The organism is Puia sp., assembly GCF_036500295.1.
In the GTDB taxonomy this organism is placed as follows: domain Bacteria; phylum Bacteroidota; class Bacteroidia; order Chitinophagales; family Chitinophagaceae; genus Puia.
Window position 1 is genome coordinate 1 of record NZ_DASYCH010000035.1, and the last position, 57,671, is coordinate 57,671.

General features: G+C 54.6%; 47 protein-coding genes and 1 tRNA gene. 31 read left to right on the forward strand and 17 right to left on the reverse strand.

What is annotated here, in order from left to right; all coding sequences use genetic code 11:
* Positions 1-588: hypothetical protein (locus VGM48_RS06945; protein WP_331577424.1), on the forward strand; the 588-nt coding region annotated here is incomplete at its 5' end.
* 54 nt (positions 589-642) lie between these two features.
* Complete coding sequence (locus VGM48_RS06950; protein WP_331577426.1) at positions 643-4,908, forward strand: DUF6443 domain-containing protein; 4,266 nt, start codon at positions 643-645, stop codon at positions 4,906-4,908.
* A gap of 450 nt (positions 4,909-5,358) precedes the next feature.
* Here VGM48_RS06950 and VGM48_RS06955 read toward each other — a convergent pair whose 3' ends face one another.
* The 3 genes from VGM48_RS06955 to VGM48_RS06965 are packed head-to-tail and all read right to left on the reverse strand — an operon-like array spanning position 5,359 to position 6,776.
* A complete protein-coding gene (locus VGM48_RS06955; protein ID WP_331577428.1) occupies positions 5,359-5,943 on the reverse strand; it encodes a dihydrofolate reductase family protein in 585 nt (194 codons plus the stop codon).
* A gap of 15 nt (positions 5,944-5,958) precedes the next feature.
* Positions 5,959-6,459 (reverse strand): SRPBCC domain-containing protein, encoded by a 501-nt coding sequence (locus VGM48_RS06960; RefSeq protein WP_331577430.1) that lies wholly within the window; start codon positions 6,457-6,459, stop codon positions 5,959-5,961.
* Complete coding sequence (locus VGM48_RS06965; RefSeq protein ID WP_331577432.1) at positions 6,456-6,776, reverse strand: metalloregulator ArsR/SmtB family transcription factor; 321 nt, start codon at positions 6,774-6,776, stop codon at positions 6,456-6,458. Before VGM48_RS06965 ends, VGM48_RS06960 begins: the two co-directional genes overlap by 4 nt.
* A gap of 155 nt (positions 6,777-6,931) precedes the next feature.
* On the opposite strand from VGM48_RS06965, the gene VGM48_RS06970 reads away from it, so the two are divergent.
* Positions 6,932-7,342, forward strand: a complete 411-nt coding sequence (locus tag VGM48_RS06970; protein WP_331577434.1) for a GNAT family N-acetyltransferase — start codon at positions 6,932-6,934, stop codon at positions 7,340-7,342.
* On the opposite strand, the gene VGM48_RS06975 is transcribed toward VGM48_RS06970, so the two are convergent.
* Positions 7,320-7,511: a hypothetical protein gene (locus VGM48_RS06975; protein ID WP_331577436.1), complete on the reverse strand. Its 192-nt coding sequence runs from the start codon at positions 7,509-7,511 to the stop codon at positions 7,320-7,322. The two genes, VGM48_RS06970 and VGM48_RS06975, sit on opposite strands and share 23 nt — an antisense overlap.
* A 372-nt stretch (positions 7,512-7,883) precedes the next feature.
* Here VGM48_RS06975 and VGM48_RS06980 point away from each other — a divergent pair, with 372 nt between their 5' ends.
* Positions 7,884-8,804: an ATP-binding protein gene (locus VGM48_RS06980; protein WP_331577539.1), complete on the forward strand. Its 921-nt coding sequence runs from the start codon at positions 7,884-7,886 to the stop codon at positions 8,802-8,804.
* Between the two features lie 39 nt (positions 8,805-8,843).
* Here VGM48_RS06980 and VGM48_RS06985 read toward each other — a convergent pair whose 3' ends face one another.
* Positions 8,844-9,191, reverse strand: a complete 348-nt coding sequence (locus tag VGM48_RS06985; protein WP_331577438.1) for a hypothetical protein — start codon at positions 9,189-9,191, stop codon at positions 8,844-8,846.
* Between the two features lie 98 nt (positions 9,192-9,289).
* On the opposite strand from VGM48_RS06985, the gene VGM48_RS06990 reads away from it, so the two are divergent.
* Both VGM48_RS06990 and VGM48_RS06995 read left to right on the forward strand, forming a co-directional pair.
* Positions 9,290-9,502, forward strand: a complete 213-nt coding sequence (locus tag VGM48_RS06990) for a hypothetical protein (RefSeq protein WP_331577440.1) — start codon at positions 9,290-9,292, stop codon at positions 9,500-9,502.
* Between the two features lie 110 nt (positions 9,503-9,612).
* A complete protein-coding gene (locus VGM48_RS06995; RefSeq protein ID WP_331577442.1) occupies positions 9,613-10,755 on the forward strand; it encodes a ligand-binding sensor domain-containing protein in 1,143 nt (380 codons plus the stop codon).
* A gap of 43 nt (positions 10,756-10,798) precedes the next feature.
* On the opposite strand, the gene VGM48_RS07000 is transcribed toward VGM48_RS06995, so the two are convergent.
* Positions 10,799-10,882, reverse strand: a tRNA-Leu gene (locus tag VGM48_RS07000).
* Positions 10,883-11,064: 182 nt separating this feature from the next.
* Here VGM48_RS07000 and VGM48_RS07005 point away from each other — a divergent pair.
* Positions 11,065-12,267, forward strand: coding sequence for an NAD(P)-dependent oxidoreductase (locus VGM48_RS07005; protein WP_331577444.1), 1,203 nt, complete (start codon positions 11,065-11,067; stop codon positions 12,265-12,267).
* A 7-nt stretch (positions 12,268-12,274) separates the two neighbouring features.
* Here the strand turns inward: VGM48_RS07005 and VGM48_RS07010 are convergent, their stop codons facing one another.
* From VGM48_RS07010 to VGM48_RS07020, 3 genes are all read right to left on the reverse strand, one after another.
* Positions 12,275-12,991, reverse strand: coding sequence for a tRNA1(Val) (adenine(37)-N6)-methyltransferase (locus VGM48_RS07010; RefSeq protein ID WP_331577446.1), 717 nt, complete (start codon positions 12,989-12,991; stop codon positions 12,275-12,277).
* A gap of 64 nt (positions 12,992-13,055) precedes the next feature.
* On the reverse strand, positions 13,056-14,198 hold the full coding sequence (locus tag VGM48_RS07015; RefSeq protein ID WP_331577448.1) for a tRNA (adenosine(37)-N6)-threonylcarbamoyltransferase complex transferase subunit TsaD: 1,143 nt from the start codon (positions 14,196-14,198) through the stop codon (positions 13,056-13,058).
* 112 nt (positions 14,199-14,310) lie between these two features.
* Positions 14,311-15,561: an ABC transporter permease gene (locus VGM48_RS07020; RefSeq protein WP_331577450.1), complete on the reverse strand. Its 1,251-nt coding sequence runs from the start codon at positions 15,559-15,561 to the stop codon at positions 14,311-14,313.
* A gap of 34 nt (positions 15,562-15,595) precedes the next feature.
* On the opposite strand from VGM48_RS07020, the gene VGM48_RS07025 reads away from it, so the two are divergent.
* Positions 15,596-16,465: an aldose 1-epimerase family protein gene (locus VGM48_RS07025; protein ID WP_331577451.1), complete on the forward strand. Its 870-nt coding sequence runs from the start codon at positions 15,596-15,598 to the stop codon at positions 16,463-16,465.
* Here the strand turns inward: VGM48_RS07025 and VGM48_RS07030 are convergent.
* Entirely contained in the window at positions 16,407-17,009 is a 603-nt protein-coding gene (locus VGM48_RS07030; RefSeq protein WP_331577452.1) for an MgtC/SapB family protein, read from the reverse strand. The genes VGM48_RS07025 and VGM48_RS07030 overlap by 59 nt on opposite strands.
* A 90-nt stretch (positions 17,010-17,099) precedes the next feature.
* Positions 17,100-18,305, reverse strand: a complete 1,206-nt coding sequence (locus VGM48_RS07035) for a DUF2252 domain-containing protein (RefSeq protein ID WP_331577453.1) — start codon at positions 18,303-18,305, stop codon at positions 17,100-17,102.
* 141 nt (positions 18,306-18,446) lie between these two features.
* On the opposite strand from VGM48_RS07035, the gene VGM48_RS07040 reads away from it, so the two are divergent.
* Genes VGM48_RS07040 through VGM48_RS07050 form a run of 3 tightly spaced genes read left to right on the forward strand, consistent with a single transcriptional unit; the run spans position 18,447 to position 22,071 of the window.
* A complete protein-coding gene (locus tag VGM48_RS07040) occupies positions 18,447-18,938 on the forward strand; it encodes an LEA type 2 family protein (protein ID WP_331577455.1) in 492 nt (163 codons plus the stop codon).
* 9 nt (positions 18,939-18,947) lie between these two features.
* Positions 18,948-20,459: a lipopolysaccharide biosynthesis protein gene (locus VGM48_RS07045; protein ID WP_331577457.1), complete on the forward strand. Its 1,512-nt coding sequence runs from the start codon at positions 18,948-18,950 to the stop codon at positions 20,457-20,459.
* A 22-nt stretch (positions 20,460-20,481) separates the two neighbouring features.
* The gene (locus tag VGM48_RS07050; RefSeq protein ID WP_331577459.1) at positions 20,482-22,071 is read left to right on the forward strand and encodes a peptide chain release factor 3; all 1,590 of its coding nucleotides are present in this window, start codon (positions 20,482-20,484) and stop codon (positions 22,069-22,071) included.
* Between the two features lie 38 nt (positions 22,072-22,109).
* Here VGM48_RS07050 and VGM48_RS07055 read toward each other — a convergent pair whose 3' ends face one another.
* Both VGM48_RS07055 and purB read right to left on the reverse strand, forming a co-directional pair.
* Complete coding sequence (locus tag VGM48_RS07055) at positions 22,110-22,580, reverse strand: hypothetical protein (RefSeq protein WP_331577461.1); 471 nt, start codon at positions 22,578-22,580, stop codon at positions 22,110-22,112.
* Positions 22,581-22,764: 184 nt separating this feature from the next.
* Positions 22,765-24,159 (reverse strand): adenylosuccinate lyase, encoded by a 1,395-nt coding sequence (gene purB, locus VGM48_RS07060; protein ID WP_331577463.1) that lies wholly within the window; start codon positions 24,157-24,159, stop codon positions 22,765-22,767.
* A 65-nt stretch (positions 24,160-24,224) separates the two neighbouring features.
* Between purB and VGM48_RS07065 the strand changes: the two genes are divergently transcribed.
* From VGM48_RS07065 to VGM48_RS07145, 17 genes are all read left to right on the forward strand, one after another.
* A complete protein-coding gene (locus VGM48_RS07065) occupies positions 24,225-24,989 on the forward strand; it encodes a menaquinone biosynthesis protein (protein WP_331577465.1) in 765 nt (254 codons plus the stop codon).
* Between the two features lie 50 nt (positions 24,990-25,039).
* A complete protein-coding gene (locus tag VGM48_RS07070) occupies positions 25,040-25,831 on the forward strand; it encodes a TylF/MycF/NovP-related O-methyltransferase (protein WP_331577467.1) in 792 nt (263 codons plus the stop codon).
* 6 nt (positions 25,832-25,837) lie between these two features.
* Positions 25,838-26,659 carry a class I SAM-dependent methyltransferase gene (locus VGM48_RS07075; protein WP_331577469.1) on the forward strand — a complete coding sequence of 274 codons (822 nt, stop codon included), beginning with the start codon at positions 25,838-25,840 and terminating at the stop codon, positions 26,657-26,659.
* Position 26,660: 1 nt separating this feature from the next.
* Positions 26,661-27,587 carry a hypothetical protein gene (locus VGM48_RS07080; protein ID WP_331577471.1) on the forward strand — a complete coding sequence of 309 codons (927 nt, stop codon included), beginning with the start codon at positions 26,661-26,663 and terminating at the stop codon, positions 27,585-27,587.
* Positions 27,563-28,483: a glycosyltransferase family 2 protein gene (locus tag VGM48_RS07085; RefSeq protein ID WP_331577473.1), complete on the forward strand. Its 921-nt coding sequence runs from the start codon at positions 27,563-27,565 to the stop codon at positions 28,481-28,483. Before VGM48_RS07080 ends, VGM48_RS07085 begins: the two co-directional genes overlap by 25 nt.
* Positions 28,484-29,488, forward strand: coding sequence for a glycosyltransferase family 2 protein (locus tag VGM48_RS07090; protein WP_331577475.1), 1,005 nt, complete (start codon positions 28,484-28,486; stop codon positions 29,486-29,488).
* Positions 29,485-32,412, forward strand: a complete 2,928-nt coding sequence (locus VGM48_RS07095) for a sensor histidine kinase (protein WP_331577477.1) — start codon at positions 29,485-29,487, stop codon at positions 32,410-32,412. The genes VGM48_RS07090 and VGM48_RS07095 overlap by 4 nt, the downstream gene beginning before the upstream one ends.
* Positions 32,409-33,155 carry a LytTR family DNA-binding domain-containing protein gene (locus VGM48_RS07100; RefSeq protein WP_331577479.1) on the forward strand — a complete coding sequence of 249 codons (747 nt, stop codon included), beginning with the start codon at positions 32,409-32,411 and terminating at the stop codon, positions 33,153-33,155. The genes VGM48_RS07095 and VGM48_RS07100 overlap by 4 nt, the downstream gene beginning before the upstream one ends.
* A gap of 53 nt (positions 33,156-33,208) precedes the next feature.
* A complete protein-coding gene (gene hutH / locus VGM48_RS07105; protein WP_331577481.1) occupies positions 33,209-34,783 on the forward strand; it encodes a histidine ammonia-lyase in 1,575 nt (524 codons plus the stop codon).
* Positions 34,784-34,796: 13 nt separating this feature from the next.
* On the forward strand, positions 34,797-36,479 hold the full coding sequence (gene hutU, locus VGM48_RS07110; protein WP_331577483.1) for a urocanate hydratase: 1,683 nt from the start codon (positions 34,797-34,799) through the stop codon (positions 36,477-36,479).
* A gap of 211 nt (positions 36,480-36,690) precedes the next feature.
* Complete coding sequence (locus VGM48_RS07115) at positions 36,691-37,548, forward strand: LamG domain-containing protein (protein ID WP_331577485.1); 858 nt, start codon at positions 36,691-36,693, stop codon at positions 37,546-37,548.
* Positions 37,549-37,798: 250 nt separating this feature from the next.
* Positions 37,799-40,051 (forward strand): bifunctional alpha,alpha-trehalose-phosphate synthase (UDP-forming)/trehalose-phosphatase, encoded by a 2,253-nt coding sequence (locus tag VGM48_RS07120; protein WP_331577487.1) that lies wholly within the window; start codon positions 37,799-37,801, stop codon positions 40,049-40,051.
* Positions 40,038-41,816 (forward strand): glycoside hydrolase family 15 protein, encoded by a 1,779-nt coding sequence (locus tag VGM48_RS07125; protein WP_331577489.1) that lies wholly within the window; start codon positions 40,038-40,040, stop codon positions 41,814-41,816. The genes VGM48_RS07120 and VGM48_RS07125 overlap by 14 nt, the downstream gene beginning before the upstream one ends.
* 98 nt (positions 41,817-41,914) lie before the next feature.
* On the forward strand, positions 41,915-43,168 hold the full coding sequence (gene hutI, locus VGM48_RS07130; RefSeq protein ID WP_331577491.1) for an imidazolonepropionase: 1,254 nt from the start codon (positions 41,915-41,917) through the stop codon (positions 43,166-43,168).
* A 5-nt stretch (positions 43,169-43,173) separates the two neighbouring features.
* The gene (locus VGM48_RS07135) at positions 43,174-45,180 is read left to right on the forward strand and encodes a hypothetical protein (protein ID WP_331577492.1); all 2,007 of its coding nucleotides are present in this window, start codon (positions 43,174-43,176) and stop codon (positions 45,178-45,180) included.
* Between the two features lie 110 nt (positions 45,181-45,290).
* Positions 45,291-46,943 (forward strand): glutamate formimidoyltransferase, encoded by a 1,653-nt coding sequence (gene ftcD, locus VGM48_RS07140; protein WP_331577493.1) that lies wholly within the window; start codon positions 45,291-45,293, stop codon positions 46,941-46,943.
* A 33-nt stretch (positions 46,944-46,976) separates the two neighbouring features.
* Positions 46,977-48,023 (forward strand): arginase family protein, encoded by a 1,047-nt coding sequence (locus tag VGM48_RS07145; protein ID WP_331577495.1) that lies wholly within the window; start codon positions 46,977-46,979, stop codon positions 48,021-48,023.
* A gap of 2 nt (positions 48,024-48,025) precedes the next feature.
* Here the strand turns inward: VGM48_RS07145 and VGM48_RS07150 are convergent, their stop codons facing one another.
* The gene (locus tag VGM48_RS07150) at positions 48,026-50,272 is read right to left on the reverse strand and encodes a patatin-like phospholipase family protein (protein ID WP_331577497.1); all 2,247 of its coding nucleotides are present in this window, start codon (positions 50,270-50,272) and stop codon (positions 48,026-48,028) included.
* 10 nt (positions 50,273-50,282) lie between these two features.
* A complete protein-coding gene (abc-f, locus tag VGM48_RS07155) occupies positions 50,283-52,232 on the reverse strand; it encodes a ribosomal protection-like ABC-F family protein (RefSeq protein ID WP_331577499.1) in 1,950 nt (649 codons plus the stop codon).
* A gap of 46 nt (positions 52,233-52,278) precedes the next feature.
* On the opposite strand from abc-f, the gene VGM48_RS07160 reads away from it, so the two are divergent.
* The gene (locus VGM48_RS07160; protein WP_331577501.1) at positions 52,279-52,893 is read left to right on the forward strand and encodes a DUF3347 domain-containing protein; all 615 of its coding nucleotides are present in this window, start codon (positions 52,279-52,281) and stop codon (positions 52,891-52,893) included.
* A 3-nt stretch (positions 52,894-52,896) separates the two neighbouring features.
* Here the strand turns inward: VGM48_RS07160 and VGM48_RS07165 are convergent, their stop codons facing one another.
* Together VGM48_RS07165 and VGM48_RS07170 are read right to left on the reverse strand one after the other, a co-directional pair.
* Entirely contained in the window at positions 52,897-53,742 is an 846-nt protein-coding gene (locus VGM48_RS07165; RefSeq protein ID WP_331577503.1) for a hypothetical protein, read from the reverse strand.
* Between the two features lie 7 nt (positions 53,743-53,749).
* Positions 53,750-54,943, reverse strand: coding sequence for a hypothetical protein (locus tag VGM48_RS07170; RefSeq protein ID WP_331577505.1), 1,194 nt, complete (start codon positions 54,941-54,943; stop codon positions 53,750-53,752).
* Between the two features lie 94 nt (positions 54,944-55,037).
* Here VGM48_RS07170 and thrS point away from each other — a divergent pair, with 94 nt between their 5' ends.
* Positions 55,038-56,978, forward strand: a complete 1,941-nt coding sequence (gene thrS / locus VGM48_RS07175) for a threonine--tRNA ligase (RefSeq protein ID WP_331577507.1) — start codon at positions 55,038-55,040, stop codon at positions 56,976-56,978.
* A 70-nt stretch (positions 56,979-57,048) separates the two neighbouring features.
* Positions 57,049-57,642, forward strand: a complete 594-nt coding sequence (gene infC, locus VGM48_RS07180) for a translation initiation factor IF-3 (protein ID WP_331577509.1) — start codon at positions 57,049-57,051, stop codon at positions 57,640-57,642.
* Positions 57,643-57,671: the final 29 nt, after the last annotated feature.

Sequence of the window (57,671 nt, forward strand, 5' to 3'; positions counted from 1 at the left end):
ATCGGTTCCTGGACGTATTGGGAACATAAAGTGACGGGCGTATCATCGGTCGTGGTCTCCGGTGGGGGTAACATCGACGAGTTGCGACTATATCCGTCGACTGCCCAGATGACCACCTATACCTATCAGCCCCTGGTCGGAGTCACCAGCCAATGCGATGTGGCGAGCCGGCTATCGAACTACGGATATGATGGGTTTGGCAGGCTGTCCTATGTCAAGGACCAGGACGGCAATGTCGTGAAGCGGTATTGCTATAATGCCAACGGACAGACAACCAACTGCCAGTTACCGGTTACGCAGCCCGTGATCGCATCGAATAGCACCAGCAAGCCGATACAGATCACCTTTGCGACCCTGAACAATGGATTCACTGCCAATTTTACGGTTCAGCCGGGGGCGAGCAATAGTACCCTGGGAAATATTCCTGCCGGTACTTACAATGTATTGATGACCCCGGTGAATTCTAGTTCCTCGTATCCGGTGGTGTTTACCTACAATGGAAGCAGTCAGCAGTATTATGCCACCGTCGAGTTCGGCGCGCAGGCCGTGGCGGCGCCGGTGACTATCGGTCTAACACCCGCACCCTAAGAGGAACGCCCATTGAATAATGTCCATTTAATAACCTATTCTAACCTGGATCATATGAGCAGTCGGAATCCTTTTGCAACCTTCAAGGTCGTGTCGGTCACGGTGATGGCCATCCTTTTATCGGGCTATGCCAGGGCTCAATACAGCCCTCCATCCAACCTATATTCTGCGGTTCCCGTCAACTATGTAAGGATCTGGGAGGCTAGTTCCCCCGGACTGGATGCCAATTCGATCATGGCCCAGCCGGTGACGGCTGCGCGGCAGGTGACGCAATATTTCGATGGGTTGGGCCGGCCGGTCCAAACGGTGGCGAAGCAGGCCAGTCCGCTACAGAGCGATATGGTCACGCCCGTTTTGTATGATCCTTTCGGCAGGGAGCAATATCGATTTATGCCGTTTACCTCGGTGGTCGCTCAGTCCGGTGATGTAACAAACGATGGCAATTTCAAACCGGATGCTTTCCAGCAGGGTGCGGCGTTTAACCAGGGGCAATTTCCGGGAGAGAACTATTACTATAGTCAGACCCAATTCGAGGCGTCTCCGCTCAACAGGACAATGACGGTTTCGCCTCCCGGAATAAGTTGGGTCGGCAGCGGACGCAATGCATCCACCCAATACCTTGTCAATGGGTCGAATGATAGTGTTCAGGTTTGGAATATCGCGCTGACGGCGGGGGCATTACCTATCAATGCCGGGCAATATGAGGCCGGTCAGCTGGACAAGTTGGCAACCGTTGATGAACAAGGCCATCAGCTGGTAGAATATCGGGACAAAGACGGACTTGTCTTATTGAAAAAGGTTCAATTTGCGGATAATCCCGGTACGGCTCATGTCGGATGGCTTTGCACTTACTATGTCTACGATGATCTGAACAATCTGCGTTTTGTGATCTCGCCCAGGGCGGCGGAGATCATCAATGTGGCCGGTCCCTGGTCGGTCCCGCAGGCGGTGGCGGACGAACTCTGTTTCCGGTATGAATACGATGCGCGGAACCGGATGATCGTAAAAAAGGTGCCCGGGGCTGGAGAATTGGATATGGTTTATGATGCCAGGGACAGGCTGGTGATGTCGCAGGATGCTCAACTTCAGGCGCAGCATAAGTGGCAATACATGGTCTATGACGATCTTAACCGCAGCACTGCCAGCGGTCTGCTGACAGATCCGGCTAACTACAACCATCCGGCCTATCATCAGGGCCTTGCTGCCGGCAGCACCGCCTACCCTAATCTTACAGCTTATTCTGTCGAGCAAATGCTGCAGACCTATTATGATGCTTATGCATCGCTCGCCGGTCTTCCGGGGTCAATGGCCGGCGGTATTGCCGTCAATGGCAGCTTTTTTAATTTAACCTACAACAGCGCACCGCTGTATGCGGTACCTGTCGCCGCTTATCCTATCAGCCGCGGGCTGACAACGGGGATTGTTGCAAAGGTGGTTGGAACTTCGTTTTCCTATGTGTACAGCGAAACCTTCTATGATGACCGGGGGCGGGCGATACAAACTTTTAGCTCCAATTATTCCGGCGGGATCGACACGATGACCACGCAATACAATTTTGCGGGTAAGATCCTGCGGGTATTGGTGGGACACGCCAAGGCGAACAATACGGCGCAGCATCATCGCGTACTGACGAAGATCAGCTATGATCCCAATTTCCGGGTCACGGCGATCTTGAAGAACATCGATCAGGCGCCGACGGATCAGTCTATTGCCAGCATGCAGTACAATGAGGTGGGTCAATTGCAGAGCAAGACGATCGGCAACAATCTCGACAACTTAGTCTATGATTATAATGTCCGGGGATGGACGACGGGCATCAACAAGGCCTATCTCGATGGAACGGCCCATAACTATTTTGGTATGCAGCTGGGCTATGATAAGGGAGTAGCGGGCCCTCAACCTACGCAGGTGGCGCAGTTTACCGGCAATATCGATGGGGTGGTTTGGAAAAGTGCGGGGGATGGTATCCGGCGCAAATTCGATTTTAAATACGATAATGCCAACCACATTACCCGGGCCGAATACAATAAGAACAGCAGCGGGGATGCGTGGGACGTCAATACGGAGAACTACAGCATGTGGGGATTCGATGCCGACAACAGCTATGGTATCAAGTATGATGCCAACGGCAATCTGATGATGATGATCCTTGGGGGACAAAAGGGCATCGGCAGCCCGCAGACAATCAATGCCCTGCGATATACCTATATGTCCAACAGCAATAAGTTGCGGCAGGTGACGGATGACGATAATGACCCTAATACGACGCTTGGGAACTTCCATTACAACAGTGCCACCAAGACCGATACCGATTATGGTTATGACGCCAATGGCAATTTGTTGCTTGACAAGAACAAGACTATCGATAAGATCACATATAACTATCTAAACCTTCCGCAGCTGGTGCATATGAATGGAAAGGGAAATATCCTTTACACCTATGATGCGGCGGGCAATAAATTGCAGAAGCAGGTGATCGACAGTGTTTCAGGGTTGGCTACGACCACTCTTTACCTGGGCGGTTTTCAATATCAGCGGCGAACTCCGATGGCGACCCCTTCCGGTGGGGTGGACACCCTGCAGTTCGTGGGGCATGAAGAGGGGCGGGCACGATGGGCGTTTCATAAGTACACCACCGGCGACTCGGCCTATGCGTGGGAGTATGATTTTATGGAGAAGGATCATCTTGGGAATACCCGGGTGTTGCTGACGCAGCAGCGAGATACGGCCAATTATATGTGTACGATGGAACCGGAGTATCGGACAATGGAGGACGCACTGTTCACGGGGGTCGATCATTCGGTCTATACCAGGCCGGCGTGGATGCCGCCGTCGCCCCATGGTCCATCTTCCAATAATACCATCGCGCTGGTCGACGGCAGCAGTTACCAGGTTGGGCCGGCCAAACTGCTCAAGGTGATGAGCGGCGACACCGTCGTGCTGGGTGTGGATGCGTGGGTGACGAATGGGGCCGTTACGGGTCAGACCCCTTCTTCCACGCTTGTACTGAATGGGCTCGCCAACGGGCTGGTCTCGATGACGGGACCGACTCATGGAAGCTATGCCGACCTGATCGGTGCAACATCGCCGGTAGCCGCGGCGGTGACCAGTTTCCTTGCCGCCAAGGAGCCCACGCCGGCAACCCTGCCGAAGGCCTATCTGAACTGGATGCTGCTGGACAATCATATGAATTATGTGAGCGGGCAGAGTGGGGCGATACCGGTAACGGGGACGAATGCGTGGTGTTCGCTTGCTACGAGCCTGCCGTTGACAACGAGTGGATATTTGTATATTTGGGTTAGCAATGAGAGCCATTGGGTGATGTTTTATGATAATTTGTCGATTGAACATATCCAGGGGCCGATGCTGGAGGAGGATCATTATTATCCGTTTGGGATGCAGATGGCGGGGCTTTGTGATAAGGCACTGAAATCAAACTACGTTCAAAATCGGTACAAGTTCAAGGGCAAGGAGGAGCAAAGGCAAGAATTCAATGATGGCTCAGGCCTGGAGTGGCTTGACTTTGGGGCGAGAATGTACGACGACCAAATTGGGCGTTGGCATCTTCCCGACCCATTGGCTGAAAAATATAACGACGCGTCGCCGTACGCATTTGTGAAAAATAACCCAATCAATAATATTGAAATTGACGGCAGGTGGTTTAATAAAAAGAACGAAAAAAGGGCCGCTAAAATAGGCGCAGCAATTGATAAACGTATTGGAAAAATTGAAAAGCAAATAGCTTCGTTGCAGAAAGGCGGAAAAGACATCGGCGATCGTCGGGAACGAATTGATGAGCTGAATAAATCCAAGGGGGATATTCAAAACATGAGGGATGATAAAGCAAACGAATACCGATACGAAGGTGTCGGGAAGAATCCGGGTCCGGTAACGACACCGGAAGGAGAAAGCGGCCATGTTATAGTAATGCACACGGAAAATAGTATGGGTTCCAAATTGCATGAAGGCAGACATGGCGGTGAGCTGGCGCGCGGTGAAACAAATTTTAAGAAAGATGACAAAGGTAATTGGCTGGGAGGAAACCTGTATGGGGTGAATGACGAGATTAGCGCCTATAGAGCACAATATGCTTACTCAGGCAGATTGGATTTTATAGAATATTTTAATCCCGACGTGCTGCAAGGTGTACAATACCTGACGGAATTTCCAAAGATTGTCAGTGATCATACACTCAGCAGGACTAATATCAACGATATAAATGCCAGTTTGATAAATTCAATGGCAGACAAGAAAGGATTTACTCTTGAACGTATTTATTCAAAGCAGTTTGTGAATGAAACGGAGTGGAATAAAAATTAGAGCCTGGATGCCAAGGTTATCGGGATATTATCTACTTCCGGCATATATCGTTTTTCTTACATCCTGCCTGACCCCGAGGGTAATCAACAAAGAATATGTATTGCATGATGTGGTTGTCAGAAACTTGTTTCTGGTGTTGAATAAAGACTCTACTTACCAATTGGTCAACAGAAAGGAAGGTAATCTGTTTTTTTCATCGGGAAGATGGAGGAGGATCGACAGGCATACGATCCTGCTGATAAATCCTTATTGTATCGAACATAAATGTGATACTGCCAATCATGCCATACGGCCCGGTGAAAAGATAAATTATGATCTAATGCGCGAGTTTGGATCGGCTTACCTGTTTCCGGCAATTGCGATAGACACCGGGAGATTTAATAGTAATTATAAGGACTTAATGGTAAAAGGGTTCAAATTCACCAGGTGAACGTTTGCGGCTTGCCTGCCTTACGCCGGCTGATAAGTACGAACGACGATCCCCTTTGGAAAAGCCTTCACATCCGTCAGTTTCAGGTCAAGGGGCTTTGGGAGAGACGTGAAGATCGGCTCGCCCGAGCCCAATATGACGGGGTGGGTAACCAGGACATATTCGTCGATGAGCCCTGTGGCTATGAGGCTGCGCATAAATCCGCCGCCGGCAATGGCTACGACGGGTTTCCCCGGTTCTGCTTTGAGTTTTCGGATGGTTTCGGCGAGGTCGCCGTTGAAGATCCGCGCCTCGTTCCAGGAGGCTATCGCGGGTGACTTCTCCGGGTTGGGCAGATTGATACCTGCATAGCCTTTTTTGGTAAAGACCGCCTTGGGGATCTCGTTCATCGGGGCTGCCAGAGGGTGGGCCGCGGTGGGCCAGTAAGGCGCAATGGTTTGAAAGCTCTTGCTTCCCATGATGATCAACCCGGCCTCCCGGGTATGGCCGAGAAGCCAGGCGAGCGATTGCTCGTCGCTGGACTTGAATACCCAGTCTTTCTCGCCATTGGGACCGCCGACAAAACCGTCGACGGAAAGGGACATTTTCATGATCAACTTTCGCATAAGAAAAGATTTTTGTTATTTGTGGGTGACCAGGGTGAGAAAATATTCGTCCAGGTTGGCAAATCCCGCGGCGGTGCCTTCCTTGAAGCCCATGGTGGCCAGCTTTTCAAGGGTAGCAAGATCATCGAATACTTTTTCAACGTAAAGCGTGGTTACCTCTGCTCCTGCCTTGAACGTGTGTTTCACGAGGGAAGAGGCGCTACCGATGGAATTCCCGTTCTCATCGGAAAAGGTGTTTTTTGTGGAAAAAGTGGTCTTGGGTTGGATCTTGAGGAATTCGACCAAACTATATCCCACGGTATTCCCGGCAGAAACCATGGCATATAACCAACGGCCGCCTTCCCGGAAATCCATTTCCTTGGTACGGGCCTGCAAGGGTTTTGGCGCATACCACTGGTCCAGGATCTCCGCTTTCGTAAAGGCGTCCCAGACGAGATCGATGTCAGCGGCAAATTCGCGGGTAATGTAAATGGTTTTCGTGGCTTTGTCCGCGACGAAATCAAATAGCAGGCTCATTTTTTCTTATTTTTTATGGTGAACAATACGTCATCGAGTTGTTGGAACTTTTGTTCCATGATCTTGCGAAACTGGGCAAGCCAGACATCGATCTCTTTCATTTTGTCGATCTTTAGTTCGTAGTAGATCTCCCGGCCGTCGTGCTTTTGGTCCAGGAGTGAGCACTCGGATAGGATGCGTAGATGTTTGGATATGGATTGGCGGGTGATGTCGAAGTGCTCTGCAATGGCGTTGGGAGTCATTGCCTGCACGGCGATCAGGACGAGGATCGCCCGCCGGGTGGGGTCTGCAATAGCTTGAAAAATGTCGCGTCTCATGGTTTTTTAAATAAGAAGCCGTTCGGTTGCAAATATATGTGCAGCCGATCGGTTTCGCAAAATTTATTTTTTGCGGGGAATTCGGCCTACCTTTGATCATGCTATTAGCTGCTGAAACTGAACTGATTGCAATCACAGATGGGAATATCGGGGAAATGCGTTCCCTGGTCGGGGAGTCAACGCGGGCTGGGGTTGCCTTTTTACAAAGAACGATCGATGATTGGGATAGCGGGGCGAACAGGTTTGATCAGCCGGGTGAAAAGCTTTGGGGATTATTCCTGGGAAAAGAGCTGATCGGGGTCGGCGGCCTGAATATAGATCCCTATACCGTGACGCCAAAGGTTGGCCGGGTGCGGCACCTCTATGTTCGGGAGGCGCGGCGCCGGGAAGGATATGCGACTTTTATCATGAACAAAATAATGGAGGAGGCCGGCCATCATTTTACGGTATTGCGTTTATTCACGGACAATGCGGAGGCCTCGGCCTTTTACGAAAAATTGGGTTTTAAACAAACCTCGGAGTATAAGGCAAGCCATTTTATCTTTATTCGGAACGCAAGCGGGTAGCGGGATTGCCGGTGGAATTGCGCAGGGTGATCACAAAAACGGTCACAACGACAAGGGCGAGTGTAATGACGCCGGCAATGGCATAGGCGGAACAAGCCCCAAAAGTCCAAGCATGGAAGTGACGATGGTGATGATGGAGATCGAGCTTGCCGGGGTTTTGCTTTGACAAACACCTTCAGGCGTCGTTTCCTGCGATGTTGATCGATGCGGTGAGTTTGTTCCTCAGCAGGATCCGGTAGGCTGTTCGGAGGTAGTTAAAAAGCATGGTATCCCAAAAATCGTTTTTTGAACCTTAAAATCTACTTTTGAATTGTCGTCTTATAAACGACAATTTTAATGTATTTGTCTTTTTATGAAAGATATAATTGAGGATATTATAGTTAGCAATCAAGAGAGAAGACTTGGGGCTCAGGCCGCGCAAAACAGGTATATCCCTTGACCTGAACAAAATTCAGGCAATTATCGGTCCCCGGCGCGTAGGCAAAACGTCTTCCATGTTACTGGCAATGGAAGAGCTTAAAAAAGGAATAAAGTATCGGAGATTCTTTACTTCAATTTTGAGGACGAAAGGGTACAGTTCGGGCCGCAGCAACTTGATCTGTTATTGCAGGCTTGGAGAGAGCTTTATCCGGATCGAAGTCTTGAACAAACGTGGTTTTTCTTTGATGAGGTACAGGCTGCGCCAGGATGGGAGCGTTTCCTCAACCGGATCAACGAGACTTTGTCTAAAAAGATATTCCCGGAGACTGTCAATTTGCCTTCAGAAGCGATCCATACAGTCTATCTTCAGGAATATTACAATTCTATGTTACTTCGCGATATCGTGGAATACAATCAGTTGTCAAATTATTCTTATTTGCGCAGTCTTTATCGTCAGGCAGCCGCAAGTATCGGTAGCACTATTAGTATCAGACGCCTGCATAATCATTTAAAAGCTCACCAATATAATGTTGGTATAAATGCTGTTTATGAAGCGATGGATATGGCAGAGAATGCTTACCTATTCAAACGAGTTAGCCGCTTTGATTTCTCGGATAGCAAACGGGAGAAGTCAGACAAAAAGATTTACTGGCTGGATAGTGGGCTTCTGAATGCGAATACGGCGCAGTATGGAGGGAATAAGGGGCTTCTGTTAGAAAATGTTGTCTTTCGGGAGTTATATCGTCAATATGGAAATATCTATGCTCAAAATATTTATTACGCAGCGGATGCGTCGTCGGCATGTGATTTTGTCGTATATGCCGAAGGGGGAAAGCCATTACCGGTACAAGTGTGTTGGTCACTTGCAGATCCAACTACGCGCCAAAGGGAGTTAAAGGGATTGATAAAGGCTTGCCAATACTGCCAGGTTAAAGAAGGTTGGATAATAGCCGGAGATGAGGAAGAAGAATTGGACATCGAGGGCGTACATGTGACTGTAAAGGCTGCATGGAAGTGGATGATGGCTGAAAAAGTAAAGTGAGAAATCGGAAACTTCCGGTAAGATTACAGTGACCTTTTATTATTGGTAGGCGAAATAAGGTACTTGAAGTGGCACTTCCGTCCTGCTTTGTTTCTTCAAAACGATCGTCGGTTCCCTGATCTGTTCCCAACGGAGGGCGCTGAGGTCACACCACCGAAATCCGGTATAAATACTGACAACGGCAGCCTTTTTAACCACATAGTTCCAACAATGGGAATTCATCAAAAGAGTATATTCCTCGACACACAGAGTTTCCTTTATTCCAGAGGGGTGCGCCCTTGCAGATACGTCCGCCGCCGGATCTTCGCTGAAATACTCCTGCTTTTTTGCTGCTTTCTTCACCCGCTTGAAGCGCATAAAATAATCTGCCGGGATTTCGCCGTTCAAGAGTATAGTAAATCTTAGACCCATCCCTGCTGGGCCTCCGTGTAATTGAAACGTCCATAACAGTAATGGTCAAGTGATTAATAAAAAGTGCGTGCCATTTGCGTGCCAAAATGAGGGGAAATAAGGGGCAAAAAGGGGATGAAAAAGGGGGGCAAAAAAAGAAAAAGCCCTCACAATTAATTGATTTTCAAAAAACCGTGGGGGTTGCTAAGTGCCCGGAACAGGACAATTATCTAACCGATTACTGGCTGATTTTGCGGCTTTTAGCAATTTGCCGGCGTGACCTTCCGCCAGAAGCCAAAGCCCATTAATCGCCTTACAGAAATTTAATTCGCAATTGAAGTGTAATAATTTATAATTTCAATGCCGCCATAGACGCCGGTGCGGAACGTTCCAGGAGTTTTAAATCAGGCTTTAAACAATGATAAAATATTTCCTGCAAACACAAATTTTCGCTCTGCTGACAATATTAATTTTTGCTCTCTCTTGCAATGGACAATCCAAGACAGATTTTCCTACCAACCGCGTCAGTGATCTCAAAACAATTCCTGTCGGAAAGCCGAAACTAATAAAAACACAAGGTTCAAACGAATATGCCACTGTTTATTGCGGCCTGCAGGACAAAGAAGGTAATCTTTGGTTTGGCACATCGGGAGAAGGCGTTTATCGTTTCGATGGAAAATTGTTTACACAATTCACCACAAAAGACGGGCTGAACAGCAATTCGGTGAATAGTATTTTGCAGGATAATCAAGGGAATTTATGGCTCGGTACGAGTGACGGCCTCTGTAAATTCAATGGAAAAAAGATAATCCCTTTTCCCATCAATGGAAAATTCCTGCCCGTCTTTGGCAATACCGATTACTACAATGCCACCTCCAAAAGTAATACCGTGTGGAGTATGTTACAGGACAAAAAAGGGACTATTTGGCTTGGCACGGGCGATGGTGTTTATTGTTATGACGAAAAAAACTTTAGCCGTTTTTTGGATAATCCCGATGTCATCAATAAAAACAATCTTCAGCTTAGAATGGTAGACTGTATTTTCGAAGATAAAAATGGGATCATTTGGTTTGCATCGGGAATGCCTCCGGGGGAGGAAGGTATTTGCAGGTATGATGGAAAAAATGTAGTGAGTTTTAAGCCAAAAAATGAAGGTTGGTTTCGAAAAATTATAGAAAATCAAGATGGGAATTTGCTGCTTGCGACAAGGATACATGGGGTGTTGTCCTGCAACTTGTCTGCCGGGGATGTAAGTATGGCATCGTTCTCCGGGTTTCCTCAATCCAAGGCGTTATTGAATAACTCACTAATGGCTATTTTAAAAGATAAAGCTGGAAATATCTGGATGGCATCCGATTATGGAAAGTATGTTGGCGATACACTTGGTGGCGTTTGGTGTTATAAACAATCTTCTGAAGCAGGTGAAAAAGCATTTACGAAAATTACAGCAAACGAAGTTTCTTTTATGCTGGAAGATAAGGCGGGAAATATTTGGTTAGGCACCAGGAACACCGGGCTTTACCGTTATGACGGAAAGACACTTACAAATTTTTCTGAATAGAACATCTGCCAAATGAAAGACCCCGACTTGCGTCGGGGCCGTGTGCCCGGAACAGGAATCGAACCTGCACTACCTTGCGATAACCAGATTTTGAGTCTGACGCGTCTACCAGTTCCGCCATCCGGGCGTTATAGCCTGCGCTTTCGTGTAAAAAGCGGGACGCAATATTACGGATTTAGACTATCCTGTCCAAATAGGAATAAAAAATTCTATCTTTAGCGATTAACAGACAAGGAATTGGCGGCGCGGGCCGGGGGCGTAGGGGTTGGGGGAGGCCGCGGATCTTCAGCTTGAAAACCGGAAAAAAGGATGATAACGATCGGCTTGCTTCGCGAAGGAAAGATCCCAGCAGACAACAGGGTAGCGCTGACCCCGGCCCAATGTAAATGGATCAATAAGGGTGCGCCGCAGGTGCGGGTGATCGTACAGTCCTCACCGGACCGGTGCTATACGGACAAAGAATACCGCGATGCCGGCGTGGAAGTTCGGGAGGAGGTGGCGGATGGCGATATCCTCTTCGGCATAAAGGAAGTGCCCGCCGACAACCTGCTCCCCGGCAAGACCTATCTCTTCTTCTCCCACACCAAGAAAGCGCAGGCGGGAAACCGGCAGATGTTTCGGACGATCCTCGACCGGAAGATCACCCTTATCGACTATGAGTGCCTGGAACATGACGACGGCCAGCGCATCCTGGGCTTTGGGTTCTTTGCGGGTGTCGTGGGAGCGCATAACGGCATCATGGCCTACGGCCAGCGAACCGGTGAATTCCAACTGGGCCGCGTATACAAAGAGAAGAGTTTCCAGGAATTGATCCATACCTATTTCGGGCTGCGGCTGCCGGAGATAAAGATCGCGGTCACGGGCTCGGGACGGGTAGCGCATGGCGCGCTGGAAGTGATGAACCTGATGGAGATCGTCGAGGTCGAGCCGGATGAGTTCCTGGAGCGCAAATTCACCTACCCGGTGTTTACCCAGTTGAAGGGCGCCGCCTTATACGAACACGCGCAGACAAAGACCTATCAACGCGAGCATTTTCATCAGCACCCCAAAGAATATCACTGCAAGTTCCTGCCTTTTACCCGGACGGCCGACATCCTGATGAACGGCATCTACTGGGACCGCGATATGCCAAGGCTTTTCGAATGGGAGGATATGCAGCATCCCGAGTTCAGCATCCGGACGATCGCCGATATCACCGATGACCAGGAAGGATCGATCCCTTGCAACCTTGGAGACTCGAACATGGATCAACCCGTATACGGAGTGGATGTGGTAACGCGCCGGCGAACGCAACCTTATCAGCCCGGGGGGATCGATATCATGGCCGTGGGCAACCTGCCCAACGAATTGCCGAGAGATGCTTCGCGCTATTTCGGCGAACAGCTGATCAAACACGTGCTGGAACCGCTGATAACGGGCGGGTCGAAGATCATCGACCGGGCGACGATGGTGCGGGCGGGACAGTTGACCGATCCGTACCGGTATCTCGACGGGTATGCGGCGGGGGAATAGCCCCCTTCTACAAATACAGATAATAATCCTGCATCAGCTCGGTAAAATCCTCGGTATAGACGCCCTCGCTGTTTTGGATCGTCAGCTCCGAGGTCGGGACAAATCCTTCTTTGCGGCGGGAGAAATAAAGAATGCTTCGGAAAAAATCATGCCGGGGCGTTTGGCGAACCAGCAGCTTTTCGGTCAGACAAAAACCGTGAGTGGAGCCGGCCAGCTCTTCAAACCAGGCCGAACGGTGATAAGGAAGGAGGATGCCGAATGAACCTTCGGCGGTGAGGTTGGCGTCGATGACGGCGAGCAACTCGGCCAGCGTCAGCTCTTTGCTGTGGCGCGCGAGATTGGCTGCGTCGGTGGCCGCCTGCAGGTCGCCTTCATAGAAGGGTGGGTTGGTGATGATAAAATCGAATTTGCCGGGAAAGCTGAAGGACCGGACATCGCCTGGATAGACCTTCATCATCTGGCGCCAGGGGCTTTGCCCGATATTTTGCTTCAACTGGTGATAGGCGTTGCCGTCGAGTTCGATGCCCCGGATCTCCCCCTTATGCTTCTGCGCCAGCATCAGCATCAGCAACCCGGTGCCGCTGCCGATATCAAGTACCTGCGACCAGGCCGGCGTCTTGCTGGCAAACCAGGCTCCCAGGATACAGGCGTCCGTGCAAACCTTCATGGCGCATTGGTCCTGGCGGATCATGAACTGTTTGAACTGGAAATACGGGTTTGGCATAAGCGAAATTAAAATTTTTTGGTGTTCGGCGAGGGGGCGGCTTGGCATTCCGCTCGGGGGCGGCTTACCATTCCGTGCGGGCGCTGGCGCTTGTCGACAGGGGCGCGAATTCTCCCGCGAGGTATTTAAAATGACCTGTGATGGCGATCATCGCGGCGTTATCCGTGCAATATTCGAATGCCGGGATAAACGTATTCCAGCCTTCTTTCCGGCCCATCTCCTGAAACGCCTTGCGCAGTCCGCTGTTGGCCGACACGCCACCGGCGATGCAGAGATCGGTCACGCCTTTTTCACGGGCCGCCCGCCGGTATTTGTTCAGCAGGATCGAGATGATGCGGCCTTGTATCGAGGCACAGATATCGGGCAGATTGGCGGTGATGAATTGCGCGTCTTTTGCCGTTTGATCCTGCAGGAAATAGAGGATGGCGGTCTTTAGTCCGCTAAAGCTGAAATTGAGGCCGGGGATCTGCGGTTCGGGGAAGGCGAAGCGACCGGGGTTGCCTTCGCGGGCATATTTGTCGATCAGGGGGCCGCCGGGGTAGGGGAGGCCGAGCAGCTTGGCCGATTTGTCGAAGGCTTCGCCGGCTGCGTCGTCCAGGGTCTCGCCGATGACTTCCATTTTCAGCGGCGAGTGGCAGAGGACGATCTGGGTGTGGCCGCCGCTGACGGTCAGACAGAGAAAGGGGAACGACGGGATCGCGGGGCTGGGCGCGGAAGGGGATATACCGGGGGAGCCGGGGGCGGGCGCGGACGAGGCTGCGACTGCGGGGCTGGATGCGGGGGCGGGGCTCGCGGGGATCGTGCCGCTGGTGGCTGCGGCAGATGGGATGAGGTTGGCGAGCACGTGCGCCTGCATGTGATGTACCGGGATCAGCGGGATATCGAGGGACTGCGCCAGCGATTTGGCAAACTGGGAGCCGACGAGCAGCGAGCCGATGAGTCCCGGGGACTGCGTGAACGCGATGGCACTCAGCTCGGGCAGGGCGACGCCGGCTTTTTTCAGGGCGGCGTCGACGACAGGAACGATATTTTGCATATGCGCCCGGCTGGCCAGTTCGGGAACGACCCCACCATATTGCTCGTGCACGGCCTGACCGGCGATGATGTTGGCGAGGATGACGCCGTCGCGGCTGATGGCGCAGCTGGTCTCGTCACAGGAGGATTCGATGGCCAGAAGGGTGACCGGGCCGGTACTCGTTGATCGCATGGGCGCAAAAGTATGAAAAACCGCGGGAGATTAGCCTCGCTGCCCGGCTACGACTGCTTCGCAGTCTAAGCAGGGCTAGTTATTGGCCTTCGGCCGACGGCCTTCCAGGCCGTCAGGACCGGATGGCCACCACGGGATCCATCCGTGCCGCGACGAAGGCGGGGATGATGCCTGCGGCGACGCCGGTGAAAAGACAGATGGAGACGGCCAGCAGAATAATGTTCAGGGGGATGATGACCTGGAAATGGAGGATCGACGTAAAGATCAGCGTCAGGATAAACACGGCCACGAGGCCGATCAGCCCGCCGATGATACAGAGAAAAGCGGATTCGAGCAGAAACTCGGTAAGGATCACGCCGCGCTTGGCGCCGATGGCTTTTTTCAGCCCGATCTGGCTGGTCCTTTCCCGAACCGTGACGAACATGATATTGGCGACGCCAAACATCCCCACGATGAGCGACAGCACGGCGATCGCCCAGCCGCCGATATTCATCCCGCTGAAGATGGGGTCGAAGAACTTCCCGACCGTATCCATATCGTTGAGCGCGAAATTATCTTCTTCCGTGGGACTGAGCTTGCGGATGGATCGCATGGCCCCCCGCAATTCATCCTTCAGTTCGGCGACGCTGATATTGTCGCCGGCCTGCACGAGGGTCTTGGGGTTGGCGTTGTCATCCCGGATAAACTGTTTCATATAACCATAGGTCACCAGGATGCTGTTGTCATAGTCCCAGCCTTCGAGCAGACTTTGTCCCTGCTTGTCGACGACGCCGATGACGATCGTATTGCGGCCGCCTTTCAGCTTCACCGACTGACCCACTGCCTTCGACGGATCGTTGAAAAGCCGTTCGGCGATGCGGTAGCCGAGCACGACAAACGGAGACCCATGGTCGAAATCGGCTTGCTGGAAATAGCGGCCGCGGCTGATCAGCACCTGCTGGATCTTATCGAAGTCTTCTGTAACGCCGTAATAGTTGACGCCCGTAAGGCTGTTGTCGCCGAAATCGACGTTGTCCTGGGTCTGGGTCTGGAAGCTGATATGCAGCGCATCTGGGACCTTGGCACGGATGAAACGCACTTCCTCATATTTCGGATAGGGCCGCTTTACATATTTCCACCAGGGATAATCGGGGCCGCCGCCGGTCCACGACCACTTGTCGATGTAAATGGATTTGTTGCCGAAGGATTTCAGGTCATTGTTGACGGCCAGCTGCATGCTGCTGATCGTGGACAGGACGCTGATGATGCAAAAGATGCCGAAGGTGATCCCCAACAAGGATAGGAACGTGCGGAGTTTGTTGGAACGAAACTCCTGCAACGCCATTTTGAAGCTGGTCCAGACGATAGCCAGGTTGCGAATCATACCCCGAATGTAGTAAATTGCATCAAAAGAAACCATGTTCTCCATCGAAAATCAACAGCTGAGGATCAGTATCCATCCGAAAGGCGCAGAACTGCAAAGCATTTACCACAAAGGACATCAGACAGAATATATGTGGGGCGGAGACCCGGCCTTCTGGGGAAAGCATTCTCCCCTGCTTTTCCCAATCGTCGGCACGCTGAAGGCGAATACCTACTATTACCAGGACAAACCTTATACGCTCTCCCGGCATGGTTTTGCCCGGGACCGGGAGTTCGGGGTGGAGGCTCAAAGCCCGGATTCCATCAGCTTTCTGCTGAAAAGCGACGCGGATACCCGGTCGAATTTCCCCTTTGACTTCGAACTCCGGATCCTCTACCGGCTGCTGGACTCCGGCCTCACCACGACCTATCGGGTGACCAATCCCGCGACCCCGCCGCTCTATTTTTCCGTCGGCGGCCACCCCGCGTTCCGGGTGCCGCTTGTTGCGGGAACGGAATACGCCGATTATTATCTTGAATTCGATAAAGCGGAGAACGCACCGCGCTGGCCGATCTCCAGGGATGGGTTGATCGAAACACAGCCGCAGCCCATGCTCGACAATACCCGGACCCTGCCCCTGAAAAAAGAGCTTTTTGCAAAAGACGCGCTGGTGCTGAAGCATCCCGCTTCGAGCGGCGTCGCGCTGCGCTCGGCCCGCACGGAAAGAGGGCTGAAGCTGGACTATCCCGGATTTCCCTTTTTGGGCATCTGGGCTGCGCCCAACGCGGATTTTGTCTGCCTGGAGCCCTGGTGCGGGATCGCGGACTCGGTCGACAGCAAGCAGCAGTTTACGGAAAAAGAAGGGATCAATCGCCTCGAAGCGGGGCAGACCTTTGAGCGCACCTGGACGCTGACGGTGTTTTAGGTGGCGGGATCAAAAGTCCAGCGCCTTTACTGAGGTGTCGCGCATCAGCTCGTGGATGACGTGGCGGTGATTTTGTTCGGTACCCTGTCTCATACAGACAAACGATGCGGTACTTGCGGAGCTGATTGGCCTGGTCGATCTTGTCCTCCACCAGACTGAACAGAAACAGCACGACCAGGGTCAGCCCGGTGGCAACGATGGCCACGAGCCAATAGCCGGCGCCGATCGTCATGCCCAGCGCCGCGGTGACCCAGATCATGGCTGCGGTGGTGATGCCATTGACCTTGCTGGTGCTGTCCCCTTTAAAGATCACCCCGGCCCCGACGAAGCCGATGCCTGTGACGATATTGGAGGCGATGCGATCGGGGTTGCCGGCGCCGCCGATCACCTGAGAGAAGATGGTAAAGAGGGTGGACCCGGGGCAGATGAGCGTCAGCGTGCGAAAGCCCGCGGACTTGCTGCGGTATTCCCATTCGGCACCGAGTACGCCGCCGATAATGATGGCTAATACCAGCTTTAATAAGATATCCTGCGTTAGGATCATGGGTGGAAAATTTGGATAGTGGCGGGGAATATCAGGATCATGGGTGGAATATTAGGATGATAGCGGGGAAATTAGCATCATAGCCGGAAATTATGAGAAAAAGCCGGCTTTATAGGCCGCGAAAAAGTCCTGATAATCTTTCTTCACCTGACGGGCATAGCGGAGGGCATAGTCGAGCAGGGGCGCTTTCCAGTTCGGGTCCTTCCCGAGATCGATCAGCGCATCGGGAACCGCGGCGCCCTGGCGGCCGGCGCTGCGCAGCTGGGCGCTGGCGGTGAGAAAGGCCATATCTTCCACGACACACGCGATATCCTTATACCGATCTTTAACCGTCAGGAAATCGATCTTGTCGGCGGTGGGCTGCATCTCCTTGATCACATACGGGAGCCCCTGGAACAGGGTTGTGCTGAGCAAGGCGGGGTTGATGTTCTGCATCCGCTGCTGGATGGCCACGACCCGACCGGCCTCCGAAGCCCATGAAGGCTGCGGGACGCCGACCCAGGGTAGCAACGCGGAAGGCTGGGCCTCCTTCATATCGATGAGCAGGTGTTTTTTCGGGTCTTTTGTATTGCGCACCAGGCAACCATACCGGCGGACACCCAGGCTGCCGGTGCCGGCTACCCGAAAACAGGCATCGATGGCCACGTAGCGCCCCTTTAGCAACGGAACCTGCTGCATCCATTGATTGATATGCGTCAGGAGGTCTTTGCGCAAGGTTTTGTCGATCGGAAAAAAGCGGAGGTGGTCGATCCGCAGTTGCAGGCGGCCATTCTTCCCTTCTTCGGTGCGCTGGCGGACCAGCTCTTTCTGTTTGCGCAGGCAGATCCGGTCGAGAAAGGTGCGAACGATGCCGTTGGCCGTTTCCGCTTCCAGATAGCGGGGCTTCCCGATGGCAAGATGCGAGGTATAGATGCGCAGGAAGAGATCGGCGATCTGCCGGATCTCCTTTTTGTTGATGCCGATGGACTCGCAGCCGGTGAAGATGCTTGTCATCATCCGGACCACTTCCCAGGTGGCAGGTGCGAGCAATCCTTCGTCGAAATCGTTAAGATCAAAGTAGATGAGCCGGTTATCCCCTTTGTAGGTGCCGAAATTCTCCAGGTGGAGGTCCCCCGAGATCCAGGTGATGGGGGAGGGGGGAAAGCCGGGAACCTGGCTGAGATCCTCATAAAACAGGTGGCAGGTGCCTCTGAAAAACCGGAAGGGGTCTTCGGCCATGATCTGGTATTTCAGTGCGGTGTAGGTCGGTAACCGGGTGCTGTTGAACTGTTTTATGCGTTGGGGGACAGTGGACACAAGCTTTCTTTCCAGAAAGATAGTTAATATTCGGGATTTCAATGAAGCGGCTGGAGGCCGCTTCGACCTAAGGTCAGACAATAGAGGTGTGCCGGAATAGGTTATTTTTGCGGTAACCTATTCCGGCACTATCTTGCAGGCATGCAAGGAATAAGAAGCGTTAAAGGACAGTTCGGACGGGCCTGGATCGCCGTTATGATCCTTTGGGCTGCGGGCTGCCGGCAGCCGGAGGCTCCGGAGTATTTTGGGTTTCAGGAAATCCAGGTCGGTCCCGTCACCGGCGGTCAGACGACGCTGTCAACGGTCGTAAAACTCTACAATCCGAATCCTTTTAACCTCGAGCTGAAACGGGCGGAGGTGGATGTTTCCATCAACGGAAAGCATGCCGGCCATTCCCTTCTCGATTCCACGCTCTTTATCCCCAAAAAGGACACTTTTTTCGTGCCGATAGCGGTTCAGATCGATATGAAGAGCATCTTCAGCAATGCGCTTTCGCTGCTGCAAAGCAGCAAGGTGAATGTGGCGCTCGACGGCAGGGTCAAGGTGCGCAAGGGAATGATGACCTTTAACCGCCCCTTTCACTACGAGAGCAAAGAGGACCTCAACGCCCTCCTGCAAGGGACGGGTTTTTAATCAGCATACATGAGCACGATCCGGCGGCAGAGTATCATTTCTTCAAGCCTCGTTTATTTTGGCTTTGCCCTGGGCTTTGTCTATACCCTCCTTTTCGCAAAGGGCTTTACCCCCGCGCAATACGGGCTCACCAATATCTTTATGGCGCTCGGGACGATCATGTACTATTTCGGCAACCTGGGAGCACCGGCCTATATCTACAAATTCTTTCCCTATTACCGCGACCGGCTTCCCAGGGAGCAGAACGATATGATCACCTGGGCGCTGCTGACCGGCACTATTGGCTTCCTGCTTGTAATTGGCTGCGGCCTCGTTTTCAAGGGCCTCGTGATCCGCAAATTCAGCGCGGAATCGCCCGATCTGGTCAAATACTATTACCTCCTCTTTCCTTTTGGTTTCGGGCTCAGCTTTTTCACCCTGCTCGAAGCTTATGCCTGGCAGCTGAAGAAGTCCGTGGTGACCAACTTTTTCCGGGAAGTGCAGTTCCGCATGTTTACGATACTGCTGATACTGCTCTTCTTTGCGGGTATCCTGAAGGATTTCGACATCTTTATCAAACTCTATGCCTTCAGTTATCTGACTATCGCGCTGGCGCTGTTCATCTACCTGATCGCCATCGGCGAAATGCATTTTACTTTTACCGTCAGCAAGGTGACGCGCCGGTTCCGCAAGAAGATCCTTCGCCAGGCGATGTTGGTGTGGAGCGGTCAGATCTGGTACAATCTCTCGCTGTATTTTGGCCAGATCGTCATCGCGGCGATTGTCCCCGGCGGTTTGAAATTTGTGGGTATCTACGGCCTTGCGCAAATCGTCACCAGCCTCATCCAGGCGCCCCAGCGCGCGGTGGTTGCGGCCTCCTTCGGCCCGCTCTCACAGGCCTGGAAGGATAAGGATCTCGCCCGGATCAACCGGATCTACAAGCGTTCGTCGATCAACCAGCTGATCTTTTCCGTGGCGATGTTCATCCTCATCTGGATGAATTTTACGGACGGGGTAACGACCTTTCATCTGAAGCCGGATTACCTGCTTGCCCGAAACGCGTTCTTTTTCTTTGGGCTGATGCGTGTGGTGGATATGGGGACAGGGGTCAACAGCCAGATCATCTATACGTCCACCTATTGGCGGTTCGATTTCTATACCGGGGTTATCCTGGCGGTGCTGACCATCCCGATGAACTACCTGCTCACCAAGGCGATCGGCTTTACCGGTCCCGCGGTCTCGGACCTGATCACCTTTTCCATCTACAACACGATCCGCTGGTTGTTCCTCTACCGGAAATTCCAGATGCAGCCTTTTACGATGAAAACCCTTTATACGCTTCTTTTGGGCGGGGCCATGTGGTGGCTCACCGACACGCTTTTTGCGGCGGACGGCGGCTTCCTGCGGATCCTGGTACGCAGCCTGTTCTTCGTCGCCCTCTATGGTGCGGGCGTGCTGGCCCTCCGGCTCTCGGAAGACGTCCTTCCCATCTGGAACACCGTGAAGAAAAGGTTGGGCTGGCGCAGCGCCGCTACCCGCTAATTTTCGTACCTTTGCGGACTTTATGCGATATACGAACGAGATCAACAAACGCCGGACGTTTGCCATCATATCCCACCCCGATGCCGGGAAAACGACCCTGACGGAGAAATTTCTCCTGTTCGGCGGCGCCATTCAGACGGCCGGGGCCGTCAAAAGCAATAAGATCAAGAAGCACGCGACCAGCGACTTCATGGAGATCGAACGCCAGAGAGGTATCTCGGTGGCCACTTCGGTCATGAGCTTTGAATATAAGGGGATCCTGATCAATCTGCTGGATACCCCCGGCCACAAGGATTTTGCGGAGGACACCTACCGGACGCTTACTGCCGTGGACAGCGTCATCCTCGTCATCGACAGCGTAAACGGGGTGGAAGCCCAGACGCGCCGGTTGATGGAAGTATGCCGGATGCGCGATACCCCGGTTATCGTGTTTATCAACAAGATGGACCGCGACGGCAAGAACCGGTTCGATTTGCTGGAAGAGATCGAAAAAGAACTGAACCTCCCATTGCATCCCATGGCCTGGCCGATCAACAGCGGCAAGGATTTTAAGGGAGTGTATAATCTCTACGATAAGAACCTCGTGCTGTTCACCGCCAATACCAAGGCGGTGGATGAGGAAGACCTGATCCGGTTCGACCGGCTCGACAGCAGCCTGCTGGACGAGAAACTGGGGGAGAAGGATGCCGCGACCCTGCGGGAAGATGTCGAGCTTGTGGACGGTGTCCACGGCGAACTGAACGTCGATGACTACCTGGGAGGAAAAGTGGCACCTGTTTTCTTTGGCAGCGCAATCAACAATTTCGGGGTGAGGGAGATGCTGGATACGTTTATCCGGGTGGCCCCCGTGCCCCGCGGCCGGGAAACCTCGGCCCGGCATCTCGACGCGAACGAAGATAAGTTCAGCGGATTTGTCTTTAAGATCCATGCCAACCTCGATCCCAAGCACCGGGACCGCATCGCCTTTCTTCGCGTCTGCAGCGGCCGGTTCGAACGGAACAAATACTTCCATCATGTCCGGCTCGATAAGGAGGTCCGGTTCAGCAACCCCTATACTTTCCTTGCCCGGGACAAGGACGTCATCGAGGAGGCGTTTCCCGGGGATGTCGTCGGGCTGTTTGATACGGGTAATTTTAAGATCGGGGACACGCTGACCGAAGGCGAAGACTTCTTTTTCACCGGTATTCCCTCTTTTTCACCGGAGATATTCAAGGAGGTGGTTAACAAAGACCCTATGAAAACCAAGCAGTTGGAAAAGGGGTTATTGCAGTTGACCGATGAAGGGGTAGCCCAACTGTTCACCCAGTACGGCGGCAACAAGAAGATCATTGGTTGTGTCGGCGAACTGCAATTCGAGGTTATCCAATACCGTTTGTTGCATGAATACGGCGCGTCGGTGCAATTCAACGCCCAGCCCTTCTACAAGGCCTGCTGGATCACCAGCAAGGACCCGAAGAAGCTGGAGGACTTCACCCGGTTCAAACATGCAAATATAGCCGAAGATAAGGATGGGTTTCTGGTCTATCTGGCTCAGAGCGAGTGGTTTCTGAATACCGAAAGGACCAATAACCCCGAGATCGAGTTCCATTTTACTTCAGAGATCCATAAGTAGGCGCGGATCCCACTCGTGCGCTATCATTAAAAGGCGAATTACTGGACCTTTTTGACGGAGAACGTGCCCGTCTGGCCGCCATTTCCGCGGGTATCGATCCATATGCCGTTGTAGAGCCTGCCTCCCACGCTGTCATAGGTGGCTGTGATAGTTTGAATATTTTCCACCGCAACGCCAGCCATGGTCGTTAGGGTCGCCGAGAATTGGACGCCGTTCAGGGTCCAGGGGCCCGAGGCGTAGCCGGCTGTCTGATTGGTTCCGCTTCCGATGGTATAGATGAGCCCGTCGGGCCGGATCGCAAACTGGTAGAGGAAGGAGTCCGTTACATTCCTGTCGAGGAAATAGGAACCCACCCAGAGACCGGTGACCGAGTGTTTGGGCGACAAATAAACAGTATCGCGATTGATAACGATCGTCGTATCCCGGGTCGGGACAGCATTAGATTTGGTACAGGAGACTGTGAAATAAAGACAGCAAAGGGTCGATGCCGCGAGCAAAAAGGGTTTCATTTTCGGGGTTTTAATTGAGCGCCAAAATAGAACAAATTGGCGCCGGATCAAAATGCCGGACTACTCGCAAAGCCCGATCTGTGCTGCGGAGGCCCGTCTTTTCGCACGGATATTCGCCGGTGGAACGCGGTAATGGCCCAATTCGACACAACTATGAACTCTTGCTGCAAATGGGAAAAAAAGTTCAAATTCCGACCCCGGTATAGTTCTGCGGGGTGATTCGCTTCAGCTCTTTCTTTACGGCGGCGGATATTTTCAGGCCGTCGATGAAAAGATGGATGGATTGTTTGCTGATGCCGTCCTGGCCTCTTGTCAACTCCTTCAGCGCCTCGTACGGTTTTGGATAGTTCTCCCGGCGGAGGACGGTCTGGATGGCTTCGGCGACGACTGCCCAGTTGTTCTCGAGATCGTGGATGAGCTTTTCTTTATTTAGTATCAGTTTATCCAGTCCTTTTTCGATGGATCTCAGCGACAGGATCGTGTGCGCGAAGGGCACGCCGATGTTGCGCAGGACCGTCGAGTCCGTCAGGTCGCGCTGCAGCCGGGAGACCGGCAGTTTCGCGGCGAAATGTTCGAGAAGTGCATTGGCGACGCCGAGGTTGCCTTCCGCGTTTTCAAAGTCGATGGGGTTCACCTTGTGCGGCATCGCCGAGGAGCCGATCTCGCCTTTCTTTACCTTCTGTTTGAAATAGTCCATGGACACATAGGTCCAGATATCGCGGCAGAGGTCGATGAGGATGGTATTGATGCGTTTGATGGCGTCGAAGTGGGCAGCGAGGTTGTCATAATGCTCGATCTGCGTCGTATACTGCTGGCGTTGAAGGCCCAGGGTGCCTTCCACGAATTCGTTGGCGAGTTTTGTCCAGTCCTTATTGGGAAAGGCGACATGATGGGCGTTGAAGTTTCCCGTCGCGCCGCCGAATTTGGCGGTGAAAGGGACCTGGATGAGGAGTTCCACCTGGTTCTCCAGCCGTTCTATAAAGACCATGATCTCTTTTCCCAGGCGGGTGGGGCTGGCGGGCTGGCCGTGGGTGCGGGCCAGCATGGGGATGTCCTGCCACTCCCGGGCGAGCACTTCCAGTTGTCGTTTGAGATTGAGCAGGGCCGGCAGGTATTCGAACTCCACCGCATGCTTCCAGAGCAGGGGGATGGCGGTGTTGTTGATGTCCTGGGAGGTCAGGCCGAAGTGGATCCATTCTTCGGGGAGGGGCTGATCCGCTATCCGGCCGTTCGCGGACCCGGCTTTTGCGCCATTCGCGGACCCGGGCTTTTCGGCGGTCAACTTTGCCTTCAGGAAGTATTCCACTGCTTTTACATCGTGGTTGGTCGTCTTCTCGGTCTGTTTGATCCATTGGGCGTCCTCCAGGCAGAACCCTTCGACGGCGGCCTGCAGCCGTTTTTTGCCGGCGGCATCCAGGGGAAAGAATCGTTTTTTGGCCAGGAAGAGGAAATATTCCACTTCTACCAATACCCGATACCGGATGAGGGCATATTCAGAGAAATAATCATCCAGGTGCTGCACCTGGTGACGATAGCGACCGTCGATAGGGGATATTGCCGTAAGCGAGTTCAGCTCCATTTGCGCCAATTGATTTTGCGTCAACGAGAAATACGTAACTTCGCGGCAAAATTAACATAAAGGAATTGGACAGAAAAATACGAGTGGGCGCAGTGAGCTATCTCAATACAAAACCCTTACTCTACGGCATTGAAAGGTCACCCATCGCATCGAAAATAGAGTTGATCATCGATTATCCGTCCAGCATTGCGTCGATGCTGCTCAAAGACGAGATCGACATGGGGCTTGTCCCGGTGGCGATCATCCCCCAGATGAAGGAGTATTACATCAATGGCGACTGGTGTATCGGCAGCAATGGGAATGTCGCCTCCGTCTGTATCTTCAGCGAGACCCCCATCGAAAAAGTGGAGCGCGTGGTCATGGACTACCAGAGCCGGACCTCGGTGCAGCTGGCGCGGGTGCTGTTGAAGGAATATTGGAAGATCGATCCTGAGATCCTCGACGGCGGAAAGGATTTCCGCGATGAGATCAGGGGTACGACGGCAGGTGTCGTTATCGGCGACCGTGCCCTCGAGCAGCGGAAGCAATCCCCTTATATCTACGATCTGGCTGAGGCCTGGAAGGCGCTGACGGGACTGCCCTTCGTTTTTGCCGCCTGGATCAGCAACAAACGGCTGGATCCTTCCTTTATCCGCGATTTTGACGAGGCCAACCGGCAGGGGGTGCTGCATATCGATGAGGTGGTTGCCCAAAACCCCTATCCGATCTTCTCTTTGCACGAGTATTTTACAAAACATCTCAGCTATACCCTTGATGCTCCCAAACGCAGGGGATTGGAACGGTTTATCCGGTATCTGACCGTATCGGCGGCTCCCCTCCTGTTCGCGTGATCTCGCCAAAAAGGGCTACTTTTGTGGCTATTCAAATTCCGGCAACAGCCATGTCTATCTTTTCTAAGTTAAAGGAAATCAGCACTCCCGGCAGCTTTGTCCTAAACAGGCAGTTGCATAACGACCTGCTTTCGGCCCGCGGCAACCTCTCGGAGGACCTTCCTGCCGATTTCTCGCCTGTCGAGCGCGAGGATATCAGGGCCGTTCGCCCATTTACGATGACCAGTCCGGAAAGGCTGGTCAGTCTTTCAAGGGGCGTGGATCATCTTGTTCAGCAGCGTATCGGCGGGGATATCGTCGAATGCGGGGTATGGAAGGGCGGCTCGATGCTGATGGTGGCCAGGAAACTGGCGCGGGCGGGAGATACGGCCCGGGGTCTTTTTCTGTTTGATACCTACGAAGGCATGTCCGAGCCTACAAAAGAAGATGTCAGCGCCGTGGATCAGACGAAGGCGGGCGATCTGCTCGACGCCGCGGAGCGCACCGATGGCGACAATGTCTGGTGCTATTCCCCCATCGACGAAGTAAAGGCCAACCTCAACAGTTCGGGCTATCCCCCGGAGAAGATGCATTTCATCAAGGGAAAGGTGGAGGACACGCTGCCGGAGCCTTCTATCGGCCCGATCGCCCTGCTGCGGCTGGACACCGACTGGTACGAGTCCACCAAGCATGAACTGGAGACGCTGTATGACAAGCTGGTGCCGGGTGGGATACTGATCATTGATGATTATGGGCACTGGAGCGGTTCGCAAAAAGCTGTCGACGAATTCATTGCAGCCCGAAGTCTTTCTATCTTTCTGCACCGGATAGACTATACCGGGCGCATGGCCATTAAATCCTAGTTGCATATGCTAACGATCCTGAAGGACCTTTTTCAGAAGGAAATACCGTATAAGTCCGTCATACCCTTTTCCGCCGCGGAGCTGGAGGAGCCTATCCGGACCAACCGAGCCAGCCTGCAGAAGGTGGAGACCTGGATCGACGAGGAAGCCTTCGCGCGCAGCTATTTCCAGTATGGCGTACCCGGGAGCATCAAAGCCGTGATCGATCAACCTATCGGCAACACGCCGACCTACACCGATCTGATGGTCCTGCTGGCCAAACGCTATTTCCAGTCCGTGAACTACTTCGAGATCGGCGTATCCGTCGGCAAGAATTTCTTCCAGCTGATGAACGCGCTGGACAATGTCCGGCTCACGGCATTCGACATCGAAGAGATCAACCCCGTGCTTGCCAAAAAGCTGACACCCGGCAAGCGAACGGAATGGGACACCCCGGCCGGCTCGATCAAGAAGAACCGCAGTTCGCTTAGCAACTTCTCCTTTGGCGGGAAAGCCGTGAACTATCTTTCGGGGGATGTCTGGGATGCTAACAGTTGGGCGAAGCTGGAAGGCAATAAATACAATCTCGTCTTCTCCGATGCATTGCATACTCCCAAGGCCATCCTTTTCGAGTTCGAGATGCTGGTGAAGTACCGCCTTTTGGACGACCGGTTTATCATCGTCTGGGATGATCTGGTCGGCAAGATGAAGAACTCCTTTTTTCGGATCATCCGGCAATACAATAAAGTTTACGGGATAAAAGATATCTACCTCCTCGACATCAATGGCTGGGTAGGGGAGCACGAACAGCCGCATTCGGTTGGCATCATTTCAAATTTTGCCTTCTGACATGGCAGTCGTACTGACCAATCTTTCCAACCGCCGCTATGAGGAGAGCCGGCTTCGCCTGAATGCATCGGCGGAGAGATACGGCATCGACCGGCTGCGGTCGCTCGATTGGGAAGACCTTCGCACCACTCCCTTTTACGAGGAAAATCGCGGGATCCTCGACCGGCCTACCGGTATGGGCTACTGGCTTTGGAAGCCTTTTATCATCCTCGAGGCGCTGAATGCCGTTGCCGAAGGGGATATCGTCATCTATGCCGACAGCGGGCTGGAGATCGTTGCTTCGCTGGAACCGCTGTTCGATCTCTGCCGGAATGGGAATCCCATTCTGTTGTTCGGCAACGCGGATTTTTCCAATTCCATGTGGACGAAAAGGGATTGCTTTATCCTCATGGGTTGTGATGGAGAAGCCTATTGGAAGGCGCCGCAGTGCGATGCCGCCTTTGCCGTTTTCCGGCGTTGCGAGGCCAGCCTTCGTTTTGTTTCTGAGTGGCTGGATCATTGCCGGGACGGGCGGATCCTCACCGATGACGCCAACACCTGCGGGCGGCGGAACCTGCCCGATTTCGTCGAACACCGGCGGGATCAGTCGGTGCTCTCGCTGATGGCCGCCAAACACCGGATCTCCCTGTTCCGGATGCCGACGCAGTTTGGCAACCACTACAAGGCCCCGGCTTTCCGGCTGGCGGATGAGTTCAACTGTGTCAACCAGAACCGCCGTGCGCCGGTGGACTATTATGCCCTGATCCCCTATTACAATTCACCGTATTTTCAATTGCTCGACCATCATCGGCATCAGAATAAGAATAGCGGCGACGGAGGGAAACAGAAGGGCCGGGGGCCGTTCTCCCTGATCGTCCGGATCATTGGTAAGTGGTACCGGCGGTGGTTGAATACCTACGATCTATGGCGGCACAAACACCCTACCTGACCATCATCATGCCCACGTTCCGGGCCGCGAAGACGCTCCGGGCGTCTTTGGACAGTGTGTTATGCCAGCGCTTCACCGACTGGCAACTGCTGATCATGGATGGCGGCTCCACGGATGGAACGCTCGAGCTGGCGCATGCCGCTGCGCAGGCAGATCCCCGCATCCGGATCTTCTCCCAGCCCGACAAAGGCGTCTACGATGCAATGAACAAGGGCATCGGCGAGGCCGCGGGTGAATGGCTCTATTTTCTCGGCAGCGATGATCTCCTGCAGGATGAGCAGGTGCTGGACGCGGTGTTTGCCACGGCGGACCATCGCGGCTACGACCTGCTGTATGGCAATGTCGTCGGCGCCAGCTACAAAGGCGTGTATGACGGCGTATTCACCTACGAAAAGCTGCTTAGCCGCAACGTCTCGCACCAGGCCATGTTCTTTCGGCGGGCCTTGTTCGGGCGGCTGGGTGAATACGATCTGCGCTATAAGGCCTATGCCGACTGGGAGTTTAACCTCCGCTGTTTCTCCGACGAGCGGGTCCGTATCCGGTTTATCGACCGGACGATCGCGTCTTTTGGCGCGGACGGGCTGAGTTCGCGACACGATGTACCTTTTCTGCGGGAGGTGTTGCTGCCTGCAAGAGTAAGGTGGCTGGAGCAGCAGGGTGGCCGGCCTTTGCGACGGATCGCGCTTTATGATGAATACTGGCGGCTGCTGCGGAATGCGGCGATCCGGGACGGCGCTGTTCTCCGGGAACTTGCGGGTCCCGCGATCCCCCCGGCGATCGTGGGGATGGCCGGCTGGCAACACCGGATACCGACAGGGCTGCTGAAGATCGGGTTCTGCTCCAAAATGTGTATGTTCGCCGGCTATCTGTCCCACCTTCTAACCGGAAAGATCTGAATGGCTTTAAGTATCGTCATAGTCAACTATAAATCGGCCGGCCTCATCCTGGACTGCCTGCATACGCTGTACCCGGGGGGGGCAGCCCGCGGGCACGAGGTGCTGATCGTCGACAACGCATCCGGCGACGACAGCCGGGAACGGATACTCGCTGCTTTCCCTTTTGTGATCTGGATCGGGATGGAGTATAACTCCGGTTTTGCCCGCGCCAACAACGAAGGCATCCGCCGTTCTTCCGGCGATGCCGTCCTGCTGTTGAATGGCGACACCCTGCCGCAGGCGGCAGCTATCGATACCTGTTACCAGCGCCTGCTCGCCTCATCGCATGTGGCAGCGGGTGTGCAGTTGCTGAATGCCGACCAGTCGCCCCAGATCTCGGGGATGTATGTCATGAAGGGTGGATTGAACTATCTTCTGCCCTTGCCCTATCTCGGCGCCCTCCTTAAGAAGGCCGGGGAATGGGCAAAGGTCGAGAAACCGCATGTACCCGACGCCGGTGGAACGGTGGATGTGGACTGGATCAACGGCGCCTTTCTAATGGTGAAGAAAAACGTGCTGGAGACCGCGGGGCTGCTGGATGAGGATTTCTTTTTGTATGCCGAAGAAGCGGAATGGTGTTCGCGGCTGAAGAAAGCGGGCCCGCTTTGTATCTATGGCGATCTGCGGGTGATCCATCTGCAGGGCGAGACGGCCAACCAGACCTTCGGCTCCGACGGGAAGGGATATTATAATCTCTACGACCGGAAGGGCCGGCAAATCATGCTCTCCAACTTCGTCCGCATCCGCAAGCAGTTCGGCACGGGCTGGTTTCTTGTGCAGTTGTTGTTCTACGTGGGGGAGATTCCCATCTTCTTCCTGGGAATTCTTTTATCGCGGGTCACCGGCAAGGCTCTGCCGCGCTACAGCCTGACCCAGTTGGGGCAATATTGCCGGAATATGGGGGTCATCCTCGCCCGAAGTGCGGCTATCATAAGGAATAAACCTTATTTTTATAAGGCCATATGAGGAAGGTCCTTTCCCTTATCAGCTTACTAACGTTGTTGCTACCCTGCCTGCTTTTTTCGCAGGAGTATAGCTATACCCATTATGATATCAACGATGGACTGGCCGGTTCGACCGTGTATTGCATCACTCAGGACAAGGACGGGTTCATCTGGCTGGGCACTGAAACGGGTGTCAGCCGTTTCGACGGTACTCATTTCCGAACCTTCAGCACGGAGGATGGGCTACCGGATGTCGAAATACTCGAGATGTTCGGGGATTCCCGGGGGCGGGTCTGGATGGCACCTTTTCAAAAGACCATCTGCTACTACTATCAGGGACAGATCCACAATCAGACGAACGACTCTGTGTTGCGCAGGTTGCGGATACGGAACAATATCTATTCTTTCGCCGGCGACAGCGCGGGTAATGTTCTGGCGGCTACGACAACGGAACTCTACCTGATAAGGCCGGACGGCACGAGCCGCGAGATCGATTCCGTCGGCGGCCGGCCCATACACGATTGCGGTGCGGTGTCGACCAGTGCCGACGGCCATTTCCTTGTCCAGGTGGACAAGGAGATCTATCGTCTTTCCGGCAACGATCTTACTCCCCTGTCTGCGATATCCATCTGGAGCAGCTGGCCGGTATATGTCTCGATGAATAGTACCGGCATGATCTGGTGGGAGGAAAAGGCCTTTACCGCCATTCATTCATTTGCCACGGGCAAAACGGTGCGACTGCATTTCGAGCGGGGAAAATATGAGCATAATACCTTCACCAGCTATGGCGACAGCCTGTTTTGGTTCAATGAGAATTCCGGCGTCCGCGAATACAACCCGCAGACGGGCCGGATCAGACGGCTCATGCCGGGAAAGCCGGTATCCCGAACTTTTCGGGATGCAACAGGCAATCTCTGGTTCACGACCCTCGGCCAGGGTATCTACCGGCTCAATTCGGACGAATTCCAGACGATAAACGTAAGTAGCGCAAAAACCCCTTCTTCGGCGATCTATGGGATCAGAAGGCTCGGCGACCAGCTTCTGGCGGGCAACGATCAGAATCAGGTTATTTTTTTCCGGTTGCCGGACCTGTCCGTGCTGCGTATCCACCAGGTGTCGCAGGCGATAAAGATCCGGATCTATGACTTTGGGATGAGATCCGATGGAAAGATATATGTTCCTTCCACCCGGGGGATAAATATCATCAAGAAAGATATTTTGAAAGAGGAGGGCTACTTCCATAGCATAAAATCCTATTTTCCGTTGGGCAACGACAAAGTGCTGATCGCCAGTTTTTGGGGCGCCGGCATTCTCGATCTTAAAACGTTCCATGTCGAAGACACGCTCTACCGGGACCGGACAACCACCGTCTATTATCGCCGGGACACGGTACTCATCGGGACGCTTAACGGTCTTTACGGCATTGCGCCGGACAGATCCATTCATTTCTATGGGGACAAAGTCCCTTTTTTGCGAAAGCGGATCTCGGCATTGACCGAATCCGCGGATGGAACCCTTTGGGTGGCTTCCTATGACGCCGGTATTATCGGCTACCGGAACGGGGAGGTGGTTGCCGCCCTTTCCAAACCGCAGGGGCTGACCAGCAACATCTGTCGTGTCCTTTACTTCCATAAGAATGCCCTCTGGGTCGGAACGGATAAGGGGTTGACCCGGATCGCGCTGGACCGGCCGGGTTACCCGATGCATCGATATACTTCACAGGATGGTCTGGGGTCCGATCTCATCAACAGCGTCTATGGGGACGGGTCGGTCATCTATGTGGGGACATCGGCGGGACTCAGCTTTTTCGATGAGAACCGGGTCAATGTATCGGAGGGCTGCCGGCTGCATCTGCTGTCTATCCAGAATTCGGACCGGGAACGGCTCGGGGACTCGGCGGCGCTGGTGCTGCCTTACGCCGACAAGCACCTTCGGCTGGAGTTTGCCGGTATCTCTTACCGGTCGGTAGGCGACATTACGTATCGGTACCGGCTGATCGGTCTCGACAGCATCTGGCGCACCACCAAGCAGACCTTTCTGGAATATCCTACGCTGCCGTCCGGCAACTATGCGTTCCAGTTACAGGCATCGAATAAATTCGGGTTGAAGAGCGATGAGCTGACCCTGCGGTTCGAGGTGGCTACGCCCTGGTGGCAGACGATCTGGTTCGATACCCTTGCGCTGGTGACGGTGTTGTCGCTCTCCTGGTTCTTTGTTTCCCTGCGGATCCGCCGGATCCGCAGGCGGCAGCGGGAAAAAGAAAAGCTCAACCAGCGGATGATGGAACTGGAGCATCTGGCCCTGCAGTCCCAGATGAATCCGCATTTTATCTTCAATTGCCTGAACTCCATCCAGCAATATGTTTTCGATCAGGATGTCTTCGCGACAAACAAATACCTCACCGGCTTTTCCAAACTGATCCGGGCCACCCTGCAATATTCAACCCGGAACTTTATCCATCTGTCGGAGGAGGTCAGTTATCTGTCGGGTTATCTCTCGCTGGAAAAGCTGCGGTTCAAGGAAAAAATGGACTATACCATCGAGGTCGATCCCGCGCTGCAGACCGGCGAGTACCTGGTGCCGCCGATGCTGATCCAGCCTTATGTCGAAAACAGCATGCGGCATGGTCTCCGGCATAAGACGCAGGGAAAAGGAACGATCAGGATCAGCTTTCGGCAGGATGGGGCCCGGTTGATCGCGGTCGTCGAAGACAACGGCATTGGGCGTAAGGGCGCCGCGGCATTCAAGACCCGTGAGCATATCGAATATCAGTCGAAGGGAATGTCGCTTACGGCCGACCGCATCCGGATGATCAACGCCCGGTTCCGCGAACGGATCGACGTCGAGATCGTCGACCTGGAGGATGATGCCGGTAACCCGGCGGGGACCAGGGTGGTCATGGAGTTCCCTTTATTTCACAGTATCTCCGAAAACGAACCCATATGATCAGAACTATTTTGGTAGACGATGAGACCGACAGCATCAGCGTCCTGCGGCTGCTGCTGGAAAAATACTGTCCGAAAGTAAGCATTGCCGGCACTGCCAACGGCGTAGACACCGCCTTCGCGCTGATCGGGGAAACCCGGCCCGATCTTGTCCTGCTGGATATCGAAATGGCGCAGGGCAATGCGTTCGACCTGCTGAACCAGCTGATGCCGCTGAGCTTCCAGGTGATCTTTGTGACGGCTTTCGACAACTATGCCATCCGCGCCTTCAAATACAGCGCGGTGGACTATCTGTTGAAGCCGGTGGACATCGACGACCTTCGCGATGCCATCTCCAGGGTGCGGGAAAAGCCAGCAACCGATGACCTCGCCCGGCAGATGCAGATCCTGCTGGAGAATGTGGGTACCTTGCAGATGTCGCAGCAAAAGATGGCGATCCCTACGATCAACGGGCTGAACTTCGTACCGGTGCAGGATATCCTGCGTTTTGAGGCAAAGGGCAGCTATACGGTCATCTATCTTGCTTCGGCTGAGCAGGTCGTGGCCACCCGGACGATCAAGGACTATGAGGATGTGCTCCCCGAGACCATTTTCTGCCGCATTCACAGCTCGCATATCATCAACCTCTCCCGGATCCATAAGTATCAAAAGGGCAGGGGGGGTACGGTGATCATGGAGGATGGGAGCATCATCGAGGTGGCCAGCCGCCGCCGCGATGAATTTCTGCGCCGATTGCTGAAATAGCCGGATGGCCGGGTAGGTAAAAAGAGCCTATTTTTGTTATAGAAAAGCTTGTCATGAATACATCGGAATTTCAGTATGGAAGTGATCTGTTGCAAATAGGAAGCGTTATGCGGATGGCCGAAGGCACCCTCCGGGGCGGTTTTTCCGCGGCCGCCGAGAAGAGGATCAGGGCCAGCCAGGCCCAGGTGGCCGATATCGTTAGTCAGCAGAAGACCGTTTATGGGATCAATACGGGTTTTGGGATCCTCGCCTACACCAAGATCTCCGAGGAGGATACGCGTATCCTGCAACACAAGATCCTGCAGAGTCATAGTGTCGGGGTGGGGGAGCCCGTACCCGCCGAGATCGCGCGTATCATGCTGATCACGAAGATCCATGCGCTGGCCCAAGGCTATTCCGGCGTTCAATGGGAGACCTTGCAGCGATTGGTCTGGCATCTCGATGAGGACGTCATCCCGGTGGTGCCGGAGAAGGGCAGTGTGGGAGCGTCGGGCGATCTGGCGCCGCTGTCGCATCTTTTTCTGCCGCTGATCGGCCATGGCGAGGTGTATCACCGGGGTGTGCGGAAGCCGGCGGGAGTAGTCCTCAGGGAATATGGGCTTAATCCCGTTGAATTAGGGCCAAAAGAAGGTCTTGCGCTGATCAACGGCACCCAATTCATCCTTGCTTTTGCCGTCAAAGGCGTGCAGCGGCTGCATTACTGCCTGGAGGCGGCCGATATCATCGGGGCGATGAGCCTGGAAGCGCTGACGGGTACGAAGGCGCCTTTCGACGAGCGGCTCCACCGGCTGCGGCCCTATGCGGGCAGCAGTCTTGTCGCCCAGCGGCTCCGCCTGCTGCTGGCCGACAGCGAGATCATGCAGAGTCATATCGACTGCGGCCGGGTACAGGACCCTTATTCCCTGCGTTGCATGCCCCAGGTGCACGGCGCTTCGCGCAATGCCTGGCAGCACCTGCATCAGCTGACCCAGGTGGAGTTGAACTCGGTCACCGACAACCCGATCATCCTGGAGGGTGGCGATACGATCAGCGGCGGTAATTTCCACGGCCAGCCGCTGGCCCTGCCCCTGGACTATGCCTGCCTGGCTGCCGCGGAGATCGGCAATATTTCCGATCGCCGCTGTTATCTGCTGCTGGAGGGCAAATGGGGGCTTCCCCTGTTGCTGATGCGCAATGTCGGCCTCAACAGCGGCTTTATGATCCCCCAGTATACGACGGCGGCGCTGGTCACCGAGAACAAAACGCTTTGTTTTCCGGCCAGTGCGGACAGCATTCCCACCTCTCTTGGCCAGGAAGACCATGTGAGCATGGGCAGTATCAGCGGAAGAAAGCTGAGCCAGGTGCTCGACAACCTCGAATATATCCTGGCCATCGAGCTGATGAGCGCCTGTCAGGCGATAGAGTTCCGGCGGCCGCTGAAAAGCAGCGGTATCCTCGAGGCGGCGCATGACTTCGTCCGGAACTTTGTCGGGTTTGCCAGCGAGGACCGCATCTTTGGCGACGACATCCGGCAATTGCACGGGATCATTCATGACTTTTCTTTTGTAAGATATTGCAACGGCTTTGCCCAGGAAAAAGGCATCGCCCTGAATGCAGGTTTTGAATCCGATTTAGGGATCATCCCATAAAAAATACATTGCCATGAATACGGTTGCCTATCAACGTTATGATCCGGTGAAATACAAGACGCCCAGGGGATCGCAGATCAGCTGCAAGGGCTGGGTGCAGGAAGCGGCCTTGCGCATGCTGCTCAATAATCTCGATCCGGAAGTGGCCGAACGGCCCGACGAGCTGATCGTCTATGGCGGCCGCGGAAAGGCTGCCCGGAACTTCGCTGCGCTGGATGCCATTATCCGGGCGTTGAAAGACCTCGAATCCGACGAGACCCTGCTGATCCAGAGCGGGAAACCCGTGGGGATCCTCCGCACGCATCCCGATGCTCCGCGGGTGTTGCTGTCCAATTCGCAGCTCGTGCCCAAATGGGCCGACTGGAAACATTTTGACGAACTCGAAAAGAAGGGGCTGATGATGTATGGCCAGATGACGGCCGGCTCCTGGATCTATATCGGCAGTCAGGGTATCGTGCAGGGCACCTACGAGACCTATGCCGCTGCGGCTGCAAAACATTTCAAGGGAACCCTGCGGGGAACGCTGAACGTCACCGCCGGACTTGGCGGGATGGGTGGGGCACAGCCGCTGGCGATCACGATGAATGAAGGCGTGGCGCTGATCGCCGAGGTGGAGGAATGGAGGATCGATAAACGGCTGGAGACGCGCTACCTCGACCGGAAGGTCGACAATATCGATGCGGGCATCGATCTTGCCCTGGCCGCCAAGGCCAGGGGGGAAGCGCTTTCCATCGGCGTGCGGTGCAATGCCGTCCATCTGCTGGAGCGGCTGTTGCAACGTAATGTTATACCCGATACGCTCACCGATCAGACCTCGGCCCATGATCCGCTGATCGGTTACTGGCCTCATGAGTTGTCCTATGAGCAGGCGACCGTCCTGCGGAAGGAAAATCCGGAACAATATACCGACTATGCCTACCGGAGTATGCGCCGGCATGTGGAATGTATGCTGGAGCTGCAGGAGAGGGGTGCGATCACCTTCGACTACGGTAACAACCTTCGGGCCCGGGCAAAGGAACGCGGGCTCGAAAATGCTTTTGATTTCCCCGGTTTTGTACCGGCGTATATCCGGCCGCTGTTCTGCGAGGGGAAGGGGCCGTTCCGTTGGGCTGCCCTCAGCGGTGACCCCGCCGACATTGCCGTCACCGACAAGGTCATTTCCGAACTCTTCCCGGATAATCATTCCCTGCAACGCTGGCTGAAACTGGCAAAGGAAAGGATCGCTTTTCAGGGTCTGCCTGCGCGCATCTGCTGGCTTGGCCAGGGCGAACGGGAAAAGGCGGGGTTGGCCTTCAACGAATTAGTGCGTACGGGGGCGGTAAAAGCACCCATCGTGATCGGCCGGGATCACCTGGACACGGGTTCCGTGGCCTCGCCCAACCGGGAAACGGAAGCTATGCTGGATGGCAGCGATGCGGTGGCCGACTGGCCGCTGCTGAATGCGCTCGTCAATACGGCGGGCGGGGCGTCCTGGGTAAGTCTGCATCATGGCGGGGGCGTGGGTATGGGTTATAGTATTCATGCGGGAATGGTCATCGTGGCCGACGGAACTCCCGAAGCTGCGGCCCGGCTCGGCCGCGTTTTGCGTAATGATCCGGGGACGGGGGTGATCCGGCATGCGGATGCCGGATATGAGCTCGCCCAGGAGACTGCGCGCGAGCATGGGTTGGACCTTTCGCAGCGGCTTGGGGGATAACACGATAAACGGCCGGCTTGGGCAGTAACACGATAAACACGCGGGATCGGGCGAATGACCCTACACGATAAACAGCCGGAATAACACGATTATCCGGATTATGACACGTCTGTGAAATGGCGATTAAAAACCCATCTTCTTATCATATTTTAGCCAGGCATTCGTTTTTGTCTTAGGAATTTTAATCCGTAAACCTCTAATATTCTTCCGTATGCCCAAGAAAAGCCTGACCGTATCATTTTTGGTTATTGCATTGGTTCTGATTGGTTTAGTGTTCTCCTGTGTAAAGCGCTCGATACCTATCCCACCACCACCGCACCATGATTCCACGACGACGCCACCGGTAGATACGACGGCGTTCCCGCCGGCAGACACCACCGGGACCGTCGACCTCCGATTGGGTCTTGTACTCTGGCTGCCCTTCGACGGTAACATGGCGGACAGCAGCGGCAACAATAACATGACAGAAGGCCTCAACGGAGCGGGTCTTGTGAGCGATGAACATGGCTCGGCCAGTGGCGCTTTCGGGGCCAACGGTACCAACCAGGTTGTTCTTGTGACTAATAATGGTTCTATAAAATTCGATACGGCGTATAGCGTCTCGTTCAATGTGCAGTCGAATGATAACAACAGCCTGCATATGTATATCAGTATGATCAACTGGACGAATGGCAACGCACCGACCTTTGGCGTCGGGACCTCTTGTCCGGCATACCTCAACCGGGTGACCATCGCGGCAAATGACAGTGTTGCGGGTTGTGATAACGACGGACGCGGTACGAATACGGCGCTCGCTGATACGACCAACTTTAATCCGCAGCCCGGAAGCTGGTACAACGTCATCGAGGTCTATCATCGGGGAAGCGTGACCACCTATGTCAATGGACAGATCGTCGGCATAAAATCGGGACCGGGAACCCGCGCGCTCGATTGCCTCAGCGAACAGGTTGTCGTTGGCGGCTGGTGGAGTGGAGATCCTGAGAACCTCAATGGGAAGATCGACGACGTCCGCATCTATAATCGCGTTTTAACCGGAAAAGAAATAGCACGACTGGCAACTCGTCCCTAAACCCCTAGCCGACCATTAGCCATACTTTATCTATGAACGAAGTCCCGCAAGGGACTTCTTTTTAAATTATAAACCAACTGACCCGACCTTATCAAGTCACCTCCAATAGTCTGAGACCCGTCCTCCGAACCCATTGATCTGTTCCCGGATCAAAGTGAGAGAGTCCCCCACAAGGGACTCTTTTGCATATAATTGGCCCCATTGTTGAATAAGCGTAAATTGGAGTATACCTATTAAAAGGAGTTTCAACATGGGTCGTTTAATTATTATATCCAACCGGTTGCCCTTTTCGCTCGATAAAGACGGGGATAAGGTCAGTCTTCGTCAAAGTTCGGGTGGATTGGTCTCTGCGATAAAGAGCTATTTTGAGAATGCATCTGCCCAGCGCGGTGGGGAAGCGACGGAGAACGTGTGGATGGGTGTGGCGGATTTTCCCCAGGAGGATTGGGAACTGGTAGTTGCCACTCATGCGGCGGAACAAGACTTCAGCATTCTCCCTCTTTTCGTCGATAAAGACCTGTACGACAACTACTACAATGGGTTTTCCAATTCGGTGTTGTGGCCTTTATTCCACTATTTCAGTTCGCTCGCGAACTACGAGAGCCAGTATTTTGATGCTTATGTGCAGGTAAATCAGCTTTTTGCCGAGAAACTTCTTCCCCTGCTGCGGCCGGATGATCAGATCTGGATACATGACTACCAGCTGATGATCCTGCCGCATCTGCTGCGGACAAAAAGACCGGAGGCGACGATCGGGTTCTTCCTGCATATTCCTTTTCCGTCCTATGAGATCTTCCGATTACTGCCCACCGAATGGAAAAAAATACTCCTGCAGGGTTTGATGGGGGCCGATCTCATCGGGTTTCATACCTACGACTATGTCCAGCATTTCCTCCAGTCGGCGAAAATGCTGCTGGGGGTGGACAGCTATTTTCACAACCTGCAGTACCAGGACCGGCTGGTGCGGATCGATCTTTTTCCGATTGGCATCGACTACAACAAATTTCATCAGACGGCGGCCGATCCCGAGACGGAGCAGCTGCGAAACAAGATATTGGACAACTTCGCGGACAAGAAGATCGTCTTTTCGGTCGACCGCCTGGATTATACAAAAGGCCTGATGCAGCGGCTGAACGGCTTTGAGTATTTTCTCGAGCGCTATCCCGAATGGCGCGAGAAGATGATCTTTATCCTCAACGTCGTGCCTTCCCGGGATACGATCCCGGCCTATAACGACAGGAAGAAGATGATCGAGGAGAAGATCGGCACCATCAACGGGCGGTTCTCTTCCATCAGCTGGCAACCCGTGATCTACCGGTATAATCATCTTCCCTTCAAAGAACTTATCGCCCTTTATCAGGCGGCGGATGTGGCCCTCGTCACCCCGCTGCGTGATGGGATGAACCTGGTCGCCAAGGAATATGTCGCCAGCAGCCTGGGCCGCGGCGTGCTGGTCCTGAGTGAGCTGGCCGGCGCCGCAAGCGAGCTGAGTGAAGCCATCCTCGTGAATCCTACCGACACCTCCGACGTGGCTTCCTCCATCGTCCGGGCGTTGGCGATGCCCCTGTATGAACAGCGGAACCGCATCTCCCTTATGCAGCGCCGCATCCAGGAGTACGATGTCTTCAAATGGGTAAACGACTTTATGGATCAGCTGGCGCAGGTGAAGCAGGAACAGCAGAAGCAGAAGGTGAAGCTGCTGGACGAAAAGGTGATCACGACTATCCGCAGACATTATCAGCGCAGCAGGAACCGCTGTCTGCTACTCGACTATGACGGCACGCTGGTGCCTTTCTCCCGCATCCCTTCGGAGGCGGCGCCGGACAATGCCGTAAAGGACCTGCTGCTCCGGCTTACCGCGGACCCCAAGAACCACGTGATCATTATCAGCGGCCGCGACCTGTCGTCGCTGGACCGCTGGCTGGGTGAGTTCAACGTGACGCTGGTCGCCGAACACGGCGCCAGTACCAAGCGACGTGGGGCAGCCTGGCAGCAGATGGTATCGGTGTCCGATCTCTGGAAGGAGGAGATCCGCCGGATCATGCAGCTCTTCGTCCTGCGATGCGCCGGCTCTTTTATCGAAGAAAAAACGAATACCATCGCCTGGCACTATCGCAACACCCAGGCGGGTCTGGGTTTCTCCCGCAGCCGGGAACTGCTCAACACCCTTTCCCAGCTGATCCAGAACACCACGTTGCAGGTCATCGACGGCAACAAGGTGGTGGAGGTGCGGATCGCGGGTTTTGACAAGGGCGCCACGGCGCTGAAGATCATCGGCGAGATGGATCCCGATTTCACCCTGTGTATGGGCGACGACACCACGGACGAAGATATGTTCAAGGCCCTGGAAGGAGAAGCCTACACGATCAAGGTCAACAACGGCGCGTCCGCGGCCCAATACACCATCCTCTCCCAGCAGCAGGTGTTGCCCGTTCTGACTCTGCTGACGAGCGAATTACCGGAACCCCTTCAACTACCGAAAACAAAGTATGCCGATTCATAAGTATAACATGGGCGTCATCGGTAACTGTTCTTACCTGGCCTATATCGATACCAGCGCGGATGTTAAATGGATGTGTCTTCCGAGGTTTGACAGCAGCTTTCTCTTCGGCTCCCTTCTCGATGAAGAGAACGGCGGCCATTTTTATATCCGGCCTACGGACGGGAACTATACGTCGCGCCAGTACTATATCACCAACACCAATGTACTCTGCACCGAATTCACCTGTAGCGACGGGCGCTTTGTGGTAAAGGACTGTGCGCCGCGGATGCGCATCTATGAGCGGCAGTTCCGGCCGCTGATGCTGGTCAGAAAGATCGAGTGGCTGGAGGGGACACCTGCTATCACGGTGTCCTGCCAGCCGAGGGGGGAGTATGGAAAGATCGTTCCGGAGTCGGTTATGGCGAGCAATCATATCCGGTTTCTCAACCTGGACCAGCAGGTCCGGCTCACCACCGATGTCCCGTTGACCTATATCCAGAAAGAGAAATCCTTTATTCTCGACCAGGACCGGTATCTCGTGCTTGCCTATGGCGAGCCGCTGGAGGCGCCGCTGAAAGAGACGGCGGAGGAGTTTATCCGCAAGACGACGGAGGACTGGCAGTCCTGGGTCAAGAGCTGTTATCTGCCGGATATCTACCAGGACCAGATCATCCGGTCGGCCCTGGTGCTCAAACTGCATCAATACGAAGACACCGGCGGCATCATCGCAGCCGGCTCGACGAGCCTTCCCGAATTTCATGACAGCACGCGCAACTGGGACTACCGCTATTGCTGGTTCCGCGATGCCCACTATACGCTGCGGGCCTTTAACCAGATCGGACACTTCGAGGAACTGGAAAAATACTTCGATTTCATCTATAATATCCTGCTCAACGCCACCGACTCGTTGCAGCCGTTATATTCCATCGCCGGGGACAGAAAGCTGTTTGAGATGAGTCTCGACCTGCCGGGTTATCTGGGTAATAAGCCCGTTCGTATCGGTAACAAGGCCTATATCCAGTCCCAGCATGATGTCTATGGGCAGGTGCTGGTCAGCCTGCTGCCGCTGTACCTCGACAAGCGGCTGATCTTCCCCAAGAAGAACAGCTATGGCAAGATCGTTCCCTGGCTGCTGGCGCAGATAGAGCGGACGCTGGAGACCCCCGATTCGGGTCTCTGGGAGTTTCGCAACGAGGTGCAGGTGCATACCTATACCCTGCTGTTCCACTGGGCGGGGGCCAAGGCCGCCTATAAGATCGCCGCATTCTTTGGCGACCACGAGCTGATGCGCAAGGCCGCCCGGCTCGCCGAAGCCGCCGACGCGCTGATCGAAAAGGCCTATGACCCCGTGCGCCGCCTTTATACCCAGGCCATCGGCACGGCCAATCTCGACGCCAGCACGCTGTCGATGATCACCATGGACTACCTGGATCACAAGGGCAGCAAGGCGCAGGACCATATCGCCGCGCTGGAGAAGGAGCTGCTGACGGAGAATGGGCTCTTCTACCGGTATAAGCATTATGATGATTTTGGCTTCCCGGAGAGCACGTTTCTGGTCTGTGCGTTCTGGTATGTCGATGCCCTGGCCTGCGTGGGGCGGATCGATGATGCGATGCGCAACCTCGACCGGCTGCTGACCTTTAGCAATCATCTCGGGATCTTCAGCGAAGATGCGACGCCGGATGGGTCGCAATGGGGGAATTTTCCGCAGACTTATAGTCATGTGGGGCTGATCAATGCAGCGTGCAGGATCGGGAGGAAGCTGGATAAGGCGGATTTTTTGTGAGCCTGGACCGCCCTGCGGGCGGGTTAGACATGGGGCCGGATTATGCGGCGAAAAATTATTTTTTGGCAATTTTTTGCCGCAATTCATATCTTGGGCCAATGTCATCACGGCTGATCTTCAACATCCGGCAACTTATGGGCACCCGCGCGGTGACGTCTCCGTTACGGGGAGCCGATCTCGCCGGCTTACCTTTCATCGATAATTCCTGGGTTCATATCGAAGGGGACCACATCGCGGCCTATGGGCCCATGCGGGCGCTTCCACCCGACCTCGCCCTGCTGGCGGATGGACCGGAAGGCATCGATGCCACCGGTTGTTTTGTGTTACCCACCTGGTGCGACAGTCATACCCATCTGGTTTTCGCGGGAAGCCGCGAGCCGGAGTTCGTCGACAAGCTAAAAGGCCTCAGCTATGCGGAGATCAACGCCCGCGGCGGCGGTATCCTCAATTCCGCGCGGCGGCTGGCCGATACCCCGGAGGACCGGCTGTTCGTTACCGCCTGGCAGCGGCTGGAAGAACTGTCGAGGCTGGGTACCGGCGCGATAGAAATAAAAAGCGGCTATGGCCTGACGGTAGAAGGGGAGCTGAAGATGCTGCGGGTGATAAAGAAATTGAAGGAGCGGTCCCCGCTTTCCATAAAGGCGACTTTTCTGGGCGCCCATACCTATCCCGAGGCCTATCGCCAGGATCATCCCGGTTATATCGATCTTATCATCCGCGAGATGCTGCCGGTGATCGCCGCCGAAGGCCTTGCCGACTATATCGACGTCTTTTGCGAAGAGGGCTTCTTCAGCCCGGCCGAGACCGAGACGATCGTCCGCGCGGGTTTGCAGGTCGGGCTAAAGCCCAAGATCCATGCGAATCAACTGCATCTCTCGGGCGGCGTGGAGACGGGAGTGCGATTGGGCGCGTTGTCAGTCGATCATCTCGAGACGATGGATGAAGGGACGATCGCGCTTCTCGCGGCTTCGCCGACGATCGGCACGTTATTGCCGACTGCGGCCTTCTTCCTGCGGATGCCCTTCCAGCCGGCCCGCGCGTTGATCGATGCGGGTTGCGCCATTGCGTTGGCCTCCGACTTAAACCCCGGTTCCTCGCCGAGCGGCAATATGAACCTGGTCGTGGCGATGGCCTGCATCGGGATGCGGATGCTGCCCGAAGAGGCGATCAATGCCGCCACGCTCAATGGAGCGTATGCGATGTCCCTTGGGGAAAGCCTCGGGAGTATCACCGTGGGAAAGATGGCCAATCTCATCGTTACAAAGCCCATTCCTTCACTGGCTTATCTTCCTTATGCCTTTGGGTCAAATCTTATCGGGCGGGTTATGATAAAAGGAGAGTTTGTCAACTGATATCTATGTTCGGAAAAAAGAGAAGAGTCAAACCTGATCTCATTGAAACCGTCTCGGGGCGCAGCACGATCCTTTCCATCGGCGACAGCGAGGCGGGCCTCGATTTCCTGGTATCTTTCTTTGCCGTTATCCGTCCGGCTCCCGGTCGCCGGCATGCCGCGGCCAATCTTGCCACTCTAACGGCCATTTTGCGCGAGCGGCCCGTCGTGCTGGCCAACCTGCGACATGCCATCCTTTCCCAGCTGGTGCGCACCGATCTTTCATCGGCGCTCATGGAAAGCGGGATGCCGCTGGCGCGGGGCTTCTGGCAGGAGTTGTTTGGCCGGCTGCGGCATAAGCTGCTTCCGCCCCTGCAACCCGAGAACGACTTCCTTTACGTGCTGAATCGCGTCTTTTTCCGGAGCAACGACTACACCTGGGTGGAGGACATCCCGCGGGCGGACTGGGTCAGCTTCTTCGAATGTCTCGGGCTTGCCCTGCATATCGACGACCGCCGCATCCTCCGCCAGCTGCTGCTCGCGTTGAATACCCTTTCTTTCCAGGTGGCGCAGCTGGGGCTTGAAAAAGAGGTGCTGCGGTATATTCCGGATCATTACCGCGAGGAGAATCCCTTTGTCGGGCAGAGTTATCTGGTTCACCAACTTGAAAATGGGGAGGACACCGCCGCAGCTGCGGAGATTGCCGCAACCATCAAAGAACAGATGGCCTGGTGTTACGAATGCATCGACTATGTCCGCGACAATCACTCGTCGCACGGCGCCAGCCTGCACCAGACCTATATACTCTTGCTGCTGACCAACCGCCTCGACCGGCTAACGATCCTGTTGGACCTGCTGGACCAGGACCATACCATGGACACGGGGAAGTTTGTCGACTTCTTCCGCATGCTGATCCGCAACGAGAACCGGAAGAACAGCATCCTCGAGTTTATGTCCCAGTCGATGGGATATCTTGCGTATCAGATCGCCGAGCACAAAGGCGCCAAAGGCGGTAAGTATATCACTTCCACCCGGGCGGAATACCGTGCGATGATCTGCAGCGCCATGGGCGGCGGCGGCTGGATCTGTCTGGTCGTGCTGATCAAGAACCTGCTCACCCGGCTGCCGCTGGCCATCTTCTGGCATGGCTTCGCCTACAGCCTCAACTATAGCCTGGGCTTTATCCTTATCGAGGAGACCCATACCACGCTCGCGACAAAACAGCCTGCCTTCACGGCCAGCGCCGTCGCCGGTTCGCTCGATACCCGCAAGAATACCCATCAACCCAATCTCTACAACCTGGCGGTCACCGTAGCCCGGGTCAGCCGCAGCCAGATCGCTTCTTTCGTGGGCAACCTGATCATCGTCTTTCCCGGCGCCTGGCTGCTGGCCTGGGGCTATGATTTCGTCTTCGGCCACAAGCTGGTGGAAGGCGCCGCGGCCCTCAAGATGCTCGAAGATCAGCATCCCTGGCACAGCCTTTCGCTGCTGTATGCGTGTAATACCGGTGTTTTCCTCTTTCTCAGCGGGATCATCGCCGGATATGTGCAGAATAAGATCCGCTATGGCCAGATCAGCCGCCGGCTGCAAACGCATCCGATCCTCCGGCTTTCGATGCCCGTGGCGAAGCTGAAGCGGGTGGCGGACTATGTCGAGCAGCACGCCGGTACGCTGGCCGGCAATATCTCGCTGGGATTCTTTCTAGGCATGGCGGGATTCTTCGGCGAGATCTTCGGCATTCATTTCGATATCCGCCATATCACGATCTCCGCCGGCAACACTTCGCTTGCCGTTTACGGCCTTGGCTTCAAAAATATCGATCCCGCCTATCTTGCCACCGTCGTCGCCGGGGTGCTCGGCATCGGCGTCTTCAACTTTGTATCCAGCTTTGCGCTGGCTTTCATCGTCGCGGTCCGCAGCCGCGGCATCCGGCTTCATGAGTATCCGGAATTCCTGGGCATCCTCTGGCGGTATTTTAAAAGCGCGCCGCTGGATTTTATCCGGCCGAGAAGGCGGTTGGAGTCAATGGAGTAAGGTCCGCGGAGCAATAGCGGCCGTGAATCTGATTTAATGATTAAATTGCCGCGCCATAAAACGGGCTGTGGGCCCGGCATAAAAACGATTGCCATCATCAAAATAGCACTATGGAGCCTATTATCGAATGTGTACCAAACTTCAGCGAAGGCCGTAACCCCGAAACCATCCGGCTTATCACCAGCGAGATCGAGGCCGTTCCCGGCGTCCGGCTGCTGAATGTAGACCCCGGAAAAGCCACCAACCGCACCGTCGTCACCTTTGTCGGTAACCCGCAGGCGGTGATCGACGCCGCCTTTCTCGCGATAAAAAGGGCGGGGGAGCTGATCGACATGCGCAACCATAAAGGCGAGCATCCCCGCATGGGCGCCACCGATGTCTGTCCGCTGATCCCCGTCGCAGGGATCAGCATGGAAGAGACGGCTGAATGGGCGCAACGGCTTGCCAAAAGGGTAGGCGAGGAGCTGCAGATCCCGGTATATCTTTACGAGGCCGCACAAGACGATAAGAATCGCAGCAACCTGTCCGTCATCCGGGCCGGGGAATATGAAGGCTTTTTCAAGAAGATCACCCAGCCCGAATGGAGACCGGACTTCGGTCCCGCGGAATTCGATGCGCGGCGCGGTGCCACGGTCATCGGCGCCCGCGATTTCCTGGTAGCCTATAATGTCAACCTCAACACCACCTCCACCCGTCGCGCCAACGCCGTTGCCTTCGATGTCCGCGAGGCAGGGCGGGTGATAAAAGAGGGCGATAAGTCCGTCCAGGTGCCGGGCACGCTGAAATCGGTAAAAGCCATCGGCTGGTTCATAGAAGAATATGGCGTCGCGCAGATATCGATGAATCTGACGAATATCCGGGTGACACCCGTGTACCTCGCGTTTGACGAGGTTTGTCGTAAGGCCGCCGAACGCGGTATACGCGTCACCGGTAGTGAACTGGTGGGTCTGATCCCCTTGCAGTCCATGCTCGATGCGGGCCGCTATTTCCTGGAAAAGCAACAGCGCAGTACGGGAGTATCCGAGAAGGAGCTGATCCGCATCGCGATCCTGTCGATGGGTTTGGAAGACCTCGGCCCTTTCGTTCCCGAGCAACGGATCATCGAATACCTGTTGCGCAACCCCGACGACGAGAAGCTGGTGCGGATGCCGTTGACCGATTTTGCCGATGAAACGGCCAGTGAGAGCCCGGCGCCCGGCGGTGGATCGATCTCCGCCTATGTCGGCGCCCTCGGCGCGTCGCTGGCGACGATGGTGGCGAATCTGTCCTCCCACAAGAAAGGCTGGGACGACCGTTGGAGCGAATTCGGCGAATGGGCGCAGAAAGGACAGGGTTATAAGGAAGAGCTGATCCGGCTGGTAGATGCCGATACCCGGGCCTTCAACGGTATCATGGCGGCCTTTGGAATGGCCAAGGGTACGCCGGAGGAAAAAGCGGCCCGGCAGCGCGCCATCCACGAGGCGACGAAGACCGCCATCGAAGTGCCGTTCCGCGTCATGGAAGTCGCGGCAGGCAGCATGGCCCTTATCAAGGCCATGGCCGAAACAGGCAACCCGAACTCGGTTTCCGATGCCGGCGTCGGCGCGCTATGCGCCCGTGCGGCCGTCCTTGGCGCCTTTATGAACGTCCGCATCAATGCGTCGGGGTATGACGACAAGAACTATGTCGCCGGGATCCTGGCGAAAGGAAAGGATATCGAAGCGCGGACGATCCGCGCGGAGGGCGAGATCATCGCCATCGTCAACGGGAAGATCGGCGTCTGAAATCTTCGTACATTCAGGTACAAAATCAACGCTATGTCCCAGCTAAAGGTATTCAGCAGATCGGATGTCCTGTCCTTTACGAAGGTCCGTAAGTTCGAAACCCGGCTGGGAGAGGAGGTGTTGGTGGCGGCCGACGCGGGGAATATCCAGGCCTCGATAGAACAGTCGCCCGCCGAATATGTCCTGCTGGGCATCCCTGAAGACATCGGCATCCGCGCCGTGGAAGGGCAGACCGGCGGCGAGACCGCCTGGCGGCATTTCCTGAAAAGCTTTTTCAACATCGAAAGCAATGATTTTATGGTGGGCACGAATATCCTCGCGCTCGGGTATTTCGATTTCAGCGACCTCTCACAGCTGATCGAAGCCAATGCCGTCGACAGCGAGGAAAAGCTCATGGCCTACCGGCATGCGGTTCACACGATCGACGAGGCGGTGGAACCCCTGATCCGCATCATCACCGCCGCCGGCAAAATACCCATCGTCATCGGCGGCGGTCACAACAACGCCTACCCGCTGATCAAGGGCGCCGCAAAGGGCCTGCACAAATCCGGGATGACGCCGCTGGCCCAGATCAATGCGATCAACCTCGACGCCCAGCCCGAGTTCAGCCCGGTGGAAGGACGCCACAGCGGCAATGCCTTCCGCTATGCGGAAGAGGACGGCTACCTGGAGAAATATTGCGCCATCGGCGTACACGAGAACTATCTCCCGCAGAACGTCTGGCTGGACATCCTCAACAATCCCTTTGTCGATTGCATCACCTACGAAGACATCTTCGTCCTCGAAAAAAGGACCTTCACCCAGGCCGTAGCTCATGCCACCGGCTTCACCGAGGATAATTATATCGGGCTGGAACTGGACCTGGACGCCGTCGCCCATATCCCGGGCGCCGGGCTCCCGCCTTCGGGCCTCACCCCGCTGCATGCCCGCCAGTACGTCACCTTCGCCGCCATCGATTCGAAGATCGCCTATCTGCATATCTGCGAAGGCGCGGTCTGCGTGGGCAATGGCTGCTCCAATCCCTCGAGCGGGAAGCTGATGAGTTACATTGTAAGTGATTTTGTGAAAGCGAGGGAATAAGGCTAGAACGGAATACCGATATTGATATAACCGATGAGCTGCCGCGACTGATCGGAATACATCGCACTCAACTCAAGCGGACCCAACGCAAACTGATAGGTGAAGGTCATGGCATAGCCGGAGAGGAAGTCCGGGGTCGTGAAGAAATTGCTTCGGTAGAGGAAGTTATTGAATAAGATATTGGCCCTGCCGGTAATCAGCACGTTGCTGTACAACTGGTAACGCAGGGCCAGCATGCCCTCCGCGATACTGGCGGAATAAAAGGTGCCTTCCCGAAGGCCGGCGAAGGTGACCTGGTTATGAAACTGCTCCGTCAGGCCGCCGATGGAGAACTCGTTCATGATATTGTTATGGTAATGCAGATTGAGGCCGCCCTGCAGATGCACCTGCAGCGTATAACGGCTGGCGATGGGTACATACTGATCGAAATCGATGTGAAAGCGCTGGTAAGGATGGGCGGAAAAGCTGGTGTCGCTGCGCGTGACGTTGGAGGCAAAGAACTGGGCACGGGGGCTCTGCTGAAAGACATGATCGGCCTCGAAATCGAACTTTGTCCCGCGCCGGGGGTAGGAGGGCCGGTCGAGCGTATTGCTGCGAATGAAGAAATAGCTGGTGACGAAACTGTTATCGCCCTTGAAATCGAGGCTCGACGTGATGGAAGGGTCATAGTCGATGTACTCCCACCGGCTGCCGAGCCCGAAGGTCAGGTCGCGGTTGGTGGAATAGCCGAAATGCCCATCGCCCCGGAAATAGCTCTGGTTATAAAGCCCGGCTTCCTTATACTTCGCATTATAGGTCGTGATCTTAAACTGATCGAACTGAGGGCCGATGGTAAATGAGAAGTTGGCGCGGCGGCTGAAGTATTGCAGATGCTCCGCGCGGATGCGAAAGTTCTGGCCCAGGTTCACCGTTACGAGACTGCGCGAGGTGGGGGTAAAGAAGTTGCGGCTGGTAAGATTGAGGATCGCGCTGATGCCACTCCACTGGTTATAGTTGAGCCCGATCTTCGCAAAGGTGAGCGGGTTTTCCTCCACCTCGAAGTCGATGCGGCTGGTGCTGTCCGGCAGCGGTTCCAGCGCATAGGTGATCCGGTTATAGTAACGCGTACCGAACGCCCTTCTCACCATCCGGGCGAGGTTGTCCGCGGAATAGTAATGGTTGGTCTCCAAGTCCATGCTTTGTATAAAAAACCCCTCATTGGTGTGGTTGAGACCTTTTACGGAATATGAGGAGATCTTCACCGGATGGACGGCGGGAAGCCTGTTCTTCACGATCTCCTGCGGACCATAGATGGCGTTGAGTGAATCCGCCAGCGCTTTTAACCGGGGATAGAGCCGCCGTCCCTCTTCGATCCCGTCGGCGATGATCTTGTCGGCGTCGCCGAAATTGGCCATCGTATAGTTTTCCAGCGGCTGGTGGATATAGATGTCACAAAGCGGTATCTGGGTCCGGGTATCGGCCGCCTCCCGGAAAAATGCCACCTGGAGCAATACCTGCAGCGCATTGGTCACCTGATCGGATTTTCGAAGCTGTCCGGCCACATTATCGCCGATGACAATATTGGCGCCCATCTCACGGACATCCTTCACCGGGAAGTTACGGACCACGCCACCATCCACCAGTTTTTGCGATCCATAGGGGACGGCGGTAAAAACGGAAGGGATGGCCATGCTGGCGCGGATGGCGGACACGATCTCGCCGGTGTCGAGGACCACGGCCTCGCCCGTCGAGACATCCGTGGCGATACACTTGAACGGGATGGAGAACTTCGAGAAATCCTTGATCTTATAAACGGGTTTGAACAGTTCGGAAAACTTCAGCCACAGCTCCTGCCCCTCGATGACCCCGGTGGAAAGGCGGAACGCATGGTTTACCCAGGGGAGCTCGACATCGTATCTGCCGTACTCGCTTTTTTCATCCATGATCATGCTCCGCATCGAGGATTGATTGGAGAGCAGGAGCCCCCAGTCGATCCCCCGGGAGATCTTCTCGATGGAGTCGGCGGAATAGCCGACCGCATACAGGGCGCCGAGGATGCTGCCCATGCTGGTGCCGGTTATATAGTCAACCTTCAGTCCGGCTGAATCGATGGCTTTCAGGATGCCGATATGCGCGAGGCCTTTTGCCCCGCCGCCGCTGAGCACCACCCCGATCTTCGGTCTTGGCCCCACCCCCTGGGTCGTCTGGGCCATCACGCCGCAAACGGGCAGGACCAGGGCGATAAAAGCGATAAGCGGGTGATTTCTCATGCGCGATGATTCAAAGAACCTTTTCCAGCTCGACGATCTTTTCGAATACCTGTTCGTATTGGCGATTGGCTTTTTGGAGTTCGTCGCTTGCTTTCCTGTAGTCTGACTCGGCCTTGACAAATTTATTTTTATCTGAATACGTAGCCGGGTCGGCCAGGGATGCTTCCAGTGCATCCTTTTGTTGGTTTAGCGTGGCGATCTTCTGTTCCAATTCCTGGAAAAGCCGTTGTTGCTTTTGCAGTTCTTTCTTTGTTTCCTTATTTATTGGAGTGGCGGGGGCCGGAACAGGCTTTGCCGGTTCTTCTTTTTTCGGGGCGGGCGCGGGCTGGGGAGTCTGTTGTTGAACGGCCTTTGCCGCGACGTTCCGCTCTTTCCAGTCTACCCATTCCTCATAGCTGCCTTTGAACTCGCGGATCTTCTGATCTTCGATCTCCCAGATCTTGTTGGCGGTCTTCTGAATGAAGTACCGGTCGTGGCTTACGAGCAGGAAGCTTCCCTCATATTTGTTCAGCGCCTCGATCAGGAGGTCGCAGGAATGCATGTCCAGGTGGTTGGTCGGTTCGTCCAACAGCAGGAAGTTCGCCTTGCTGACGATCGTCTTGGCCAGGGCGACCCGGGCCTTCTCGCCGCCGCTGAGGACCTTGATCTTCTTGTCGACGTCGTCGCCGCTGAACAGGAAACAGCCCAGCAGCACCCGCAGTTCGAGGTCGGTCTTCTGGCTGCCGCAGAGCTGCATTTCTTCCAGCAGGGTATTATTGACATCCAGCGCCTCCAGCTGGTGCTGGGCGTAAAAGCTTTCTTCGACATTATGGCCCCAGACGCGTTCGCCGCCGAAGGGCTCCGTTCCGGCGATCATCCGCAGGACGGTGGATTTACCTTTACCGTTGGCACCGATGAGCGCAATCTTGTCCCCGCGGTCGATCTCGGCGGAGGCATTCTCCACAATATGGATCGGTCCAAAGTTCTTGGTGGCATGTTTCAGGGTGGCCAGGACCCGGCCGGGTGTTTTGTCGACGCGGAAATTGATCTTGATGTTTGGGCGTTCGATCTCGACGTCTTCGATGCGGTCGATCTTTTCGAGGCGTTTCATGGCGCTTTGGGCCGCGGCGGCCTTGCTGGCCTTGGCCCGGAAGCGTTCGATAAACCGTTCTTGCTGGCGTATATAGTCCTGCTGGTTCTCGAAGGCACGTTGCTGGAGCTCCACCCGCTGAACCTTCTCGGTCTCATAGAAGGTGTAGTTGCCATTGTAGATGTGCAGCTCTTTCTGATACAGCTCCACGATCTTGGTGACCATCCGGTTGAGGAAGTATTTATCATGGCTGACGATCACCACCGAGCCCTGGTAGTGCTGCAGGTATTTTTCCAGCCATTCGATAGACGGAAGGTCCATGTGGTTGGTCGGTTCGTCCAACAGCAGCAGATCCGGCTTTTGCAGGATCATCTTGGCCAGGAGGACCCGCATCCGCCAGCCCCCGCTAAACTCCCGGAAGGCGCGTTGCAGATCGGCATTGGCGAAGCCAAGTCCCTGGAGGATCTCTTCCGTCCGGTGGTGGATCGTATACCCGTCGAGGGTATCCATTTCATGGAGGGCATCCGTGTACTGGATGAGAAGGTCGTGGTTCTCATGGTCTTTTTCCAGGCGTTTGCCCAGTTCATCGATCTCCTTTTCCAACTGGAGAACCCGGTGGAACGCGGTCATGGCCACTTCGAGGATGGAGCCGTTGGTGTCGAAGCTCAGGAGATCCTGGTGGAGATAGCCGATGGTCGTGGTGCGGCTTTGCTCCACCGTCCCTTCGGACGGGAGGTAGTCGCCTGAGAACAATTTCAACAGGGTCGATTTCCCCGTACCGTTATAGCCGATAAGTCCGATGCGTTCATTGGGCTGGATGTGCCAAGTGGCGTTCTTTACGATGACCCGGGCGCCAAATTCAAAAGTTACATTCTGTAGTCCTGCTAACATGGGTGCAAAAGTAACTAAATCCGTACCTTGCATCAAAATCCGATCAATGAAGAAATTCATTCTTTTGGCTATCGTCTTGCTCGCGGCGGGTTTTCTCGCCTGGAAATTGCTTTCGGATAAGCCCGTAAACACCTCCCTGCCCGCCAACAAGCCCCTGACCATTTCGAAGAATACCCCCCAATTCGACACTACGTTCAGCCAGTTGCTAAACAGCTATTACCTTCTCCATGACGCGCTTGTGGATTGGGATACCGGGAAGGCCGACCAGGCCGCTTATGTGTTGGCCGCGAAGGCCGACAGCCTGCCGCTAAAGGGAATGAAGGCGGATAGCGGGATCGTGCTTACCGCCCAGAGCCTGGCCGCGAGCCTCAGTGGTGACGCCAAGGGGTTCGTCGGGGAAGCGGGCATCGAAGGCCGCAGGCATTCCTTCGATCTGATGACCGATGAGCTCTATAACCTGATCCGTACCGTGCGTTATGACCAGGCGGTGATCTATCATATCAAATGCCCCATGGCATTCAGCGATACGATCCCGGCTTACTGGATCAGCAATAGTTCCACCGTTCTCAATCCTTATCTGGGGTCGAAGCACCCGGTTTACAAGAATAAAATGCTGCATTGCGGGGAACTGGTCGATTCCTTCGATCTTACCAAAAAATAAGCGTCAGGGCCTGTAGATGAATTTCACGGTCGCGCTCTTCGTTTCCGTAGATGACAGAAAGACCTCGAACTTCTGGTCACCCGCGGTGATCATCATCAGCGCCGTATTGGGTGGGATATCCCCGAGGTTATCGGCATACATCACCAGTTCGTAGGGAAGGTTGGGAAATGCGTTGAAATTTATGGTCAGCGGCTTGTCGGTCAGCATCTGCCGGTAGAGCAGGATCTTATTATTGATGAACACCGTCACCGTGTCGTGATCTATTTCCGCGTTGTCATAGAGTTCGATCTTGATCTGCGAGCTTTTTACCGTCACGGTCTTTACCACTTCTTTCTCCCTGGGTTGCAGCCGCAGCGAGGCCTGGATCCCGGCCAGGGTATCGTTTTGTTCCACGTCGACGGGGAAGTCAGAGGAAGCGGCTTTTTGGAGTTTTATCTTCCCTGGAGGACAGATGAGATGCCGGTCGGAATAGACGCCTTTCCAGTCGCCGGTGAGTTCTTCGAGGGCGCCGTTGCGGGCATAGTTGAGATCGTAGGTCTTGACGCAGGGCTGGCATTCGCCGGGGATATCGGCTTCGAGTACGCGGTCTTCGATCAGCACCATCCGGTGGGTCTGGGCGTTGTAGCGGCCGGTAAAGCTCATCTTGACAAAGTGCGCTTTGTCATAATAGTCATACGCTTTGCCCGATATCCGGTCGCCCGTGACCGTGATCTGGAGTTCGAGAAAATAGCTGGGATAACAGCCGCCGGGTCCCTGGGTGAGGGTTCCCTTCCAGATGCCGTTCAGGTCCTCCGCCGCGCTTGCGCCAAGCGACAGGAACGACAGCAATAACAGGAGCGGCAGGCGCATGAGGGGGCTATTTTATATATTGAAATTTTACAACGGCATTCTTCTGTTCGGTGGAGGTGATGCGAACCTCATATTCTTTGTCCCCGGCTTTTACGATCATCAGTGATGTGTTGGGCGGGATCTCCCCTTCGTTCTCGGCCACCATCACCACTTCGTGATAGTCGACGTTCTCATCGAGATGGAGGGTCACGACGAGCGGCCTGTCGGTCAGCATCGCGTGGTTGATCACCTGTTTGTTGTCCACGTAGACCGATACGGTGTCGTGATCGATGGCGCCATCATCATAGATATTGAGCGTAATCTCGTTTGTATGGACGACGAGGGTCTTCACCGTCTGGTTCTGGCGGTCTTGCAGGACCCGAGGAGCGATGGTCGGGAACTTCCTGCCGATACCCATATTACCGCTGTCGGTCATGGGCTGACGCATCGTTTGACGGGGCACCTCGACGCGGGCGATCGGTGGGGGAACTTTTTCGGGTGTGACGGGTTTGGTCACCGGAGGCGTAGCCGGTTTACGAACGGGTGGGGTGGTCCGGGCGGTGGCCGGCGGATTCCTTTTTGTCCCGGCGGGTGGTTTTGGCTTGGTAGAGGCTGTTGGCGGGTGATGCGGCGGCGCAGCGGCGACCCCGGGTTTGCGGGTGGGCTTCTCCGTCGGTTTGCGGATGGCCGTCTTGCCGGCGGCTTTCAGCGAGTCGGTTTCGGCGATCTCCTTTTCCCGTCTCGCCACGATGGGCTCCGTATAAAAATCCGAGGTGGGGACTTTGTGGAGGAAGACGGTACCGCGGCCACAGTTGCTCGAATCCCGGACATTCATGCTGGTATAGGTGCCTTCCAGGAATTCTTCGTCGCCGGATTTGGTATACTGCAGGAAGCAGGTCATGATACAGACGTCATTGCCGGCATTGCGATATTCCAGCAGTTTTCCTTCCTGCAAAAGAACCTTCGAGGTTTTTATGTTCACGGTGCCCGTGGCTGCGGCTTTGCCGTAAAAAATAGTGGAAAGATAGGAATAGGTCACGCCCTGAAACGCTTTGCCGTCCTGGGCGATCTGGACTTCAAACCGATAACGGTCATCGAATATGGAATTGCGCATGGTGACGCTGCCCGCAGACCGGAAATGACCCTGCCAGATCCCCGTGACATCCTGTGCCTGCAGTACAAAAGGGGTTATAAATAAAAGCAACAGCAAGAGTCTCCGCATAAGGCAAATTATGTAAATAAATCATTGGAACGTGTACCATTTGTAAAATTGACATGGCGGATCAATGGCAATAGTTTGTTAAATTTGCACCCTTATGATCAAGATCACTTTTCCGGACGGAGCCATCAGAGAGTACGAAAGCGGCGTCACTGCGTTCGCCGTTGCCAGGTCCATCAGCGAAGGGCTGGCGAAGAAAGTATTGGCCGCAAATGTTAATGGGCAGGTGTGGGATGCCACCCGGCCCATCACCACGGACGCAACGTTGAAACTGCTGACCTGGACGGATACGGACGGAAAAGCCACTTTCTGGCATTCTTCGGCGCACCTGATGGCTGAGGCCGTGGAAGCGCTTTACCCCGGGGTTAAATTCTGGGTAGGGCCCTCGCTGGAGAGCGGCGGGTTCTATTATGATATGGACCTGGGTGGCCAGCAGATTGGCGATGAGGATCTGCGGAAGCTGGAGACGAAGATGGCGGAACTCGCCAGGAAGAATGAGGAGTACCGGCGCAAGGAGATCAGCAAGGCGGAAGCCATCCGGTATTTTGCGGACAAGGGCGATGAATACAAACTCGATCTGCTGGAGAATCTCCAGGATGGGACCATTACTTTCTATACCCAGGGCGGTTTCACCGATCTCTGCCGTGGCCCGCATATCCCGAATACGGGGTTTATCAAGGCCGTACGGCTGACCAATATTGCCGGCGCCTACTGGAAAGGCGATGAGCGGAACAAGCAGCTGACCCGGGTCTATGGCGTCACCTTCCCTTCGCAAAAAGAGCTGGATGAATACCTGGCGATGATCGAAGAGGCGAAGAAACGGGATCACCGGAAACTGGGGAAGGAACTGGGTATTTTCACCTTTGATGAGCAGGTGGGACCCGGACTGCCGCTTTGGATGCCGAATGGTACGGTGATCATCGAACAGCTGGAAAAGCTGGCGAAGGAAACGGAGGAGCGGGCAGGCTACAAACGGGTGGTCACGCCGAACATTGCCAAGGAAAGTTTGTATATCACCAGCGGGCATCTTCCATATTACCAGGAAAGCATGTTTCCGCCGATGGAACTGGAAGGGGAGAAGTATTACCTGAAGGCGATGAACTGCCCCCACCACCACAAGATCTTTGGGGCGGAGCCAAAGTCATACAAGGACCTGCCCTACCGGCTGGCGGAATATGGCACTTGTTACCGCTATGAGCAGAGCGGTGAGCTTTTCGGGCTGATGCGGGTGCGGTCACTGCATATGAACGATGCGCATATCTATTGTACCCGGGAGCAGTTCTATGACGAGTTTAGCGCGGTGAATGCGATGTACCTTAAATATTTTAAAATATTTGGTATCGATAAGTACGTCATGCGTTTTAGCACGCATGATCCGGCCAAATTGGGGCAGAAATTCATAGATGAGCCCGAATTATGGAAGGAAACGGAGGATTTGGTACGAGATGTGCTGATACGGACCAATACGCCTTTTGTCGAAGTGCCCGGAGAAGCCGCCTTTTACGGCCCCAAGATCGATGTACAGATCTGGAGTACCATCGGGAAGGAGTTCACCCTGGCGACCAACCAGGTAGATTTCGCCCAGGGGCGCCGCTTCAACCTCGAATTCACGAACAAGGAAAACCATGCCGAGACGCCGCTGATCATCCATCGGGCGCCGTTGGGGACGCATGAACGCTTTATCGGCTTCCTTTTGGAGCATTATGCAGGGAAGTTTCCGGTATGGCTGGCGCCCTTGCAGGTCAAGGTCCTACCCATCACCGATAAGTCGCTGGAATATGCACAAAGTCTTTCGATTCTGCTGAAAAATGCAGATATTCGTGTAGAAGTGGATGACCGGAGTGAGAAGATCGGGAAGAAGATACGGGATACAGAGCTGGCCCGGGTTCCGTATATGCTGGTCGTCGGAGAGAAAGAGATGAACGACAATAAAGTTGCCGTACGCCGCCAGGGAAAAGGTGACCTGGGGGTTCAAGGGATCGAGGAGTTCATCGCCGGGATCAGAAAAGATATTATTGAGCGCGCCCCCAATCCCTGAGGGCGTTTATTTGAGAACAAGAAAAATTAGCAGCTTCTACAGGGAAAGAAGCTGAATTTAAAAACAGTAAATGCCGCCATTTCCACCGAGACCCCCACGCGGGAATTTCAATCCACGTTTTAGAAAAGAACAACAACAAGAACATCGTACAAACCATATGATCAGAGTACCCCAGGTACGACTGGTCGGCGATAATGTAGAAGTAGGCGTTTATTCCACTCAGGAAGCGCTGAAGATGGCCCAGGATCAACAGTTGGATCTCGTTGAGATCTCTCCCAATGCCGATCCTCCCGTTTGTAAGATCATTGATTATAATAAATTCTTATACGAGAAGAAGAAGAAGGAAAAGGAGATGAAGGCCAAGAGCAAGGCCTCTGAGGTGAAGGAAATTCGCTTTACTCCCAATACCGATGACCATGACTTCGATTTCAAGGCAAAGCATGCCGAGAAGTTTTTGAAGGAGGGCAATAAGGTAAAGGCCTATGTCCAGTTCAAGGGGCGGGCTATCCAGTTTAAGGAACGGGGGGAACTGCTTCTCCTGAAGTTTGCCGAGCGGCTCAACGATTCGGGGGTGCTGGAAGGCATGCCGAAGATGGAGGGCAAGCGGATGCTGGCGATCTGGGCGCCGAAATCGCAGAAAAAGAAGGAAAAACCGACGACTTGATCCGGGGGGTTCTCCGGGCGTCGCCGGGG

What these genes read in the sequence shown, in the direction of transcription:
- VGM48_RS06950 (WP_331577426.1), top strand. Translation starts at nt 643, where the DNA reads ATGAGCAGTCGGAATCCTTTTGCAACCTTCAAGGTCGTGTCGGTCACG.
- VGM48_RS06955 (WP_331577428.1), bottom strand. Translation starts at nt 5,943, where the DNA reads ATGCGAAAGTTGATCATGAAAATGTCCCTTTCCGTCGACGGTTTTGTC.
- VGM48_RS06960 (WP_331577430.1), bottom strand. Translation starts at nt 6,459, where the DNA reads ATGAGCCTGCTATTTGATTTCGTCGCGGACAAAGCCACGAAAACCATT.
- VGM48_RS06965 (WP_331577432.1), bottom strand. Translation starts at nt 6,776, where the DNA reads ATGAGACGCGACATTTTTCAAGCTATTGCAGACCCCACCCGGCGGGCG.
- VGM48_RS06970 (WP_331577434.1), top strand. Translation starts at nt 6,932, where the DNA reads ATGCGTTCCCTGGTCGGGGAGTCAACGCGGGCTGGGGTTGCCTTTTTA.
- VGM48_RS06995 (WP_331577442.1), top strand. Translation starts at nt 9,613, where the DNA reads ATGATAAAATATTTCCTGCAAACACAAATTTTCGCTCTGCTGACAATA.
- VGM48_RS07005 (WP_331577444.1), top strand. Translation starts at nt 11,065, where the DNA reads ATGATAACGATCGGCTTGCTTCGCGAAGGAAAGATCCCAGCAGACAAC.
- VGM48_RS07010 (WP_331577446.1), bottom strand. Translation starts at nt 12,991, where the DNA reads ATGCCAAACCCGTATTTCCAGTTCAAACAGTTCATGATCCGCCAGGAC.
- VGM48_RS07015 (WP_331577448.1), bottom strand. Translation starts at nt 14,198, where the DNA reads ATGCGATCAACGAGTACCGGCCCGGTCACCCTTCTGGCCATCGAATCC.
- VGM48_RS07020 (WP_331577450.1), bottom strand. Translation starts at nt 15,561, where the DNA reads ATGATTCGCAACCTGGCTATCGTCTGGACCAGCTTCAAAATGGCGTTG.
- VGM48_RS07025 (WP_331577451.1), top strand. Translation starts at nt 15,596, where the DNA reads ATGTTCTCCATCGAAAATCAACAGCTGAGGATCAGTATCCATCCGAAA.
- VGM48_RS07030 (WP_331577452.1), bottom strand. Translation starts at nt 17,009, where the DNA reads ATGATCCTAACGCAGGATATCTTATTAAAGCTGGTATTAGCCATCATT.
- VGM48_RS07040 (WP_331577455.1), top strand. Translation starts at nt 18,447, where the DNA reads ATGCAAGGAATAAGAAGCGTTAAAGGACAGTTCGGACGGGCCTGGATC.
- VGM48_RS07045 (WP_331577457.1), top strand. Translation starts at nt 18,948, where the DNA reads ATGAGCACGATCCGGCGGCAGAGTATCATTTCTTCAAGCCTCGTTTAT.
- VGM48_RS07050 (WP_331577459.1), top strand. Translation starts at nt 20,482, where the DNA reads ATGCGATATACGAACGAGATCAACAAACGCCGGACGTTTGCCATCATA.
- VGM48_RS07055 (WP_331577461.1), bottom strand. Translation starts at nt 22,580, where the DNA reads ATGAAACCCTTTTTGCTCGCGGCATCGACCCTTTGCTGTCTTTATTTC.
- purB (WP_331577463.1), bottom strand. Translation starts at nt 24,159, where the DNA reads ATGGAGCTGAACTCGCTTACGGCAATATCCCCTATCGACGGTCGCTAT.
- VGM48_RS07070 (WP_331577467.1), top strand. Translation starts at nt 25,040, where the DNA reads ATGTCTATCTTTTCTAAGTTAAAGGAAATCAGCACTCCCGGCAGCTTT.
- VGM48_RS07075 (WP_331577469.1), top strand. Translation starts at nt 25,838, where the DNA reads ATGCTAACGATCCTGAAGGACCTTTTTCAGAAGGAAATACCGTATAAG.
- VGM48_RS07080 (WP_331577471.1), top strand. Translation starts at nt 26,661, where the DNA reads ATGGCAGTCGTACTGACCAATCTTTCCAACCGCCGCTATGAGGAGAGC.
- VGM48_RS07085 (WP_331577473.1), top strand. Translation starts at nt 27,563, where the DNA reads ATGGCGGCACAAACACCCTACCTGACCATCATCATGCCCACGTTCCGG.
- VGM48_RS07090 (WP_331577475.1), top strand. Translation starts at nt 28,484, where the DNA reads ATGGCTTTAAGTATCGTCATAGTCAACTATAAATCGGCCGGCCTCATC.
- VGM48_RS07095 (WP_331577477.1), top strand. Translation starts at nt 29,485, where the DNA reads ATGAGGAAGGTCCTTTCCCTTATCAGCTTACTAACGTTGTTGCTACCC.
- VGM48_RS07100 (WP_331577479.1), top strand. Translation starts at nt 32,409, where the DNA reads ATGATCAGAACTATTTTGGTAGACGATGAGACCGACAGCATCAGCGTC.
- hutH (WP_331577481.1), top strand. Translation starts at nt 33,209, where the DNA reads ATGAATACATCGGAATTTCAGTATGGAAGTGATCTGTTGCAAATAGGA.
- hutU (WP_331577483.1), top strand. Translation starts at nt 34,797, where the DNA reads ATGAATACGGTTGCCTATCAACGTTATGATCCGGTGAAATACAAGACG.
- VGM48_RS07115 (WP_331577485.1), top strand. Translation starts at nt 36,691, where the DNA reads ATGCCCAAGAAAAGCCTGACCGTATCATTTTTGGTTATTGCATTGGTT.
- VGM48_RS07120 (WP_331577487.1), top strand. Translation starts at nt 37,799, where the DNA reads ATGGGTCGTTTAATTATTATATCCAACCGGTTGCCCTTTTCGCTCGAT.
- VGM48_RS07125 (WP_331577489.1), top strand. Translation starts at nt 40,038, where the DNA reads ATGCCGATTCATAAGTATAACATGGGCGTCATCGGTAACTGTTCTTAC.
- hutI (WP_331577491.1), top strand. Translation starts at nt 41,915, where the DNA reads ATGTCATCACGGCTGATCTTCAACATCCGGCAACTTATGGGCACCCGC.
- VGM48_RS07135 (WP_331577492.1), top strand. Translation starts at nt 43,174, where the DNA reads ATGTTCGGAAAAAAGAGAAGAGTCAAACCTGATCTCATTGAAACCGTC.
- ftcD (WP_331577493.1), top strand. Translation starts at nt 45,291, where the DNA reads ATGGAGCCTATTATCGAATGTGTACCAAACTTCAGCGAAGGCCGTAAC.
- VGM48_RS07145 (WP_331577495.1), top strand. Translation starts at nt 46,977, where the DNA reads ATGTCCCAGCTAAAGGTATTCAGCAGATCGGATGTCCTGTCCTTTACG.
- VGM48_RS07150 (WP_331577497.1), bottom strand. Translation starts at nt 50,272, where the DNA reads ATGAGAAATCACCCGCTTATCGCTTTTATCGCCCTGGTCCTGCCCGTT.
- abc-f (WP_331577499.1), bottom strand. Translation starts at nt 52,232, where the DNA reads ATGTTAGCAGGACTACAGAATGTAACTTTTGAATTTGGCGCCCGGGTC.
- VGM48_RS07160 (WP_331577501.1), top strand. Translation starts at nt 52,279, where the DNA reads ATGAAGAAATTCATTCTTTTGGCTATCGTCTTGCTCGCGGCGGGTTTT.
- VGM48_RS07165 (WP_331577503.1), bottom strand. Translation starts at nt 53,742, where the DNA reads ATGCGCCTGCCGCTCCTGTTATTGCTGTCGTTCCTGTCGCTTGGCGCA.
- VGM48_RS07170 (WP_331577505.1), bottom strand. Translation starts at nt 54,943, where the DNA reads ATGCGGAGACTCTTGCTGTTGCTTTTATTTATAACCCCTTTTGTACTG.
- thrS (WP_331577507.1), top strand. Translation starts at nt 55,038, where the DNA reads ATGATCAAGATCACTTTTCCGGACGGAGCCATCAGAGAGTACGAAAGC.
- infC (WP_331577509.1), top strand. Translation starts at nt 57,049, where the DNA reads ATGCCGCCATTTCCACCGAGACCCCCACGCGGGAATTTCAATCCACGT.